The sequence below is a fragment of the Candidatus Zixiibacteriota bacterium genome (assembly GCA_016933955.1).
In the GTDB taxonomy this organism is placed as follows: domain Bacteria; phylum Zixibacteria; class MSB-5A5; order GN15; family PGXB01; genus JAFGTT01.
The window spans coordinates 57,672-115,342 of the sequence record JAFGTT010000038.1 but is presented as its reverse complement, the minus strand read 5'-3'; the positions used below and the strand labels follow the sequence as shown (position 1 = coordinate 115,342).

The 57,671-nt window shown below is 48.8% G+C and carries 41 protein-coding genes (2 of these 41 cut by a window edge); 14 read left to right on the top strand and 27 right to left on the bottom strand.

Translation table 11 applies throughout. The annotated features are described in order from the left end of the window. From JXQ28_14355 to JXQ28_14340, 4 genes are all read right to left on the bottom strand, one after another. Positions 1-343: the 5' portion of a site-2 protease family protein gene (locus JXQ28_14355; protein ID MBN2278915.1), read on the bottom strand. It extends 284 nt beyond the left edge of the window; only the first 343 of its 627 coding nucleotides appear in the window; the start codon lies at positions 341-343; the stop codon falls past the left edge of the window. 88 nt (positions 344-431) lie between these two features. Next, entirely contained in the window at positions 432-1,031 is a 600-nt protein-coding gene (locus JXQ28_14350; GenBank protein MBN2278914.1) for a DNA-3-methyladenine glycosylase, read from the bottom strand. A 14-nt stretch (positions 1,032-1,045) separates the two neighbouring features. Continuing rightward, positions 1,046-1,867 (bottom strand): histidinol-phosphatase HisJ family protein, encoded by an 822-nt coding sequence (locus tag JXQ28_14345; protein ID MBN2278913.1) that lies wholly within the window; start codon positions 1,865-1,867, stop codon positions 1,046-1,048. Positions 1,868-1,881: 14 nt separating this feature from the next. Next, positions 1,882-2,517: an MBL fold metallo-hydrolase gene (locus tag JXQ28_14340; protein ID MBN2278912.1), complete on the bottom strand. Its 636-nt coding sequence runs from the start codon at positions 2,515-2,517 to the stop codon at positions 1,882-1,884. Positions 2,518-2,740: 223 nt separating this feature from the next. Between JXQ28_14340 and prfB the strand changes: the two genes are divergently transcribed. From prfB to JXQ28_14295, 9 genes are all read left to right on the top strand, one after another. Continuing rightward, positions 2,741-3,848, top strand: a protein-coding gene (prfB, locus tag JXQ28_14335) for a peptide chain release factor 2 (protein ID MBN2278911.1) whose coding sequence is annotated in 2 segments (ribosomal slippage) — positions 2,741-2,800 and positions 2,802-3,848 — 1,107 coding nt in all. Because the reading frame shifts where the segments join, the coding sequence is not laid out codon by codon here. Positions 3,849-3,918: 70 nt separating this feature from the next. Further along, the gene (pta, locus tag JXQ28_14330; protein ID MBN2278910.1) at positions 3,919-4,908 is read left to right on the top strand and encodes a phosphate acetyltransferase; all 990 of its coding nucleotides are present in this window, start codon (positions 3,919-3,921) and stop codon (positions 4,906-4,908) included. A gap of 130 nt (positions 4,909-5,038) precedes the next feature. Continuing rightward, the gene (locus JXQ28_14325; protein MBN2278909.1) at positions 5,039-6,445 is read left to right on the top strand and encodes a flotillin; all 1,407 of its coding nucleotides are present in this window, start codon (positions 5,039-5,041) and stop codon (positions 6,443-6,445) included. Between the two features lie 10 nt (positions 6,446-6,455). Then, entirely contained in the window at positions 6,456-8,798 is a 2,343-nt protein-coding gene (locus tag JXQ28_14320) for a pyridoxal phosphate-dependent aminotransferase (protein ID MBN2278908.1), read from the top strand. Between the two features lie 13 nt (positions 8,799-8,811). Next, a complete protein-coding gene (gene ndk / locus JXQ28_14315) occupies positions 8,812-9,237 on the top strand; it encodes a nucleoside-diphosphate kinase (protein ID MBN2278907.1) in 426 nt (141 codons plus the stop codon). A 2-nt stretch (positions 9,238-9,239) separates the two neighbouring features. Then, positions 9,240-11,099 carry a phosphoenolpyruvate carboxykinase (ATP) gene (locus tag JXQ28_14310; GenBank protein ID MBN2278906.1) on the top strand — a complete coding sequence of 620 codons (1,860 nt, stop codon included), beginning with the start codon at positions 9,240-9,242 and terminating at the stop codon, positions 11,097-11,099. Positions 11,100-11,178: 79 nt separating this feature from the next. Further along, a complete protein-coding gene (locus tag JXQ28_14305) occupies positions 11,179-11,460 on the top strand; it encodes a zinc ribbon domain-containing protein (GenBank protein ID MBN2278905.1) in 282 nt (93 codons plus the stop codon). Next, a complete protein-coding gene (locus JXQ28_14300; protein MBN2278904.1) occupies positions 11,453-12,817 on the top strand; it encodes an FAD-binding protein in 1,365 nt (454 codons plus the stop codon). Before JXQ28_14305 ends, JXQ28_14300 begins: the two co-directional genes overlap by 8 nt. A gap of 204 nt (positions 12,818-13,021) precedes the next feature. After that, the gene (locus JXQ28_14295) at positions 13,022-14,296 is read left to right on the top strand and encodes a citrate (Si)-synthase (GenBank protein MBN2278903.1); all 1,275 of its coding nucleotides are present in this window, start codon (positions 13,022-13,024) and stop codon (positions 14,294-14,296) included. 62 nt (positions 14,297-14,358) lie between these two features. Here JXQ28_14295 and JXQ28_14290 read toward each other — a convergent pair whose 3' ends face one another. From JXQ28_14290 to JXQ28_14265, 6 genes are all read right to left on the bottom strand, one after another. Then, a complete protein-coding gene (locus JXQ28_14290; GenBank protein MBN2278902.1) occupies positions 14,359-16,386 on the bottom strand; it encodes a PAS domain S-box protein in 2,028 nt (675 codons plus the stop codon). Positions 16,387-16,445: 59 nt separating this feature from the next. Continuing rightward, positions 16,446-18,347 (bottom strand): PAS domain S-box protein, encoded by a 1,902-nt coding sequence (locus JXQ28_14285; GenBank protein ID MBN2278901.1) that lies wholly within the window; start codon positions 18,345-18,347, stop codon positions 16,446-16,448. A 485-nt stretch (positions 18,348-18,832) separates the two neighbouring features. Continuing rightward, on the bottom strand, positions 18,833-19,762 hold the full coding sequence (gene trxB / locus JXQ28_14280) for a thioredoxin-disulfide reductase (GenBank protein MBN2278900.1): 930 nt from the start codon (positions 19,760-19,762) through the stop codon (positions 18,833-18,835). 1 nt (position 19,763) lies between these two features. Beyond that, positions 19,764-20,651, bottom strand: a complete 888-nt coding sequence (locus JXQ28_14275; GenBank protein ID MBN2278899.1) for a complex I NDUFA9 subunit family protein — start codon at positions 20,649-20,651, stop codon at positions 19,764-19,766. Next, on the bottom strand, positions 20,648-21,202 hold the full coding sequence (gene cobO, locus JXQ28_14270) for a cob(I)yrinic acid a,c-diamide adenosyltransferase (protein MBN2278898.1): 555 nt from the start codon (positions 21,200-21,202) through the stop codon (positions 20,648-20,650). The genes JXQ28_14275 and cobO overlap by 4 nt, the downstream gene beginning before the upstream one ends. 23 nt (positions 21,203-21,225) lie before the next feature. Beyond that, entirely contained in the window at positions 21,226-23,919 is a 2,694-nt protein-coding gene (locus JXQ28_14265) for an FAD-binding oxidoreductase (GenBank protein MBN2278897.1), read from the bottom strand. Between the two features lie 250 nt (positions 23,920-24,169). Between JXQ28_14265 and JXQ28_14260 the strand changes: the two genes are divergently transcribed. The 5 genes from JXQ28_14260 (at position 24,170) to JXQ28_14240 (ending at position 31,012) form a co-directional block, all read left to right on the top strand. Continuing rightward, a complete protein-coding gene (locus JXQ28_14260) occupies positions 24,170-24,604 on the top strand; it encodes an Rrf2 family transcriptional regulator (GenBank protein ID MBN2278896.1) in 435 nt (144 codons plus the stop codon). Between the two features lie 89 nt (positions 24,605-24,693). Further along, positions 24,694-25,254, top strand: coding sequence for a dCTP deaminase (locus tag JXQ28_14255; GenBank protein ID MBN2278895.1), 561 nt, complete (start codon positions 24,694-24,696; stop codon positions 25,252-25,254). 37 nt (positions 25,255-25,291) lie between these two features. Next, the gene (gene nifJ / locus JXQ28_14250; protein ID MBN2278894.1) at positions 25,292-28,876 is read left to right on the top strand and encodes a pyruvate:ferredoxin (flavodoxin) oxidoreductase; all 3,585 of its coding nucleotides are present in this window, start codon (positions 25,292-25,294) and stop codon (positions 28,874-28,876) included. 188 nt (positions 28,877-29,064) lie between these two features. Continuing rightward, complete coding sequence (locus JXQ28_14245; protein ID MBN2278893.1) at positions 29,065-29,922, top strand: hypothetical protein; 858 nt, start codon at positions 29,065-29,067, stop codon at positions 29,920-29,922. 79 nt (positions 29,923-30,001) lie between these two features. Next, positions 30,002-31,012 carry a PD40 domain-containing protein gene (locus tag JXQ28_14240; protein MBN2278892.1) on the top strand — a complete coding sequence of 337 codons (1,011 nt, stop codon included), beginning with the start codon at positions 30,002-30,004 and terminating at the stop codon, positions 31,010-31,012. Between the two features lie 46 nt (positions 31,013-31,058). On the opposite strand, the gene JXQ28_14235 is transcribed toward JXQ28_14240, so the two are convergent. The 17 genes from JXQ28_14235 to JXQ28_14155 form a co-directional block, all read right to left on the bottom strand. After that, positions 31,059-32,555: a leucyl aminopeptidase gene (locus JXQ28_14235; GenBank protein ID MBN2278891.1), complete on the bottom strand. Its 1,497-nt coding sequence runs from the start codon at positions 32,553-32,555 to the stop codon at positions 31,059-31,061. A 134-nt stretch (positions 32,556-32,689) separates the two neighbouring features. Beyond that, a complete protein-coding gene (locus tag JXQ28_14230; GenBank protein MBN2278890.1) occupies positions 32,690-34,036 on the bottom strand; it encodes an HDOD domain-containing protein in 1,347 nt (448 codons plus the stop codon). A gap of 41 nt (positions 34,037-34,077) precedes the next feature. Then, entirely contained in the window at positions 34,078-37,002 is a 2,925-nt protein-coding gene (locus JXQ28_14225) for a response regulator (protein ID MBN2278889.1), read from the bottom strand. A 4-nt stretch (positions 37,003-37,006) separates the two neighbouring features. Next, on the bottom strand, positions 37,007-38,317 hold the full coding sequence (miaB, locus tag JXQ28_14220) for a tRNA (N6-isopentenyl adenosine(37)-C2)-methylthiotransferase MiaB (protein ID MBN2278888.1): 1,311 nt from the start codon (positions 38,315-38,317) through the stop codon (positions 37,007-37,009). A 157-nt stretch (positions 38,318-38,474) separates the two neighbouring features. After that, positions 38,475-40,709, bottom strand: coding sequence for a putative Ig domain-containing protein (locus JXQ28_14215; protein MBN2278887.1), 2,235 nt, complete (start codon positions 40,707-40,709; stop codon positions 38,475-38,477). Between the two features lie 251 nt (positions 40,710-40,960). Next, positions 40,961-43,291, bottom strand: a complete 2,331-nt coding sequence (locus JXQ28_14210) for a hypothetical protein (protein ID MBN2278886.1) — start codon at positions 43,289-43,291, stop codon at positions 40,961-40,963. 452 nt (positions 43,292-43,743) lie between these two features. After that, complete coding sequence (locus tag JXQ28_14205) at positions 43,744-46,176, bottom strand: LON peptidase substrate-binding domain-containing protein (GenBank protein ID MBN2278885.1); 2,433 nt, start codon at positions 46,174-46,176, stop codon at positions 43,744-43,746. A 127-nt stretch (positions 46,177-46,303) separates the two neighbouring features. Continuing rightward, a complete protein-coding gene (locus JXQ28_14200) occupies positions 46,304-49,000 on the bottom strand; it encodes a DEAD/DEAH box helicase (GenBank protein ID MBN2278884.1) in 2,697 nt (898 codons plus the stop codon). Between the two features lie 51 nt (positions 49,001-49,051). Next, complete coding sequence (locus tag JXQ28_14195; GenBank protein MBN2278883.1) at positions 49,052-49,243, bottom strand: hypothetical protein; 192 nt, start codon at positions 49,241-49,243, stop codon at positions 49,052-49,054. Positions 49,244-49,528: 285 nt separating this feature from the next. Continuing rightward, entirely contained in the window at positions 49,529-50,302 is a 774-nt protein-coding gene (locus tag JXQ28_14190) for an energy transducer TonB (protein MBN2278882.1), read from the bottom strand. A gap of 302 nt (positions 50,303-50,604) precedes the next feature. Continuing rightward, the gene (locus JXQ28_14185) at positions 50,605-51,351 is read right to left on the bottom strand and encodes an energy transducer TonB (protein ID MBN2278881.1); all 747 of its coding nucleotides are present in this window, start codon (positions 51,349-51,351) and stop codon (positions 50,605-50,607) included. A gap of 2 nt (positions 51,352-51,353) precedes the next feature. Continuing rightward, complete coding sequence (locus JXQ28_14180; GenBank protein MBN2278880.1) at positions 51,354-52,001, bottom strand: biopolymer transporter ExbD; 648 nt, start codon at positions 51,999-52,001, stop codon at positions 51,354-51,356. Positions 52,002-52,028: 27 nt separating this feature from the next. Further along, a complete protein-coding gene (locus tag JXQ28_14175; GenBank protein ID MBN2278879.1) occupies positions 52,029-52,523 on the bottom strand; it encodes a biopolymer transporter ExbD in 495 nt (164 codons plus the stop codon). Positions 52,524-52,526: 3 nt separating this feature from the next. Then, on the bottom strand, positions 52,527-53,285 hold the full coding sequence (locus JXQ28_14170; protein MBN2278878.1) for a MotA/TolQ/ExbB proton channel family protein: 759 nt from the start codon (positions 53,283-53,285) through the stop codon (positions 52,527-52,529). 43 nt (positions 53,286-53,328) lie between these two features. After that, a complete protein-coding gene (locus JXQ28_14165) occupies positions 53,329-54,264 on the bottom strand; it encodes a hypothetical protein (protein ID MBN2278877.1) in 936 nt (311 codons plus the stop codon). Positions 54,265-54,310: 46 nt separating this feature from the next. Next, positions 54,311-56,200, bottom strand: coding sequence for a tetratricopeptide repeat protein (locus JXQ28_14160; protein MBN2278876.1), 1,890 nt, complete (start codon positions 56,198-56,200; stop codon positions 54,311-54,313). A gap of 640 nt (positions 56,201-56,840) precedes the next feature. Further along, positions 56,841-57,671 carry the 3' portion of a hypothetical protein gene (locus JXQ28_14155; GenBank protein ID MBN2278875.1) on the bottom strand. The gene runs 375 nt beyond the window's last position, so the window shows 831 of its 1,206 coding nt (coding positions 376-1,206); the start codon falls outside the window, past its right edge — the gene reads right to left on this strand; its stop codon occupies positions 56,841-56,843.

Sequence of the window (57,671 nt, the reverse complement as noted above, 5' to 3'; positions counted from 1 at the left end):
ATGTCAATCGATATAACAAACCGAATATTAATCCCAGCCCCATATTTGAAAGCGGTCCCGCCGCTGAAATCCAGAAATCGGCTTGGCGGGGATTGCGTAGATTAAAAGGATTGACCGGTACCGGTTTGGCCCAGCCGAAATGAAACTGCGAGATAAATATCATCAGGGTCCCGAATAAATCCAGATGGGCCAGAGGATTGAGTGTCAGTCGCCCCATATCTTTAGCCGTGGTATCCCCGAAACGGTAGGCCAGATAAGCATGGAAAAACTCATGCACCGTCAGTGAGAAGAAAATCACCGGGGCGGCCAGCAGAGCCATGCGAAAAAAATCGGAACCGAACAATTTTAAAATCCTTTCTTAATCATGCATAAATAACGTCATAAAATCTTATTTTCCCGGGCATATTTCCCTGCTCCCTGAATTACCGTAATTAAACCGTCTTTACCCGTTTAACCGAAATATGATCCGAAGGTTCAAAAAACCGCCAGAGTCTCCCGGTTCCTTTTTTTATTCCAATACGTCCCGAATGTTCTATTCCGGAAGGTTCATAACCGCTGTCGATCAGGTACAGCGGGCCGTTGACCAGATCCAAACCGTTATGCTCGCGCGTCAGTCCGAAAGCTCGGCATAGCTTGCCGGGGCCATCGGTCAACCGGCCTGAGCAAGGCTGGTCGAAATGTGATTTCATAATTTCAATTCCCTCAAGCGGCACCGCACCCCGTATCAAAACCGCGGCCGGGAAACCGGCTTTTTCAGTTACGACATTGAGACAATAATACATCCCGTAGATGAAATAAATATAGCTGAATCCTCCCCGGCCGTACATCACCCGGTTACGATCTGTCGGTCCCACCGCCGCATGGCAAGCCGGATCATCCTCGCCGATATATGCTTCGACTTCCATCAGTCGGGCCGCAAGGCGTTTTCCGCCGTTTTCAAACACCAGTTCCTTGCCGATCAAATCGCGGGCGACCTCGAGCGTCGGTCTTAGATAGAAACCTCTTTTCAGCCGGAATGTTTTACCCGCCATCGGCCTTCCCCGGCCTATTCGTTGCAATAGGGAAACAACTCATAGGCGATTGCCATTGCTCCATCAAAATCATAACCGATCTCGTCCGGCTTATGGGCATCGGATCCGATCGCGGCGATCCTTACTCCCGCCGCTCGGGCCAAGTTGACGATATCCATTGAGGGATAGTACTCTTTGTGTCCCTTACGAACAGCCGCTGTGTTGATCTCGATCCCGATGTTATAATCGGCCATTTTTTCCAGGATTGGTTCGATTCGCCCGCGATGAGCCGTCAATAAATCTTCCCCGTAATATTTCAACCCATACCATTTATACATATCGAGGTGGGCGATAACATCGAATAAACGGCTTTCCACCGCCCGATCAACAACCTCAAAATAACGATCCAGCAGACTGCCTAGCGGCAATTCCTTATGACCATCCTCGAAGTGATTGGGATTACAAATATTAAAATCCCCAACCTCATGAACCGCACCCAGTTTATAATCGAATCGATAGGTCTTGAATAATCTGGATATTTCCTCCTCACAGCCCGGATAATAGCCGGCTTCGACCCCGCATTTGATCACCATTGGTGATTCTGCCCCGATGTGGGCGACAGCCTCTACGTAATGACGGAAATTCTCCACCGTGGTCGGCAACATTTCACCGGCGACTCTAATCTGCCTGGTTTTTTCGGAAAGAACCGGATTGGTATCATAATGTGAAGTAAAACATATTTCCGCAATTCCCCGCTTGCGGGCCGCCTCACAATGCTCAGCCAGCGTTCCCTGGGCATCGAAGGAAAAATCGGGATGGACATGATAATCGGCCAGGGCATAATGATCTTTATGCATAATAGACTCCTCTGTCAAACAAATCGTCTGCCGGTTAAAAATGGGTTGCCTTTCCGTTCCTCACCGACGGTAGTTGCCGGACCATGACCCGGAAAGCAAATAACTTCATCAGGTAGCGTCAGGATATTGCGGTCAATGGACTCAATCAGTTGTGAATAATCCCCGCCCGGAAGATCGGTTCGACCGATCGAACCGCGGAAAAGCGTGTCCCCGCAAAACAAATATTTATCGATGAAATAACAGATTCCTCCGGGCGAATGGCCGGGTGCGGCTATCACCGTGAAACTCATGGATCCGATCTTAAAAACATCTCCATCACCGACAATCTCATCGGCCGCCGGGCAAATAATCTGGTGACCGAAATAAGCTGAGATATTGGCCGAAGGTGACAATAGCATCGACTCGTCACCACACCCGATATAAAGCGGTATTCCATATTTATCTTTAATCGGGCCAACCGCCCCGATATGATCGGCATGCCCATGGGTCAACAAAATGGCGCCTGGTTCAAGACCAAGCTGATCGATTCGTTCGATAATCCGTTCATCTTCATCCCCCGGATCGATCACGGCACAAGCCCGATTATCGACTGCCCAGGCCAGATAACAGTTGGTTTCAAAAGAACTTACGGAAATGGTTTCAATTTTCATTCTTTTTACCATATTGATATTGGAATTTATGCTTTAAAATATCCATAAAAGCTTGCTTGTCAATTAATTGTTGCCATCCAATCGGGTTTCCCGCCGGATATCCGGTTAAAACATAAAATACGAACGGAACCGGATAAAAATCATAATTCGGGAAAATTAAAAATATGATATGAATTGACATTTAAAAAAATAGATATATATAATATTTTGCGAGGTTAAGGATATGATCACAGATTCCAGGGAATATATAAGTGACTTAAGCACACGACTTTCCAAACTCAGGAGGTTTCTTTGACATCGAGGGACGTCGTGAAAAAATTAACAATTTGGAGCAAAAAACAACTTCACCAGATTTCTGGAATGACAATCAGTCGGCTCAGACGGTTTTAAAAGAAATTTCAGAACATAAACGATGGATCGATAAAATTGATCGGCTGAGTACCGAACTGGCCGATCTGGAGGAATTGCTGATATTGTCTGAAGACAGTAGCAGCAGTTCGGAGATCGATGAAATAAATGATTCTCTCGAACAATTGGCTGAAAACGTCAAGGAGTTCGAATTTCTTACGTTACTCTCCGGCCGCGATGATGCCAGCAATGCCATTCTCACCATCCATCCCGGTGCCGGCGGAACCGAATCGCAGGATTGGGCTGATATGCTTTTTCGTATGTACAACCGATGGTGCGAAATCAAGGGTTTTAAAGTCACTTTGCTGGATTATATAGCCGGTGAAGAGGCCGGATTAAAATCAGCCACCATGGAAATCGAGGGGGAATACGCTTACGGTTTTCTCAAAGCTGAATCGGGGGTACATCGCCTGGTTAGAATTTCTCCTTTCGATGCTAACAGCCGCCGTCACACTTCCTTCGTTTCGATTTATGTTTATCCTGAGGTCGATGATTCAATCGAAATCGATATTAAGGATGATGATTTGCGGGTGGACACCTACCGCTCCTCCGGAGCCGGAGGCCAGCACGTTAATAAGACCTCGTCGGCCGTCCGCATTACCCATATTCCGACCGGAATTGTGGTTCAGTGCCAGAATGAACGAAGCCAGCTTAAAAATCGATCGACGGCCATGAAAATGTTGCGCTCCCGACTCTACCAGATGGAACTGGAGGAACAGCGAAAAAAACAGGAGGCCATGGAAAAATCCAAAAAGAAAATAGAATGGGGTAGCCAGATACGCAGTTATGTTTTCCATCCCTACAACCTGGTGAAAGACCATCGAACCGAGGTGGAAACTTCGAATATCCAGGCGGTAATGGATGGCCATATTGATAAATTTATCGAAGCGTACCTGTCCAATCCCGATTTTAACGAAAATTAACCCATATACCCGGTCCCGTATATACACTATTGAGGAGTAAGATACAATGTCTGATAAAAAAGAAAAAGCCATCAACATCCTGGATTCCATCCGGGCCAAGGCCCATGCCAAGAACAGAAAGGTGGTTTTGCCCGAAGGAACCGATGCGCGAACCATCCTGGCCGCGAAAGAAATTATTGATGAGAAAATCGCGGGCGTTATCATTCTTGGCGATAAAAACGAAATCGGGAAGCTGGCCAAAGAGCATGGTTTGAATCTCGGTTCAGTCACGGTAATTGATCCAGCCGATTCCGATCTGCATGATGGTTTCACCGAGGAGTTTTTCAAACTCCGCCAGCATAAAGGAATCACCAAAGACCAGGCCTCCGAGGCCATGAAACAGGTTCTCCATTTTGGTGCTATGATGGTGCACAAGAATCTGGCTGATGGCTGTGTCTGCGGGGCCGTAAATACCACCGGCGATGTGATGCGGGCCGCTATCCAGGTAATCGGTCTGGCTCCGGGAATAAAAACCGTGTCGGGGGCCTTTATGATGACCGTTCCCGAGTATCGCGGCCAGGTTAACAAGGTGTTTCTCTATGCCGATGGAGCCGTGGTGCCTAATCCCAATGCCGAACAGCTGGCCTCGATAGCCGTATCGACCGCCAGAACGATGAAAAACCTTGTCGGCGAGGAACCGAAAGTGGCCATGCTGTCGTTTTCAACCAAGGGCTCGGCCAGCCACCCTGATGTGGACAAAGTCCTGAAGGCTCTGGCCATTATTAAAAAAGAGCATCCGGAGCTGAAAGTCGATGGAGAACTTCAGGTTGATGCCGCCATTGTTCCCGAGGTGGCGGTGAAAAAGGCGCCCGGATCGGTGATCCAGGGGGACGCCAATGTTTTGATTTTCCCCGATCTCGATGCCGGCAATATTGCCTATAAATTGACCCAGAGATTGGCCAAAGCCAGTGCCACCGGACCGATTGTCCAGGGTCTGCGGTTGCCGATGAACGATCTGTCACGCGGGTGTTCGGCAAGGGATATTGTCGATGTTACCGCCATAGCTATGCTGATGAAATAAAACGGGTCACTTGCAAAGGACTAAAAAGCGTTTGACTTTGCCGGACGGAAGGTGTTTCTTTTGACTTTAATTTAATTACCCGGCGGCGTTATTACGCCGCCTTAAATCATTCTGGTAGGAGAGTGTAGAAGTGAGTTCCCTCTTAATTATCATTATCGTGGCCGTTGTTATTATAGCGGCGATCATTTTTATCGTCTTCAAAAACTATCGAAAAGTCGGCCCCAGTGAAGTGCTAATTATTTCGGGGGGCAGGAAACGGACGATCAAGTTGCCCGATGGCACTTCACGCCAGGTGGGTTATCGGATTCGTATCGGTGGCGGAACCTTTGTCAAACCGTTTATCGAACAGGCGCAGGTTCTTCCCCTGGAAATCATCCCTATGGAAATAAAGGTGGATGACGCTATCTCGACCAATGGGATCCGATCCACCGTTAAAGGAACGGCGGAAGTCAAAATTGCCGGTGACGAGGCTTCGATCCATCTCGCCGCTGAACAATTTCTGGGTATGCCTGTCTCGGAAATTCGCGATGTGGCCCTGCGGACGCTGGAAGGTTCGACCCGCGCTTTGATTGGGACGATGCCTCTGGAATCGATCAACAAAAACCGCAAGGATTTTGCCCGCGCCGTCTTTGATGATGTCAATGATTACTTTACCAATATGGGGCTGAAGCTTTTATCCTTCAACCTCAAGGAAATTACCGATCCGTCGGGTTATCTTGAAGCTCTCGGAAAACCGAAAATCGTCCAGGCCCGGCGTGATGCCGAGGTGGCCGAAGCGGAAGCGGCCCGCGATGCCATTATAAAATCGGCCGTTGCCAAAAAAGAGGGAGATATCGCCAAGATTCAGGCCGACACTGAAGTGGCCAAGGCCGGCCAGTCATTCGATTTGAAACGCGCCGAATTACAGAAGGAATTGAATTTCAAGAAAGCTGATGCTGATTTTGCTTATGAACTGCAACGCAACAAACTGACTCAGGAGCTTAAAACCGAAGAATCCAAAATTAAAATTATCGAGAAAGATTCCGCCATTGCCCTGGAGAAAAAGGAAATTGACCGGGTCGAACAGGAACTCGAGGCCAAAGTCCGAAAACCGGCCGAGGCCGAACGATTCCGGCTGGAAGCCGAGGCCAAAGGTATGGCTGAGGCCAAACGGCTCCAGGGTTTGATAGAAGCCGAACTGGTTGAAAAAGTCGGTCAGGCCGAGGCCAAGGCCATGCGCCTCAAAGCCGAATCATGGAATGCCTATTCGCAACCGGCCGTTCTGCAGATGATTATCGAACGACTGCCCGAACTGGCCCGTGAAATGGCCGCGCCGCTGTCTAAAATCGACAAAATCGTCATGGTCTCCAATGACGGTAAAATGGGTACCTCCAAAATCACCGGCGAGGTGGCTTCGATGATGTCGCAGTTGCCGATGGTTGTAAAGTCACTCTCGGGTTTCGACCTGGAAGACTGGCTCCGGAAGCTGGGCGACAAAAAGAAGGAAGGCTCGACCGAGACTCCGAAAAAATCGTCTTCGGCAGATGGTCAGAAATAAGGGGTAAGCGATGATTTCCAATAGAATCGGACGCCTCGAGCTTTCCCCGACTCTCCGGATTAATGCCAAAGCCAAGGCGATGACAGCCGAGGGCATTGATGTTATCGATTTTTCCGTCGGGGAGCCCGATTTCCCGACACCAGCGGATATTAAAAATGCCGCCAAAAAGGCGATCGATGATAATTTTACCAAATATACCGCCAACGATGGTATCCCGGAACTGAAAGCCGCCATCCGGGCGCGTCTTAAAGAAGACCATGGCCTGAATTACAGCGGGAATGAAATAATCGTCTCGAGCGGAGCCAAACAATGCCTGTATAATCTGTTCATGTCTATCCTCAACCGGGATGAGGAAGTCATTATCCCGGCGCCCTACTGGGTTTCCTACCCCCAGCAGGTTCTGATGGTTAAAGGCAAACCGGTGATTGTTCCCACTCGTGAGGAAAACGGTTTTCGTCTCACACCCGAGGAGCTGAAAGCCAATCTGAATTTCAACACCAAGGCAATTATCATTAACAATCCCGGCAATCCCACCGGTTCGGCCTATACCCGCGAGCAGTTGCAGGAAATTTGCGAGATCGCGGCCGCCGAAGGATTACTGATTGTGGCCGATGAAATATACGGCAAAGTCATCTATGACGGCTACAGGTTCACCTCGGTAGCCTCTCTCAGCGATAAAATAAAGGAAAAGACCGTTATTATTGACGGCGTTTCCAAATCCTATTCCATGACCGGATGGCGGATCGGCTACGCCGCCGGGCCACGCGAGATCATATCTGCCATGAGTATTGTTCAGTCGCATACCACCTCGAACGCTAACTCGATTGCTCAAAAGGCGGCGGTTGAAGCTCTTTCAGGTCATCAATCGGAAATCAACCGCATGGTGGCCGAATTCCAGACACGGCGAAATTATATGATGAGCAAACTTAATCGAATCCCCAATATATCATGCCATAAACCGGAAGGCGCTTTCTACCTCTTCCCTAATACCTCGTCCTACTATAATACTGAATTCGGGGGCATGAAAATCCGCAACTCCTACGGTTTAAGTTATTACCTGCTCAAGGAAGCCTCGGTGGCCGTTGTACCGGGAAGTGCCTTCGGTTCCGATGATAACATCCGTCTGTCCTACGCCACCTCGATGGATAAAATCGAGGCGGGGACTGATCGGATTATCGAGGCTATGGCTCGTCTTACCGAATCGCCCAAATATAAACGGGTGGCCCTTCAAAATGTTATGACTCACCCGCAGGGGAATATCGAAATCAATCCGGCCGTTACAATTGAAGAGCGTGACATTCTGGTTCAAGAGGCCGAGGCCAATCTGCCGTTTGACCGCTATTTTGAATGGAATGCCAATATCAACGGCATCATCATTCAGTTGCGAACCAATGTCCCTCATCTTTATGATTTCTGGGTCGAGAATTGGTACCCGGCTACGCTGGAATCAGATGTTGAACCACACGGTATTATCTATGCCGTGGATGGCATTCCCGGTCGCACTTCGTATGGTTATTACTGCCCCGAAATGCGTACGGCCATTCTTTTCAATACCGGCTACTATGGCCAGGTTCGCAGTCTGGCCCTGGGAATGGTGGCAATGGCCAGCGAGCGATTACTCGATGTTCATGGTGTCCGGGCCGCCTGCCTTGATTTCGGTGGAAAAGGCCTGGCCCTGATAGGACCCAAAGGAATGAGTCGCGGCTCCCTGTTCGTCCGACTACTCGAGGATGACAAAGCTCGGTTCCTATCTAATGACTGGGTCTTTGTCCGCTATCGGGGTAACGAGGCCATTGCCGATGCCCCGGAGAGAAAATTCTATTTCAAAACCGATGTCGCTCAGAAATTCCCGCACTATGCCAGAATTTTCGATAGGAGTAAGTGCGAAAACGTGGTCACCCGGCGGGCCGACTGGACCAATCTCAAGGAACTTGGTGACGAATGTCCGCTCGATCTCGGCGAACCATACTGCTACTGGGGCAGTAAGGATTCAAGAGCGCTGGTTGATCCGGCCTGGATTGCCGGACCTAATCGTTATGTCAAACGGTCACGCCTGAAAGCTGTTGTCATACTCGGTTATGAACCGAACGCCCCGGCGGTGGAAAAACTGATCGCCGAAAAAGCCCTGGAATTGATCACCGAGGGTAAATACCGAACTCCGTCAGGGGCAGGAATGACTCCTTTCAAAATGCAGCCGTTCTTCAATCCGTATATTCTCGGATCATCGGTCGATTATGAAGATCTGCAACGTCGCAATTTCCATCAGTTGTTCCGGGTGACCAATGCCTATAAAGTAAATATTGCCGCAATACCTCCGGAAACGCTTAAAGGTCGTCTCCGGGAGTTGATATAGAGGAGATCAGGAGATGGCCAATACACTGGGTATCATCAAACCGGACGGAGTCCGCCGTAAGTTAATCGGAAAAGTAATCGAGCGAATAGAAAATTCCGGTCTGATTATTCGAGGATTGAAAGTCCTCAAACTGGCCGGGGATCAGGCCGAGAAATTCTACGCCGTCCACGAGGGTAAGCCCTTTTATAAATCACTGGTGGAATTCATGACCTCGGGCCCGATTGTGGTTATGGTTATCGGCGGGCATGGCGCTATTGAAAAATGGCGGGAACTAATGGGCGCCACTGATCCGGCTCGGGCCAAATATAATACCATCCGCCGTGAATTCGGCACCTCGGTGGAAAAGAATGTCGTCCATGGATCCGACAGCGAGGCCACGGCCAAAACCGAGGTGGCATTCTTTTTCGACAATGATGAAATTTTGGCGAAGGGTTTATAACCATGTCTGATTCGATTTACGATGTCGGATTATATGCTCGGTTCGCCCGGGATTTGAAACGCCGTCTGGACAATCCCGGATCCAATATTCAGGATACCCGACTGGATGACCTGCGTGATCCCGCTTGTCAAACCGGCACTCAAACAAGGTTTGGCTCCTGGGGGTGGCGTTCCTCGGTTTCCAGCCGAATTGCAGAAAAAACGGTTTACCTCGGTTCAGAAGGCGTCTGCGAATACCATCTCTCGGATAATAAAAAGAAAATCATCGCCAAGGCTCCCGAGGAACTGGATAAAGTGCTGCACCTGGTGGAAACACTGCCTATTGTCCGCCTGCGGCGGCAGATGGGCTCCAATTCCGAATATAATCCCAAATGCAACCTCTATATATCAACCGCGGACCTGAAAAATTACCGTCTGGCCTATATGTGGGGACATACTATGGGGCCGGTGACTAAAACCCCGGGTCCGGAGTTCACCCTTATTCATATCCCCGAGGAACACCAGATCCGCCAGCAGGTCCTGATGCTGCCCGATCATAATATTACCCTTGTCCTCGGTTCCGACTACATGGGCGAGGACAAAAAAGGCTTTCTGCGGAATGGGATGCATGCCGCCGGTGCCCTGGGAATGCTCGGTCTCCATGCCGGTACTAAGGTAGTTATTATTCGTGATGCCAAAAGCGGCAAATTAAAAAGATACGGTGTCTTTCTGTTCGGCCTTTCGGCCACGGGAAAAAGCACCTGGTCCTGTCATCAGCTCGGGCTCGATTGGTCAAAAGGGGAACGAACCCTGGTTTGCCAGGATGATATCTGCTTTTTGAAAAATGATGGTTCGGCCTACGGTTCTGAGTTCAATTATTTTGTTAAGACCGATGTCGATGCCAGACTGCAGGAATCAATGTATAACGCTCTGGTGCATAAAAGCGCCCTGTACGAAAACGTCATGATCGACGCCGACGGCAAACCCGATTTCCTCGATGAAAACCTGTGCGGTAACGGTCGGGCCGTCATCATGCGCAAACAACTAAAGATAAAACGCGGTCACTGGCCCTTTGCCTTGAAAGATATCTGGTATCCATCATTAAATCTGCCGCCGATTGAGGAATTGGATGGATTGGTTTTTGCCTTTATTACCCGGCGGAACACCATTATGACCTTCGCCCAACGGCTGTCACCAATCCAGGCCGCTTTGGCTTACCTGTGGGGTGAATCCAGTCATAGTTATGCCTCCAATCCGGCCAAAGCCGGTGAGTCGGTTCGCACTGTGGGCACCGATCCCTTTATTGTCGGTTCCCGGGCCCAGAAGGTCAATATGTTTTATAAGATCATAATGGAACTGGCCTCCAATTATCCTGACAAAGTTGCTTTTTACCAGTATAACACCGGGGGCATGGGAGAAATAATTGAAATACAGCCCGATGGCGGCAAAAAGATGGTCCGCAAGACGGAACGGGTGCCCATCGATACAATGGCCGCTATTCAGCGCGGCGATCTGCGGGGAACCAATAAATACCGCGAGAGCCTTTTCGGTACTGAGGTCATCAACTCGGCCGAGGGCGTCGACCTGAGCAAATTCAATCCCGAGCATTATTATTCTCAGGATCAAATCAACGATTATCTTCGTGATCTGACCGATGGGCGGCGGAAATTTACCGAAAAGGTCGCCGAGGAAGGATTACTGCCCGAAATTATCAGTGCCGCCGAGGAATCATATCGGATTGCCCCGGAAAAAGAGACCAAAGTCTATATGTCACCGGTTAAGAAAACCGCCACGCCGCCTCCGGCCCAAAAACCCGAAGGCAAGCTAACCGATTGGAAACCCAATTCCAGGTTGGTTCGTGACCGTGGCTGGCGTTACGGATGATAACCCGGCGAACTTTTTTCGATTTTACCTGTTTAATTATCTGATTGGTGATTTTATATTTTTTGGGGGTAAATTGACAATGCCGACATACCAATACAAATGCACCGAATGCGGACATGAATTCGAAGAGTTCCAGGCGATTACGGATGATCCCGTGACGGTTTGTCCGGAATGCGGAGGTTATACGGAAAGAATTATCACCGGCGGCGCTGGCTTTCTTCTCAAAGGAGCCGGTTTCTACTCGACCGATTACCGCTCCGAATCATATAAGAAAGCTTCTGAAAAAGAAAAGGGGCCGGTGGTTAAACCGTCCAATACCGCTTCGACATCCTCTCCTTCCGTAACTAAAAAGGATGACTGATAATTCGATTGATAAATGGACCGCTCTCAAAGATATGTTTGGGGAGCGGCTTATTCTCGATACCGATAATTATCCCGATTATTTCCGAGATGCTTCCGAAATAAAGGTCCGCGCATCGGCCATAGCTTTTCCGGACAGCGAGTCGGAAATTATAGCTATCATCAATTTCTGTCGCGATAAAAATATCCCGATTGTCTTCCGCGGAGCCGGCACCGGTTATACCGGAGGGGCCGTTCCGGTCCATTCCGGCCTGGTGCTGTCGCTGGAAAATTTGAAAAAGCTGGAAATTCTGCCCGATTATAAAATCGCTCTCTGCGGTCCCGGAGTGGTAACCATTGAATTGATGAAGGCGGCGGCCGGATTTGGATTATATTACCCGCCCGATCCGGCCAGCTATGAGGAATCGACTCTGGGTGGCAATGTGGCCGAATGCGCCGGCGGATTACACTGTAAAAAATACGGCGTCACCAAGGACTATGTTATTGGTCTCAGGGCAGTTATTGCCGATGGCGCGGTTCTCACAACCGGTTTTTACTCAAAGGGCGACCTGTTCGATCTCACCGGCATCATGATCGGTTCCGAAGGACTTTTGGCGGCCATTACCGAAATTGCCGTCAGCCTTATCGACCAACCCGAAACCGGTCCGACCATTCTGGCCGCCTTTACCGATCCGGCCGATGCGGCCCGTACCGTGGCCGAAATCACTCGCCGGGGGATTATCCCGGCTGTAATGGAGTTTATGGATGGCGATGCCATAGCTTGTTCCATGGCCTATGAAAAAACCATTGCCATCAATAAAGTCGGAGCTGTGCTTCTTTTCGAAACCTCAGGAAATAAACGCCTGGCGGAGGCTGATAATATTGAGTCTATCTGCCGTGAAAATAATATTCTTTACCTGAATCGCGAAAACGATCCGGCCCAAACCGAGCGCCTTTGGCGAATCAGGCGTAATATCTCCAAAGCTGTCAAGGAATCGGCCCGGCATAAAATCGCCGAGGATGTTTGTGTCCCGCCCTCACGTCTCTCGGAACTGGTGGCTTTCGTCGCCGGTCTGAGCCGGGAATATCCCATCCGAACCAATGCCTATGGCCATGCCGGCGACGGTAATTTGCATGTTAACTTTTTGACCTCTTCTGATGATCCTGACGTAATGGAGATGATTGATCGGGCGGTTTTAAGCCTTTTCGAAAAAACCCTGGAACTCGGCGGCACCCTGACCGGCGAGCATGGAATCGGCCTGACAAAAAAGGATTTTTTTCATCTGGAATTCGACCGGGCCACTATTGACCATATGAAAAGTATCAAAGAGGCATTCGATCCGGCCGGTCTGTATAATCCCGGCAAAATGTTCAAATAGAATACGGCCGCTTTAGCGACAGCAATGCCGATAGATTCCGTACATTATTCGTAAAAAACTCCCCAATTTTGATAAATACACCGGACATACTCTTGACAAACAAAAAAGAATGGATTAAAATAGAAGCCTATTTTTGCTTATGAGATATATGGCGCGGCAAACATTCATTTCTATCTTCAATAAATAAACAAAGGAGTCTATTATATGGCCACTTTACAGAACAAGCTCGCGAAGATGATTCCGGTTCTTCGTGATGATCTTAAGGATCTGGCTCAAAAGGTCGGCGACAAGAAAATCTCCGACGTCACCGTGGCGCAGGCCTACGGCGGTATGCGCGGCGTGAAAGCCATGATTTGCGACACCTCGGTGGTTTATCCCGATAAGGGATTGATTATCCGTGGTATCCCCATTATGGACCTGCGCGACAAATTACCCGAGGAAATTTTTTACCTGCTTTGTACCGGCGAACTTCCGGCCAAGGCGGATCTGACCGCCCTGCAGAAGGAACTCGCGGCCCGTTCGGCCGTCCCCAAATACGTCTGGAGTGTCCTTGAAGCGATGCCTAAGGATTCTCATCCTATGGCCATGCTGAATACCGGTATTCTGGTTATGCAGAAAGAATCTGAATTCGTTAAGGAATATAACAAGGGTATGGCCAAGAACGAATACTGGAAACCGACCATGGAAGATGCTCTCAATCTTTTGGCCAAGTTACCCGGAATCGCCGCCGGTGTTTACCGTCTGCGTTTCAAAAAAGGTAACCGGATTGCCTACAAGAAGGACCTCGACTGGGGCGCCAATTACGCCCGAATGCTCGGCATCAAGGATAAAACCGGCGTCTTCACCAAACTGATCCGTCTTTATCTGACCCTTCATTGCGATCATGAAGGCGGCAACGTCAGCGCCAATACCTGCCATACCGTCGGTTCGGCCCTATCTGATTCCTACTATGCCGTTTCCGCAGGTCTCAATGGTCTGGCAGGCCCCCTCCACGGTCTGGCCAATCAGGAATGTCTCAATTGGGTTCTTGACACCATGAAGAAATTCAAAGGCGCTCCGACCGAGGAACAGATCGAGAAATACGCCTGGGAAACTCTCAATAGCGGAAAAGTTATACCCGGCTACGGTCATGCCGTTCTGCGCGTTACCGATCCCAGATTCAGCGCCTTCCTCGCCTTCGGCAAGGAATATTTACCCGACAGCCCGGTCTTTCAGACGGTCGCCCGGGTGTACGATGTCGTTCCAGAAGTTCTCAAGAAACACGGCAAGGCCAAGAATCCGTGGCCGAATGTTGATGCCGGATCCGGTTCCCTCCTGTACCATTTCGGTTTGACCGAGTTCCCGTACTATACGGTCCTCTTCTCGGTTTCCCGTGCCATGGGTATGCTTTCCCAGTTGATTATCAACCGGGCCATGGGTACCCCCATCACCCGTCCGAAATCAGTCAGTACCGAATGGGTCAAGGAAAATGTCAAATAAACGAGATTTGCTTTGATAAAAAATACGGCGGCTCAAACCGCCGTTTTTTTTTGGATTCGATTTTACTCGCGAAAGGTCACCCGGAATTCCACCCCTCCCCCGTCCGGATTTAAAATTTCAATCGTCGCTCCGGCCTCTTCGACAATCTGATGGACAATCGACAAACCCAGACCGGTTCCATTCCTGCGGGTGGTGAAATATGGAGCAAAGATTTTTTTCCTCATATTATCGGGGATGCCGGGACCGGTATCCCGAACCGAAAGAACAGCCCGGCCACCCTTATTTTTCAATGCAATCACGACCTTACCGCCTTTTTTTTCGCAAGCCTGCACAGCATTGTTGATTAAATTGATCAACATCTGCTTTAACCGATCTTCCGCAATAGAGCCTGTAACCCCCGGTTCGATTTCTATTGCCATAATGATATCATCGCGCTGATTCGCCAGAGCCGCCAGGCGCGCCGCATCTTCAACTACCCGGCTGATATCAATCTTCCCGGCCGCCTGTCTCCTCTCCCGTGCCAGCGCCAGAAAGCGGGTGACAATCTCATTCAGGCGTCCCGCCTCGGCTTTGATCTGGGTAGCAAAATTGCGGAATTCGACAGCATTTTCTTTTGGTTCGAATTCTCCGAGCAGACGCTGGGCCGCAATTGATATGGCGTTAAGCGGATTTCTGATCTCATGAGCTACCCCGGCCGCCAGATCCCCCAGTTCCGTCAATCGCTCCCGTCGCTGAGAGGATTCCTCCAGTTCCTTTATTTTTGAATAATCATATACAACCGCCACCACGTCGGCCGGTTCATTTCGATGATCAAATAAACGCCCGGCGTTGATCAGGAGATATTTGATACCGCCGGAATAAGTATAGATCACCTCGAATTCCCCGGGCCCCGCCTGGCCCGAAAGGACTTTCTGAAAATCGGGAATATTTCCGAAAATGAAATCTTTCCAGGCCCGGCCGGAAATGTTATCCTCTTTAATATCAAAAATATTCAGTAGTTGACGATTGGCCATCTCGATTGTCCCGTCGCGATGAACTGCAATAATACCCGCATTAATACTGTCGAAAACTTTTTCGGAAAGCGATTTCATATGTTGAAAAGATCGATCCAGATAAATCCGTTTCTGTTTGCCGCTCAAATACATGACTATCAACACCAGAACCGCGAACAAAACCAGACTGAGGACAATCATCTGGCGGTCGTAACCGGCGGCGATATCATAATATTTCTCCAATGAGATCGCCAAACGGAATAACCCTTCTGGATATTCCACTGAGGAAAATCTTTTGACCAGTTCCAGAATTCTCTTATCATCGAATACCTGTTCACGCGAGAGCACTGTATCGGCCTGGATGGCCTCTTTAAGAAACGAGTCTTTTTCGATTTTGAGAATTGGCTGCAATTTCCGCGATGAAAAAATAATGCCGTCTTCCGATTGGAAAATAATGTACTCCACACCTACTTCCCGGGCGATTTTCTGAATCAGATAGCCAATTCCGACATTTTCCTTGGCCTGTGAGTAAAAAAGAGCATCGGAAACCATGGCAATTATATACTTCCGGTCAGAGGACTTGGTCAGATAATAAAGCGAGATATCACCAGGCAGATCCCCTCCGAGAATCTGAAAACTACTGCGGCTCGATGAGTCGGCCAGAAGAGCCTCAATCTCGGGAACCACCACCCCGTAAATATCCGTCAGTTCGACAAAGACTCCCCGGGCGCCGGAGGCTTTTAAATTCATACTGCTGTCGAAAACCAGGATGGCATCAATTCCGTAATCAGCCGCAAAATCGGCCAATTCCGGTGAGGTGGCCTTGAGTTTACCATCCTCTTCGAGAAACGCGGACAGATCCGAAAATTTCTCCTGCACCAGCAAATCAAAAAAAGAACCGGCCTTGATGGCGTTATCAGCCGAAAGAATCAGGCTTTCCAGCAGGGCCGAACCCTGTTGCCGGATAAGTTGAAGATTGTCCCGGCGGCTCTTTTCGATTCCCATATAGGTGAGGCCAAACAGCAGAATTGCAAACAGCGCCACTATCGGCAGGACGATTTTTGTTCTTATCGAACCCGCCGGAGTATTTGAATTCATAACCGGCATGGGATCAAATTAGGATTTTTTTTGAAAGCGGGTCAATGATTTATTTCTTATCAGGAAACCGTTTGGGAGGCGGTTGATTTCGAGGTCTCCGTATTTTCTTCATCCAGCCGGCCGATCGGAATTCTTATCTCAAAAACCGCCTGCGAATCATCACTGGTATGAAAGGATATCTCACCGCGATGAAATTCCACAATCCTCTTACAGGCGATCAGACCCAGTCCGGTTCCTTCCCGACGGGTACTGAACCGTTTGACGAACAAGCCGGGAATATAATCTTCCTTGATTCCCGGCCCGCCATCGGCCACCTTTATTATAGCGTTTTCCCGGGAATCATCAATCGATGTACTAACCACTATCCAGCGGTCGTCTTCAATATTTTCCATGGCTTCGGCGGCATTGGTGATAAGATTGGCCAGAAGTCTCTGGATCTGGGCGATATCTATCTCCACCAACGGCAGACTGTCGGACAGGTTGGTGGTTATAATAGTATTATCAAACTTGTTCTGGGGTTTAAGAAAAGCGATCAGGTTTTCCACCAACTGGTTCAAATCGCTTTTTTCGAAACCGCTCTGCTCATCGCTGAAACGGGTCAAACCATCGGTGAAATTGGATATCTTCTCCACTGTTTCACGCATGATTTTCAATTTCTGCGACACTTTATCCATATCGTTCTTGGCCATTATCATCGGGACAAGCTCCAGATTGCCCTGCAGAATGGCCAGGTAATTATTGATTTCATGCGCGATATCGCGGGCCATTTTCCCCCGCGAGGCAATTCGATCCAGCTTTAAAATCATTTCCTGGTAATTTCGACTTTCGGAAATGTTTTTGACAAAATACAGCATCGCGATCGGCCTGCCGCCGTCCGGGCCGAGAGTCGTATGAACGATTACGGCCGGAAATTTAAATCCGTTCTTCCGACGGCAGATAATTTCCTGTACTTCCTGATTCTCACGATCAAAACCGGTCTCCGAACCATCTCTGGCCATTTGAATAAGATTGGTGATTTTCTTCCCTGTCATATCGCTGGCATTGTATCCGAAATCACGGGCCGCCGCCTGGTTATAAATAATTACCTGATCCTCCAGATCGGTGACAATAATGGCATCGGGCGAATAATCCACCAGTGTCGTCAGAATCGATTCCGACTCTATGAGAGATTTGTTGGTCTTAATCAATTCCCGATTGGCCTTATCCAGTTCCCGCCTTTTATCATTGAGTTTCTGAGACATCTCGTTAAAAGCGCAAATTAATCCACGAATCTTTCTATCCCCCGTTTCAACCACCCGGAATTCCTGTCCGGCCGCAACCTTTTCTATGCCCTCAAGAAGCAGGTTGATTGGCTTTTTTATCTCCCGGAAGATAAGATTAATAATCAAAAGAGAAATCAGGGCCGAAATTAAAAACAGCAATAATAGAATATAACCATGACTTCCAATACTTTTCTGTATCATGATATTGGGGACCGTCATGGTCAAAGCATAATTTTCACTTCCATTTTGAGGCCGGAAAACATAGGTCAGATACCGCCCGTCATCCGTGACGGATACGATATATTGCTTACCCGAGGCATGCAATAATTTCAGGACTTCCCCAAGGGGATTTTTCACATCATCAGTAAAAATCTGCTTGTGCTCGGTGATTCCGTAATTGATCAGCCGGGCCCGCCCGGTCAGGGTATCCATATAAACAAGACTGACACTGGTCGGCAGTTCGCCCTGAGCCACCAGATTATTTATTTCGGATATCAATGATGAATCAGGATTCAATAAATCTGTTTCGATCTCCAGGCGAAGATATGCCTGATTGGCCAAAGCCTCCAGAATCTGCCCGAGATTGATATGGGCCCGGGAATACGAATCTTCATCTTTTGAAAAATAGAAAATTAAGGCCAAAGCCGAAAAGATGAAGACTATCTGGATGAATATCAAGGTGGAAATGCGATTCAGCAAACTGCTACCCTCAGACTTGACCTGTAAATGAACGCCTGTTTTCACTCCAACATATACCCTATCGGCAGATGTGGCTGTTTTGATTAGATGATGTAATGGGATCTAAAAATTTTAGGGAGTGGTGGAGGGGGGATGCCCGACTCTAACGTCAGGTGGCTGGTTGGACCAGCACACACCACTCCCTAATTCTCTAACAACTCATTAACGAATTATGTTCAATTCTGAAGGCTAATTTAGCAACTGGTATGCCGTAACAGAAAAAAATCGGGCCTGCAACATTATTACTGAAATTATTTTAATGCGTTGCCCTGCAAAGAATTAATTGACAAAGACCGAGATCAACAGGAAAAGATAAATTAAAAAAACTCATAATATGCAGGCGATTACATATTGTATGCATTATGATATAAATACTACGCCCCACCAAAAAAGACCGCTAAATAGCGGTCTTTTCGATTTCACATTCAATGCCTGATTGTCTGGCTCTAATCCCCCAGTTCCTCAAGATATTTCTCGGCCGCCACTGCCGCAGTGGTACCGTCTCCAACGGCATTGGTAATCTGGCGGACCAACTGCGAACGAACATCACCGCAGGCAAATACCCCTTTAATAGAAGTCTCCATTCTTTCATTGGTCATGATATAACCGCCGGCATCCTTTTTAAGCGGCTCGCGGGTCAGATTGGAATTGGGAACGAAACCGATGAAGACGAAAATGGCCCCGACTTCAAGCTCGGAGATTTCTCCGGTTTCAACATTTTTTAATGTCAGCGAGCGCACCTTATCATCGCCATTAATTTTTTCCACAACCGAATTCCAGATAAAATCCATCTTGGGATTCTTAAAGGCCCGATCCCGGATAATCCTGGCCGCCCTGAGTTGATCGCGACGATGGATGATAATGACCTTTCGTCCGAACTTGGTTAAAAACATCCCCTCCTCGACGGCCGCGTCGCCGCCACCGACCACCGCAATAATCTCATCCTTAAAAAAGGCTCCGTCGCAGATAGCGCAATAGGATACCCCCCGACCGCTGAATTCCTTTTCCCCGGGGATATTGAGTTTATTGGGGGATCCCCCGGTCGAGATAATCACCGTTTTCCCCCGGTAAATACTGCCGGATGCTGTCGCCACCAGTCGATCATTTCCTTCGGTCGAAATTTCCGTCACCTCATCCGAGATTATTTCCAGTCCGAATTTTTTGGCATGTTCGGTCATTTTCATTGAGAGATCGGGACCGGAGATCGATTCAAAACCGGGGTAATCCTCCACCTCATGAGTGTTGGCAATCTGCCCGCCCGGCATATATTTTTCGATCAGGATTGTCTTCCGGTTGGCCCTGGCACCATACAATCCGGCCGTCAGACCGCCCGGCCCACCCCCAACAATAATTATTTCATAATTTTTTTCGGCCATGTCAATTCCCCATATATTTTTTTAAACCCTCTTCGAATCCTGTCAATTGATTACCAAATAGTTCATACAGCCGACGGTTATCGCAGATATTTCCCATTTCAAGCATTCGCAGCTGATCAATCGTAATCGGAGCCGGTTTTAATACCTTTTCCAAAACCGCCGCCATCAATTTCATCAATCTCATGGGCAAATATATATTACGCTTCTTCGTATTCAATAACTTTTTAAGGATTGATAATATTTCCCGATATTCCAAAATCTCCGGGCCGCCGATTTCGATAGTTTCTCCGGAAAATTTCGATATTTTTCCGGCGGCAACCATTATCGTGGTCAAATCGTCAATATATACCGGTTGGATCCTGTAATAACCATCCCCTATAACGGGTACAAGCGGAGATTTGCGGATTGATTTTATCAGGGTATTGATAAAACCGTCACCCTCACCGAAAATAACCGATGGACGGAAGATGGTGTATTCAAGATCCGAATTCCGTATCGATTCCTCTGCCGCCCATTTACTCTGATAATATTTGGAAATAGTCGTTGATGATGTCCCCGCCGCTGAAAGATAAATAATTTTTTTGGTACCGTTGACCCGGGCCGCCGCGGCCACATTGCTCGTTCCGCCCGCTACCGTCCTTTCGAAAGTCAATTGCCTGGTTTCCGCGATAATTCCGACCAGATGATAAATGATATCAACTTTTTCAAAAGCCGCCATCAAGGAATCGAGATCATGCACATCAGCCCGGCAGTATTCGATTTTTTTATCCTCTTCTGATGTTCCTTCTCTCCGATGCACCAGCAACCTTAACTCATGTCCGGTTTGACGCAAAGCTGCCACAAGATGCCGCCCCACGAAGCCTGTGGCCCCGGTGATCGCAATTCTCACCAGTCGACTCCCCGTTGAGCCAGTATTCCCTTTTTAAAGGGATGCTTGATTTCTTTCATTTCCGTGACCAGATCGGCCTGATCGACCAACCATTCGGTCGCCCCGCGGCCGGTAATAACCAGATGAAGTTTCTCGGGACGGGCTCCCACCAGTTCCTTAAGTTCATCGAGTGAAATAAGTCCCAGCGTAATAGCCACATTTAATTCATCTATTATGATTAATTGATATTGGTTCGATCTAATTTTCTCCAGGGCCAGTTCAAAGGCGGCCCGGGCGGCCTTGCGATGTTCCTCGATCGGTTTCTTGTCATCGATAATACCGACAAAACCTTCGCCCATCACATGCAGTTCTACGTTGGGGATCAATCGTTTGATTCCCTCCAGCTCGCCGTACTTCCAGCTTCCCTTGACAAACTGGATGATACATACTTTCCAGTCATAGCCCACTGCCCTGACCGTCATTCCCAGAGCCGCCGTAGTTTTGCCCTTTCCATCCCCGGTATAGACAATCAGCAGTCCCCGGGATTTATCATCGTTCTGCTTATCGGTCATCGGCTTTTTCATCATCCTGTCATTTAATTCCGCAATCTGTCCGCCAGTATCTGAACAGGGTGAACGACTCGGGAGTTCCCGTCAAGTTCCGCCCTGATTTTCATCTGGCAGGAGGGACAGGAGGTCATGATATAATCAGCCTGCAACCGCTCATAATCGTCTTTTTTCTTCCGGAACATTTTTTTCGATTCCCTGTAATGAACATAACCATACGATCCCGACTGCGTGCAGCATCGGTCGCCGTAAAGAGGATGGACGATCTCCACGCCGGCCAATTTGCCTATTAGCCTTTCCGGCTCCCGATGCAGGCCGGCCGCCCGAAGATGACATGGATTATGATATGTGACCCGAATATCCGGCCCCGAATTAAATATGGAAAAATCTATTCCCCGGCTGTTCAGGTACTGGCTGATATCGAAACATCTCGCCGCCAGATGCAATGCCGCTTCCCGGTCGGGATCATTATCATTGAATAATTTTCCGTACTCCTTCAATCTCTGAAGGCATGAGGCACAGCCGGTGATAATGCGGTCGAACCGGTTCAGACGGTCGATATTGAACCGGGCTTTTTTTATCAGGCTGTCACGGTGGCCATACACCTCCTGCGGCAAACCGCAGCACTTCTGCTCCGGTATTGCCAGATCGATTCCCAATCGGTCGAAAACCCTGAAAAGAGCCTCGCCGAATTCCGACTTCAGCAGATTGTCGGCACAGCCATGAAACAACCCCAGCTTCCCGGAATCGGCCCGTCGATCGGCGAAACGTTTTCTCAGCGGAATTCCGGCGACGGCAGGAAATTCAATTGATTTATCAATACCGGTAAACGGCCGGGCCATAAAGGATACTGCCGCCTTACCCGGACCGCTGTTTATAATCGGTTCCGCCAGTTTGCCCATCCTTAGCGACAGATTCAACAATGTTTCATTGTCGGTCCAAGTCACAACCGCCCTTGATAACCGCGATGGCTTTTTGGCCCGGTAGGCCATAATTTCGGAGGCGATATCAACTCCGGCCGGGCAAACTATAGTGCAGTTTTTGCAGTTGAGGCAAAAGGAAAGATATTTGTCGAGATTTTTTCTCGATTCCCCGGACTGATGCAAAATCCTCAACCAGCCCCGTGGAGAGTAATCTTCGCGGCGGAAAAGATCATAAGCCGGACAATAGCCGTTGCACTTACCGCAGGCGGCGCAGTAGAGCTTAATCTTATCGAAATCGATATTATCGGTAAAGGGTCGCTCGCCGAGCATCACTCCCGGTGAAAGAATACCCTCCGGATCCAGAATTTTTTTAATCTCCCTGAAAATTTCGTAAATCCTATCGCCATACAATCGGCGAAGCACTCCCGCGCGCAAGCGGCCATCGGCATGCTCGGCCGTGGTCGAACCGCCCAGTTCGATAACTTTATCGTACACCTGTTCATAAATCAGCCCGGCCAGCTTGAAATCATCGGGATCATTGAGATCGAATAGCGGCCTCAGGTGCAGATTACCATCTCCAATATGTCCGAAAATTCCAAATATCCGGTTGTGTTTTGAAAACAGGCCGGTCACATATTCAATGAACAGGGGAATATGTTCCGGAGGCAGCGAGACATCCTCCACAAGCGAAATCGGACGCCGGGTCGGATGGTGACGGTACAGAGTCGGGACAATGGCCTTGCGAACCCGCCAGAGAGCCGCGGCCGCTTCCGGATCGGATGCGAATTCCACCGGCCCGGCCAGATCAATGGCCGAAACCAACTCAAGGAATTTTGCCCGTTTTTCTTCCAGATTGTCATCGAACTCCACCAGTAGCATGGCTGCCGCCGATTCCGGTATTCCGAACCGATCCCTCCCGATCAGATTAAGTGTCGCCCCATCGACAATCTCCAACCCGGCTGGTTCTGCCGCAAGAATATCCGGAACGGCCCGCCCGGCCTCAACCAGTGATTTGAAATACAAACGGGCTGTTAACCGCTTATCGGCCAGCGGCAATAATCTCAGCCGGGCCGACAGTATTATAGCCAGGGTTCCTTCGGAACCGACCAGCAGGGCCGGGAGATTAAAAATACCCCGTTCGATATCTTTGACAACTTGAAATAAATTGTAGCCGGCCGAGTTTTTTTTAACTCGCGGCCAATTCTGCCTGATTATATCCCGGTTCTTGTCAAGAAGATCATACACCCGGCCGTATTCTCCATGATTTCCAATAAATCCGGAGAACTCCGGGCCGTTAATCTTGAGTTTTTTAAGGTTTAGCAATTTGCCGGAGGCATTAATTATCTCAATCTCTTCCACGAAATCCGAGGTCAATCCATATTTTATCGATCTGGGACCCGATGAATTATTGGCCAGCATACCGCCGATCTGGCAGGAATCGCCTGAGGAAGGATCAGGCGGGAAAAAAAGTCGGGATTCTTTTAAAATCTGATTTAGATCATCATATATTATTCCCACTTGTGTGTGAACTGTCTTACTCGCGGTATCGATCTTCAGAATATCCCTGTAGCCGGAGAAATCAAGAATAATCCCCGACCCGACTGCTCCCCCGGTTAATCCGGTACCGCCTCCCCGGCAGGTAACCGAAAGACCGCTCGCCGGGGCATCGGTAAGAACCTTTTGTACAGCCTCAGCTGAATCGACCAATCTTACGCGATCAGGCGTAATGGCATACAATGAGCCATCGGAAGCATAAGCCGTCAAAGTTGCTTTATTTTTCAGATATCCATTATATTCCATAGACCATTACTTCCGATGGTTTTGCCCATAAATACGTCGCCCTGCGACAGTATAATATATCTATTTTGGCCGTGCGGTCAAACCATTATGAATCTCAACAACAACGATTTCTGTTTTGTGAAAATAATAACAATATACTGTTGACATTGGTCACTCTTGCTTCTATTTTTTCGTTGGTGGATTATTTTCCAAGGTCGCTTTTTTTAAAAATCTGAAGCGATTCAAAACGGTATACTATGAGGTATCCAAAATGCAGTTTACCAGAGCCGAAGGATACGGATTACTGGGTGTAATTTATCTGGCCAATCAGGATCAGGACCAGGTCATTCCTCTATCCGAAATTGCCACGGCCGAGGATGTCCCGGAGAAATTTCTGGCCAAAATCTTCCAGAATTTGACCAAAACCGGGATTGTCCGCTCTCACCGCGGTGTCAAGGGCGGATTTTCGCTAAACCGGTCTCCCGATGAAATCACTGTTCGGGCAGTGGTCGAGGCCATCCAGGGCCCATATCATATCATCAGGTGTTTGAACGATAACGATAATGATTGCTGCCAGAAAACGGAAAATTGCCCGCTTCGCGATGTCCTTGCGGAAGCTGAAGAAAAACTATTGGGTGTTTTCAGCAGTTATACCATTGCGGATCTTCAGAACTGGAAATCGAAGGTCAGATCGCGCAAATCCTGAAATGAGATAACCCACAAAAGTGGCTTGCCCGACCGACTTTTTTTCGTATAATAGGTAATTATTTTTAACCATGGGTCAGGAGTATTGATATGCCGGTAAAGCCGGATCACTGGATTAAGGAAATGGCTCTTAAGCACGATATGATCAAGCCGTTTTCGGCCAAACAAATAAAAAAAGGCGTAAGCTACGGATTGTCATCTTATGGGTATGATATTCGCGTCGCCGATGAATTCAAAATATTCACCAATGTTAATTCCTCCATCATTGATCCCAAGAATTTTGCCACCAATTCTTTCATTGACGTCAAAGCCAGATATGTCCTCGTTCCGCCCAACTCCTTTGCTCTGGCCCGAACCGTGGAATATTTTAAAATCCCGCGCGATGTCATTACCATCTGTCTCGGCAAATCGACCTATGCTCGCTGCGGAATTATTGTCAATGTTACCCCTTTTGAACCGGAATGGGAAGGCTTCGCGACCCTGGAAATTTCCAACACCACTCCCCTCCCGGCCAAAATTTATGCCAATGAAGGCATCGCTCAGATTCTTTTCCTGGGTGCCGATGAGATTTGTGATGTTTCCTATCGGGACAAGAAAGGAAAATATCAGGGGCAAAGGGGGATCACTTTACCGCGAACCGTAAAAAAATAATCATTTGGTCTTTATAAATTGGCGAAAGGTTATATAAATGGATAAGAAGAAAAAAATGGTGACGATTGATGGCAACTCGGCGGCCGCTTATGTGGCTCACGCCTTAAGTGAAGTCATCGCCATCTATCCAATCACTCCGTCATCAGGTATGGGTGAAATCGCCGACGAGAAATCAGCGCGCGGAGAAACCAATATCTGGGGGACGATTCCCGATGTGGTTGAGATGCAGTCCGAGGGCGGTGCCTCGGGCGCCATTCACGGTGCCTGCACCACCGGGGCCCTGACCACGACCTTCACAGCTTCACAGGGTTTACTGCTCATGCTTCCCAATATGTTCAAGATTGCCGGCGAGATGACCCCCACGGTATTTCATGTCTCGGCCCGTTCGGTGGCCACTCATGCTCTCTCCATCTTCGGCGATCATTCCGACGTTATGGCCGCCCGCTCCACCGGATTCGGCCTGATGGCTTCCGGATCTATCCAGGAAGTGATGGACCTGGCCGCCATAACTCACGCCGCCTCCATTGAAAGCCGGATTCCGTTCGTCCATTTCTTCGATGGCTTCCGGACCTCACACGAGGAACAAAAGGTGGAACATGTCCCCTTTGACGTATTCCGAGAAATGATGGATGACAAATCAATCGAGGCTCTTCGGGCCCGTTCCCTCAGTCCGGATCATCCAACCCTTAAGGGTTCATCGCAAAACCCGGATGTTTTCTTCCAGGCCCGCGAAACCGTAAATAAATACTATATCAAGGCCCCCGGAATCGTTCAGAAATGTATGGATCGTTATGGATCTTTAACTGGCCGCCAGTATAAACTTTTCGACTATATCGGCGATCCAAAGGCCGATCGGGTTGTCGTCATGATGGGTTCAGGCGCGGAAACCATGCATGAGTTGATCGATTACCTGACGGCTCAGGGCGAAAAAGTCGGGTTGATTAAGGTCCGCCTGTACCGCCCATTTTCCGCCGAAGCCTTTCTCATGGCCATTCCCAAAACGGCCAGTAAAATTGCGGTCCTGGATCGAACCAAGGAACCCGGATCCACCGGGGAACCGCTTTATATCGACATTCAGACGGTTATCAGCGAGGCCATGAAATCCGGCAAAAAACCGTTTGACAATTATCCTGTTATTGTCGGCGGACGTTACGGGCTTAGTTCCAAGGAATTCAATCCGCCCATGGCCAAAGCGGTCCTGGATAATCTGAAACTCAATACCCCCAAAAACCATTTCACGGTTGGAATTGTTGACGATGTCACCAATACCAGTCTCGATGTTGACTACACTTTCAATATCGAAGGTAAAGATGTTTTCCGGGGGTTGTTCTATGGTTTGGGCGCCGATGGTACCGTTGGAGCCAATAAGAACTCGATCAAAATTATTGGCGAGAACACCGATAATTTCGCCCAGGGATATTTTGTCTATGATTCGAAAAAGGCCGGAGCGATAACCGTTTCTCACCTGCGTTTCGGAAAGAAACCGATTCGCAGCCCCTATTTGATCTCATCGGCCAAGTTTGTCGCTTGTCACAATTTCTCTTTCCTGGAAAAATACGACATGCTCTCACCTATTGTCGAAGGCGGCACTTTCCTGCTTAACAGCCCTTTTGGCCCCGATGAAGTCTGGGATAATATGCCGATCGAAGTACAACAGCAGATTATCGACAAGAAACTCAAATTCTTCGTGATCGACGGGATCGCCTTGGCCAAGAAACTTGGGCTCGGAGCCCGTATCAACATGATCATGCAGACCGCCTTTTTTGTCATCAGTGATATTCTTCCGAAAGACGATGCCATAGCGGCTATCAAAGATGCTATCCTTAAAACCTATGGCAAAAAAGGTGAGAAAGTCGTCAAGATGAACTATGCCGCGGTCGATACCGCCCTGGAAAATATCCATCAGGTTAAGTATCCCTCTCAAGCGACCAGTAAACTCAAGAAACCGCCGATTGTCCCGCGATATGCCCCGGAATTCGTGCAGTACGTTACGGCCAATATTATTTCCGGCAAGGGTGACAGTCTTCCGGTATCGGCCATGCCTGATGACGGGACTTTTCTACTTGGGACAACTCAGTATGAAAAACGTAATATCGCCGTCGAAATTCCCGTTTGGGATGAAAACGCCTGTATCCAGTGCGGTATTTGTTCCATTGTTTGTCCCCACGCCTCGATTCGCATGAAGGCTTATGATCCCGAGACACTGAAGGATGCCCCGGAAACTTTCAAATCAACCGATGGAATCGGGAAACAGTTCAAGGACAAGAAATTTACGCTTCAGATCGCTCCGGAAGACTGCACGGGGTGCGAACTGTGTGTCCATGCCTGCCCGGCTTTTGGCAAGGACAAAGACGGCAAAAAGACCGACCGCAAGGCCATCTACATGATGCCGCAGATTCCTTTGAGGGAACAGGAAGCCAAAAACTGGGATTTCTTCCTGTCTATTCCTGAAACGGATCCTTCCCTGTACAATATCGACACTACCAAAGGCAGCCAATTTGTCAAACCCTTATTCGAGTTTTCCGGCGCCTGCGCCGGATGCGGCGAAACTCCGTATATCAAACTTGTCAGCCAGTTGTTTGGTGATCGGGCCCTGATCGGCAATGCCACCGGTTGCTCGTCGATTTATGGCGGCAATCTGCCAACCACCCCCTACACCACTCGGGCCGACGGTCGCGGCCCGGCCTGGTCCAATTCGCTGTTTGAGGATAATGCTGAATTCGCTCTGGGGATGCGTCTGACAGTCGATAAAATGAATACCTTTGCGCTGGAATTGACCCGGAAATTATTCCCCGAGGATTTCAAGGCTATCGCCGAGGCGGATCAATCCACTCAGGCCGGAATCGAGGAACAGCGGATTCGGGTGGCGGCCCTGAAAGGTAAACTCAAGGGTAAAAAAGAGCCGGAAGCCAAAAAACTGCTCGATATCGCCGATTATATGGTGAAAAAATCAGTCTGGGCGTTCGGCGGTGATGGCTGGGCCTATGACATCGGCTACGGCGGCCTCGACCATGTTATGGCCTCCGGACGTGATGTCAACATCCTGGTTCTGGATACCGAGGTGTACTCCAACACCGGCGGCCAGATGTCGAAGGCGTCACCGATGGGCGCGGTGGCCAAATTTGCCGCGGCCGGTCGCCCCCTCCCGAAAAAGGACTTGGGGATGATGTTGATGGCGTACGGCAATGTCTATATCGCTCAGATTGCCATGGGAGCCAGCCACAATCAGGCGGTTAAGGCTATTTCCGAGGCCGGACGCTACAATGGTCCCTCGATCATCATCGCCTATTCGCACTGTATCGCTCATGGGTTCGATATGTCACGAGGGCTTGATGAGCAGAAAAAGGCTGTCGATTCCGGTCACTGGATTCTATATCGCTATAATCCGGCCTTGGCCAAAGAAGGCAAAAATCCGCTCCAACTTGACAGCAAGGCGCCGTCAATCTCCTATGCCGATTATGCCTATGGTGAAACCCGATTCAGAACCCTTAAGACCAGCATGCCTGAAAGAGCCGCCATGTTACTCAACCAGGCGCAGGCTGATGCTTATCGGAGATATAATTATTACAGGCAGTTATCTTCGATTGATTATCGCCATATTTACGAAAAAGCCGCCGAATAGGCTATTATATGCTAACATCAAGGGCAGGAAACACTTCCTGCCCTTTTTTGTTGATTCCGGCGAAAATATCCCATAACTTTATACATTGCATCAAATTATAAAGAAAACGGGAAAATTAATCTTTTAAAGGTTCCCGCCAATCTTCCGATACTTACAAAGAAAAGCCAAAAAAACCTTTAGGAGGATCTATGTTCAAAAAAATGATTCCGTTTCTGGTGCTTGTCTTGGCCGTTGTTGCGGTGGCTTCGGCCTTTGCCCAGACCGAAGATGAAATCATCGCCAGATATATTAAAAAGGCGGAGAAACAGCAGGAGAAAAGCTATCGTACCTACTTTGCGACCATCTCCGGCTCATACGGCAAACTCTCGGATAATACCGATTACAACCGGTTCCATACCTACGCCAATGGAAATATCAATCCGGGCGGACCTGTGGAAGGCATCTGGCGCTCCAAGCAGTTTGCGGCCAATATCGGGACTATGGCAACTAAGAGCTTGGCTGTTAATGTCGGATTCGCCTACTGGCTTAAAATGGGAGGCGAAGCGGTCGGGGATTTTGATTTCCAGATCTCCCCGTTGGGCACCCAGGAAGATTTCAACCTTGTATCCGAAATTTCTGTCTATGGCATAGCCGGTGGTGTGGATTACTATCTGATGAATCCGCCCAATGAAGAAGGACTGATAAAATCCTTGGGGATCCGTCTCGGCGGCAGCGTCGGCTATTACTGGACCAAATGGGAACTCTGGGAAGGAATGAGTTCCATAAACCTGAGTACCGGTTTTGAAGAAAGTAATATTGAGCCGTTGAAAGGCTCCACTCCCGGTTTTTCCGGCTGGGTCGGTTTCGATTATCCGACCGGACTCTGGGGCCTGGTGGTCGGTCTGGAAGCCGAATACCTTTATCTGAACTTCAGCACGGTCAAATCGTATAATTCGTTGGGAGAAGAATTATATGCCACATATTCGGAAAACCCTGATGACCGCGTTGAACTCGATTTCTCCGGACCCCGCGGTAAATTCCAGATCAAAAGGTTTTTCCGCTGGTAATTTTTTGCGGTTGACACCCGGATATTTTGGCGTAACTTGTCTGACCTGAAGTCAGACATCTAAGCGAAAGGAAAAGGCGTTGAAAAAAATCATTAACCTGACAATGGCATTCCTTCTGGTTTTATCATTAACCGTCACAGCCCAGGATTCTCAATTCCCGGCCAAGCTTCCTGCCGAACGGGCCGGGAAAATCGGAACACCGTCCGGACAAATTGCCTTTATTCGAAGTGATAATCTCTGGGTTATGGATTGGGATGGCAAAAACCAGATGGCGGTAGTCGATGCCCAGAATGCCGATGGTAAAATGTCATGGGCACCCGACGGAAAACGGATTGCCTTTACCCGCAAAGGATTGGTGGACCTTAAGGGACCCGATTTCCTTGGCGGTCAGCATCGGGTTTATGATATTTTTATTGCCTACCTGGATTCCGCCAAAGCCGGTAATCGCAACTGGTGGCGGCGGATTACCGATGATCTTGGCGGACGCTATCCCAACTGGAGAGCATCAGATGGGAAAATCGTCTTTACACAGGATATCAATGCTAAATTCGCCAATTCGGCTATGCCCAATTATCAAACAGCTGTTATCGATACTACCGGCGGCTCAATTAAGATACTGCGCTCCGATGTCGATAGTACTCAGTTGAATATTCTGATGCCGTCACTGGGTCCTAATAATCAATATGCGGCAGTCCTGTACAAGGGATTTCAGATGCTCGGGCTGGTAGTCATGGCTCTGGATAAAAAGACTCTGGCCGAAAGTGAAGTGGGTAAATCAATCAACGTTATCGTCAATGGAACCGCGCCGGAATGGTCACCGGATGGCAAATGGATCGCCTTTGTCGATTCCGATACCGGCCGACATGGATTATATATTATCAGCCCCGACTTCTTGGAAAAATTTCTGGTTTACAAACCGACAGTAAATCAATTTTTGCAGACTTATCCGGTTTCCTGGTCGCCTGATTCCAAATGGCTGACCTTTGCCACCACCGATGGGGCTATCTGGATAATCGATATCACCGGCAACGGATTAAGACAGATTACCGGGACCGGGCTTAATCAATCGCCGACCTGGTCGAAAAAATAAACTGACATAGATCTTCAAAAAAGCCCCGCCAGAAGCGGGGCTTTTTTTAAGATATTTTCCACCCGGCCAGCAGTTCCACCAGAAGCCGCAGACCGACTCCGCTGGTTCCCCGGGGGACATAAGGACGGCCGTCCTTTTCAACATCAACGTAAGCAATATCGATATGGGCCCAGGGCCAATCCCCGATGAAATTCTCCAGGAAAGCTCCGGCCGTGATTGTCGCGGCCGGGGGACCGCCGGAATTCTTGAGGTCGGCCAGTGGCGACTTCATCAGGTTGCGATATTCATCCCAGATCGGCATTTCCCAGATCTTCTCAGCACTGGCGATTGAGGCCGCCCGGAGAGCATCCATCAATTTTTTATTATTGCCCATGACGGGAGCCGCTGTATATCCCAGAACGTACAGAGCCGCCCCCGTCAGAGTAGCGATATCAATCACCGCCTGCGGCTTGAATTTGTCGGCATAATCAAGGGCATCGGCCAGAATCAAACGGCCCTCGGCATCGGTACTGATAATCTCAACCGTCTTGCCTTTTCGGGAAGTGATTATATCATCGGGGCGATAAGCCCTGCCCGAAGGCATGTTTTCCACCAGGGGAATCAAACCGACCACATTAAGGGGGAATTTCAAACGGGCAATAGTCATTATGGTTGCCAGGACAACCGCGCCACCCTGCATGTCACCCTTCATTTCCACCATCTTCAGCCGCTCTTTCAAACTCAAACCGCCCGAATCGAATGTCACACCTTTGCCGACCAGGACGATCGGCCGCGTGGCTTTCCGGGGGGCACCGTCATATTTTAGAACCACGAATCGAGGCGGGTTGAAAGATCCCTGGGCCACCGCCATCAGCAAACCCATCCGTTCCTTCTTAATCATCTGTTCATTAAGAACCGAGCAGGTAAAATGATATTTTCTTGCCAGAGCCCGAGCCTCATTGGCAAAACTGGCCGGAGTAAGTACATTGGCTGGATGCGCCGCCATCTTTCGGGCGATGATAACTCCCTCGGCGATTACCTGACCCCGTCGAAAACCCGTTTCCAGCCGCAGGGCATGGCTTCTGGACTCGCCTCCGATGAAAATAGTATCGACCTGTTCGATTTCATTGTCATCACCGGTCTTGTACTCCGTCATCCGGAAGCCGCCCAGAAGGAATCCTTCCATAATGGCCGAGGCATGGTGTTCGTTCAAATTATCAACCAGAAGAAAAGCCAGGGTTTTTGATTTCCTGATCGCCGTCAGGCGCGAGATGGTTCCGGCCGCCTGGCGATAGCTGTCGGTGCCGACATTATCGCCTGCACCAAGGCCCACCAGAATAAGACGCGTGGCGGAAATTCTGCCGCCGGTGTGAATAACGACCGATTGATTCAACCTGCCTTCAAACTCACCCGACCTGAATATGGAACCGATCGCCCCACCCAGGATTTTATCGAGCCCGGCAAGAAAATTATCTTTCCTGAAATCAATCTGAGAACAGAACTTGACGAGTGAATCGGCTTTGATCTTATGGATATCCGCCGTTAAGGCATGTAATTTCATCATCACCCCCGCCTTTAAATATTCATTTCCTGATCAAAATGCAATTTATCGCTGATTAGAGAATAACAGGCTATGAACTGAGTTACAAGGATTTTTTATTGATCCGGCGGTATTACCCGCCCGATCGGCAGTATTAATCAACGAAGAGATGGGCTTTTTTCGCCGACAGCCCCCACCGGAAAGGCTCGTTCCAATTTGGACAGTCGTTCGCGTAGACGATCATCTATATTCAGTATTTTCGATTGATCGAAATATTCGACATCGTCCTGCATATTGAGATCCGATATTTCCTCAAGAACTGCTACTATTCGTTTTATGGCATCGTCGACGATATCGAGAGTCCGCGGCATGGATTCAATCAGTTTTCGTTCGTTCTTTTCGCGCAAATTCAACCGCATTATCTGAGACTGCCCGAATATTATCATGGAGGCGTTGTTTATATAATGAGATAAGGTCGATATGGCGATTTGCTTGGCCTCCAGAATACCGCTCTGCCTCTCTTCATCGAGGATATGCCGCGTTAGTTCCTGGCGCTCTTTGAAAAGCATCTGGACTGCCATATAAGTTTTGAATATTTCGTTATTGGCCCGGGCCAGAATCGATTCAAAATCGCCCACCTCAAAATTAAGGGCTTTCGCGAACTGGATGGCTTTTGGATAAATCTTGCTGGTAATCTCACTCAGTTGGTCGTTGTTCAGACCCAGTCGCCCGGAAATGGTGTTGATCCTGGCGATTTTCTCTTCAAGATTATGATCCGGATCGGCAAAGCACTCCCGGTTAAGGGAACGGCCCAATCGAATAATATCATCCAACCGGGCGGAGTTTTTATATCCGAAGGTATGATGATTGGCGATTGCAGAAAGGAATTCCTCGGGTAAGTGCCATTTCTCCGCAATCAGGCGTCCTGCCTCGGGATGAGTAATGCCGAATTGCCGCTCTTCTGCTTCGAATACATCTCCGTTACCGATATTTTCCATTATTCTTTTATAATGAACCGAATAATTCTGAAGATAATACAACAAACCGATTTCATAAAGGAGACCGCATGTAAAGGCATCATCAGGACTGGGATAATTACATTCGACGGCCAGAAGCTGACAGGTCGCGGCCGTTGATATTATATTGCAATAGATACTCTTCACATCAAAGCCAAGATTGACCGAAATCCTTTCCGGGGCAAACAAGGCGGCTGAAAGTATCAGGCATTTGACTGTGGTCAGGCCAAGAAAAATGACGGCCTGATTTATATTCGTGGCTCTTTTACTCCCGCCATAAAAGGAGGAATTGGCGATTTTCAATAGCCGGCCGGTTAGAGCCGGGTCCTTGCTGATAAGATCGGCCAGAAGATCAATACTAATTTCCTCCCGGTCGGCCAGGCTGAGAATTTTAACAGCCGCTTCCGGCAGAGCAAAAAGATCATCACGCTGGCTTATAACTTCTCGGATATCAATAAAATCATCGGGGTGTTTACGGTTCCTATTCATAATTATATAATCGGCCAAAAACCGCCTTTTTAAAGGAAAAATCAGTCGGTGATGCCCGAAAATCTTGCTTTTGAAATAAGATCGGAAAGCTGCTCGAGGCGGAAGGGTTTGTTGAGTACAAATTTGACCCCCGAAGCCTCCATTTTTTTCTTATCCACCGCCACTCCCCAGCCGGTGACAATGATAACCGGCGTCCCGGGGGCGATGGTGCGGATACTTCCGGCCAGATCCCAGCCGGTCATATCCGGGATATTTAAATCGGCAATGACAACTCCGGGACGATGTTGTTCGACCAGTTTCAAACCCTCCGCCCCGTTACGCGCGGTATGGATTTTATGGCCCATCGATTGACACATGGCCGCCAGAAGATCAAGTATCACGGCCTGACTGTCAATAGCCAGGATGGTTAGCGGTTCTGTATCCTCTGTACCTGCTTCCGCGCCATTTCTTCGGGCAAAAGGCAATTTCAGTGAATAATACGAGGCTTTCCTGCTGAATCGGTCATATGCAAATTGGCCCGACAAACGGGCCAGTCTCTTTATAAAGGCCGCCTCCCGAAGTGTTCCCGGAATAGCCAGAGGGGTTAAGTAATTGCCAAAACCAACCACCGCTTCGACCGGCGGGAAATTTTCACGATGTTTGGAGATATCAACATAAATGGCGCTTTGATCGCGGTAGGTACTTATTGTCACGATTTCATCTTCTTCAACATTGCCGATAAACGAAACAACAGCCTCATCAAGCAGTCTGGCCAGTTCCCCGTGTTCCACCTGAACTAAAGGAATATCTTTAAGTTTGAGATTCAACGCCAGCGGCCGCCCTTCAATCATGTGCAGATTACCCGAAATACCGTTTGCCGAAAAAATATCCTTCAAGATCCCGTTAATATCGGAAGGTCTGTCAACGGCCGCCGGTATAACTTTTTGATTACCGGATCCCGGTCTCAGGTCGGCCGCCATTCTTTCGGTGATTTCCAGAATAGCCTCTACCGACGAGGCCGCACTGCCGGTCAGATTCATATCCTGCCGGGCCAGCTGGCAATGCCCGCTGATAGCCGCAAGCTCATCGACAAACCGGCCAAATTGTCCCTCGTCCGGAAATCCGGCCGATTTCGCCATATCTGCTCCGACCGGAATCTTGCCGGCATTCAGAATTCCGATTCGGAGATTAAGCAACCCGGCAAGAAGACTTAACAGCCGATGATACTCGCCATTCATATCCGCCGAATCATCAAAACCGAAAACTGTCAATAATAACTCCGCCCGATCCTCAACCACCACTGGATAATCTCCCTGAAAAGCCGGCAATCGCCGGTCCCCGATCAGTTGTTGAATACGATTGCGGTTTTCCTCGCTGTACTGCGTCAGATTTCCGGCTATATTACCCGAACCAAACAATCCGCTCTCAGTCCTCAAGGCCGCTGTCCGGCCGGTACTTCCCTCCCCGATTGAAAGAAGGAATTCATCCGAATCCTCGATCTTTGTGTTGGTATAAGCGATTTTATATCCATCCTGGAAACGGCGGAAAAGAATTATAATGAAATCGTGACCGGAGAAGGTCTCCGCCAGCCTTGGTATGAACTGCCTGATATCCTCGGCATAATGTTCCCGACTCAGTTTCAGCTGCAGTAAATCATTGATGATTTTTATCCCTTTACTGCGGACCCGGCTGATAATCCGCGCCCCGGCGCTGTTGATAATCATACCGCCAACCAGCGCCACCAACTCCAGAACTTGGAAATCCTCATGGCTGATTTCAATCCGGCCATTATTATTACGCAACAGCAAGGCCTTATCTCGCCCATCGGTTGGAATCAATAGCGATGCTCGGGCAATAAAGGAATTACCCGCCTCATCGGTTGCCTCCTGATTGAGAACGACCGCCTTGTTCTGGGCCAGGGCACTGATTATGGCCGTCCGGAAATTATCCGAAAACTCCGGAACCGCGACCGTCCCGCCGTAAAATGTCAGTTTACCGTTAGCCAGGCCAACCAACCAGACCTCATCCGCTCCAACCAGACCGACACATTTTCCGGCAAATTCGGCCGGCGAGGGAATTTCGCCATCCGACTTCAGAATCCGTCCCAGTCGATTGATACAGTTTCCTAAAACCTCGTTTTTAACATCAAGAGCCGACTGTACTTTATGAAAATCGCGTCCAAGCCGGTTAACTTCGATTTTCTCAGCCAGCCATTCGGCAATCGGCGCCACAATCGAAATAAATTCGCGGCTGTAATGCTGTTTCTCCTGGGAGAAAAACAGCACTGCCCCCAGCTTGGACCGCCCCGAGATCAGGGGAATCACCAGAATGGAGCGGAATTTGGACACCGCCAGCTGGGCCTTGCCCTCCAGACTCCTGAAATCAGCCGAAATCACCGGCGTTTGCTCTTCAATAGCCTGGCTGATTATATTACGTCCCCAAGGATAATATTCCAGAAGAGCCGTTTCCTCTTTGGATAAACCCACCCCGGTCGCCAGAACAAATTGCTTTTGCGTCCGGTTAAGCAGAAAAACGGCACCCGCTTCTTCATCGAGACCGCTTACCATCCCTTTTAAAACGCGGTCAAGTAATTCCATTATCGGGAAAGGATAACGGCTGTCCTGCTGGATATTATCCAGCAGGCGAAGTTTTTCCAGATGATTGGCGACTTCCAGATCACGATCGCCCAGGTAGCTGAAATAAACCACCAGACCGATAACCAGCATAAATATTCCGGATACGGCCAGGGCCAATTCGCCCGCCCCCAGAATCGGATAAACGGCATCGATAAACCAGCGCTCATAGTCCGGGTGATGAGCCAGCAGGTTGACCAACGCGGCCAGGAATACCAGAATCAAACCGGCCAGGATCATCCCGCCGCCCCGCGCACCGTTTCCGCGCCCCGGCTTCAAGCGATAGTACAGAAAAATCCCGAGCGCCGAGATTATAATCGGATAGACAATCGCTGAAATCTGGTTTATTAACATTATTCTATTTCATTAATTGGCCCTGCAGGGTCCAGCTGTCGGCCGATATAATTCGTGTCTTTTGTATGGTCCCGATCAGAGAGGTATTCCCCGGTACCAGAACCGTTTTATGGCCCTCTGTCTTGCCCTTCAGAATTTGATCTGATCGCCGGGATCGCCCGTCGATCAACACCTTGCGGATTTTACCGATTTCATCCTGATTCTTTCGGAAAGCCACATTTTTCTGAAGAGTAATCAATCTCTTTAGCCTGTCGATTTTTTCATCCTCAGGAACATCATCGACCAGCCGGGCCGCGGCCGTTCCCTCTCGCATTGAGTAACGGAACATGAAGGCCGAATCAAATCCGATCTCTTCCACCGCCTTCAAGGTCGCCTGGTAATCCTCCGCAGTCTCCGAGGGAAAACCGACTATCAGATCAGTGGTCAGTGAAATATCCGGGACTGCCCGGCGCAGTTTTTGAACAAGGGATAAATAGTGATCGAGAGTATATCCCCGACGCATCTGCTCCAGTATTCTGTCCGATCCCGACTGAAGCGGTAGATGCACATGATTCATCATCCGCGGCTCTGACCCGATAAATTCAATCAGCCGATCTGACATGTCCTTGGGATGCGACGTCATAAAGCGAATCCGCTCGACCCTCGTTTCAGCAGTTATCAGGAACAGAAGATCGGTGAAATCCTGATGATTGTCTCGGTACGAGTTAACATTCTGGCCCAGAAGCATTATCTCCACTACTCCATCGGCCACCAGGTTGTTGATTTGTTCCACCGTCTGTCTTACCGGGTAAGATCGTTCTCTCCCCCTGACATATGGTACAATACAATAGGCGCAGTAATTATTGCAACCGCGGGAGATGGTCATAAAAGCCGTGAAGGGATTATCCCTGACCGGAATAATATCTTCGGGAAGTTCAAGACCGAAGTCGGTATTGACCGCCGGAAATTGACAGCCGTTATTCAGGTATTGCGGCAAATCGAAAATCCGATCGGTTCCCAGAACCAGGTCAACATAGGGGGCCCGACCGATCAGATTTTGTCCCAGCCTCTGGGCCATACAACCGATTACCACTATTTTTTTTCCGTCTTGTTTCTTCAGGGCGGACAATTCAGCCAGCCGTCCGAAAACCCGGGTTTCGGCTTTTTCTCGAACCGAGCAGGTATTAAGAATAATAATATCCGCCTCGCTTTCGGTATTGACCGCCCGGTACCCGTTCGAATCAAGGATCGAGGCTAACAGACCGGAATCGGCCAAGTTCATCTGGCACCCAAAAGTGACGATTTTGTAATTCCCGGAGCCCATCTTTTTTCTCATCTATGCCCGTAATGGCTGGTAAAAGCTTACGCGCCTAAAATACGCATTCTGAAATCAGAAACCAATGAAAATATTAAAATACACCCGCCAATAAAAAGCGGGATCCGGTATTATCCGAAATCCCGCTGATATTTCTGCCACATTTGGCTCGCACTGTTTATCCGGCACAACCCCAGAGCGGCGCCGGACCGCTTTTATAAAGGTAATTTATCAGGTAAGTGACATCCAGAATATTAATGGCACAGGAGGCATCCGGATCACCCTGATCGGGGACTGAAGGCGCCGGTCCGCTCAGGTACAGATAAGTAATAAGGAAAGTAACATCGAGAATATTCACCCCGCCGCTGAAATTGGCATCCCCCGGAATGGCCGTCCCTTCCTCGATATACATGTTATATTCCACCGTTTCGCTATATGAGCTACCCCGATCTTTGGCATAAATGCTGAAAGTGAATTCCCCGAATTCCGTCGGAACCCCGGATATATAACCGGTCAGCGTATCGATGGCCAGTCCGCCCGGTAGCGATCCGGATGTTACCTTGAAAATATTCAGACCGGTTCCGCCCCGGACAATAATCGAATCGAGATACGAGGTATATTGTATACCGGTATCGAGCGGAAACGAAATCTGGTGGTATTTCCACATTATTTCATACGATTCTTTCAGAATCCACTTCATTGGATCGAGTTGTAAATCGGTGGTCGAATCATCGGTTTTAAACATATACATCTTTTTCCGCACATCGTTATCAAGCACGGTTGTATCGGTTCCCGAGATCGACCTGAAAACCAGATCGATCGGCATTTCAAACACCAGCGGGGTGGTGGCCTGCCCCTGTTCCAGATACAGGTATGTCCAGTAACCACCTTCATTCACATCCGGCTCGCACATGTACGTCCAGTAATACTTGGGATAATAGGTGCCGTAAATCCACTGCTCAAAAAAGGCATCGAGATCCATACCCGAAACCGATTCGCAGACTTCCTTGAAATCATCGGTGACGGCGCTTCCATACTGGTAAGGGCTGTTATAATAGGCGGTCATAATATCGAAAAAGGTTGCATCGCCGACGACATGGCGAAGCATATGAAGGACCCAGGCCCCTTTGTCATAAACGATTGATCCGAAAATATTCCAGACATCAGTTGTATCAATGATATATATCGATCCCCCCGACAGAAATGTCATCGAATCCATATAAGCATGGTAATGCGCTTTGCTGTCGATTGTCTCGAAATAAAGAGCCTCGCAGTATGATGCAAAACCTTCGTTGAGCCAGATATCATGCCAGCTCTCGCAGGTTATCATATCTCCCCACCACTGATGCGCCAACTCGTGCACCAACACCTGTTCTTTGAAACCGAAGGTGCTGCTGCTGGTCGAGGTCACTGTCTGGTGTTCCATCGCTCCGCCCCATTCGAAATTGGCATGGCCATATTTCTCGTTGATAAACGGATACTCCCCGAACAGACCGGCATAAACCCCGATAGCCGTCGGGGTGACATTTAATTTGGTTTGAGAATAAAAATACAGGCTTGGATAAACGTGATTGATGATTATCATGGAATCATTATCGCCGTAGTGATACCAATCATGCCAGACGGAATAGTTCGAGATGGCCAGAGAAAATAGATAGGTGGTGATCGGGTAGCGAATATGGTAATCGAAAGTCCACGTCCCGTCACCGTTACGGACAGTATCAATCAGGATACCGTTGGAGGCGCAGAAATAAGCCGTGTCGCAGGTAATGGCGCTATTCATGGAATCGGCCTTGTCATCGGGTCGATCTTTACATGGCCACCACGTTCGAGCCGACATCGGCTCCGACAGCGTTGAGATCACCAGATCCCCGGTGCCGAGAGTATCGAAAGAAAAACCATCGAGACCGGTCCCGACCGGAACCCCATGATACCGAATCCGGAAAGAAAAAACTTCACCCTGATCATACAGCCGGTCAATTTCAATATAAATTTTGTTCGATGCATGAAGATAATTTAATTGCCCGGTCGGAATATAAACCGAATCAATTATCAGGTTATTATAAAGGTCAATCTCCACCGAATCCAGCCCGTTGACGGTTGCGGCCGCCTCTATCAAAACATCGCCATAGATACTGGTTGAAGGCATATCGACAGCAATATTGACATCATAAAATTTTACATCATATTCCGTCTGGTCATAAAGAGAAGCCGCCTTGGCCGCCTCCGCCGCAAAAGCCCGGGCCTTTTCCAGTTCCCCGGCCTTCATCCGACCCATAATTTCATGAATTTCCGATGGTGATAGTTTTTCATAATCAACCGAGTTGTCAAGAGGATTGATTGCCATAATGGCCGATGGACTGCTTAATAAAGTGAGGATTGTCAGAACGATAGGACCCATAAATTTTTTCATATCGCTTCTTTCAGACTATGGTTTTATCAAATATCTGCCTGTCCGGTAAAATGAAGTATATTTTAAAAATACAATAACCGGCAATTTTGTCAACCTCTATTTATTCCGATTATCGGACATAAGTTTATTTCATTTATTGATTTACGTATCACCATGGAAAAACAGCGAGGATTTTCCCTGCCAGCGGAATAAAAATAAAGACCGCTTCATTTGTCGAAGCGGCCTTAACCAAAATTTTCTCTGCTTTAGAATTAATAGGGATTACCGCATAACGGACTCTGGTCTATATAGATATAGCGGAACAGCAGGGTGATATCGAGGACATTGATAAAACCATCACAATTGACATCACCCACATAATCAACCGGCATCGGCGCCGGACCGCCGGCATAGATATAGCGCATCAAATAGGTAACATCGAGGATATTGATGACCCCATTATAATTGACATCCCCGCGCAGTTTCCAGACCGTTATATCAAACGTAATGGGGAAGGGGGAATTGGAGGCCGTCGCCGAAACCACATTGGCCGTGTCATAATAATGACCCATGGTGATGCCATAAGCATTAGGCATGATTCTCACAAACCACGGATATCGCTGATCAGAGGTCGTATCGATGCCGAATTCAATCCAGGATATATCCTCCTCAATATCCCACTCCATACATCCGGGACTGGCATTGTTGATCCTGATCCAGTAGTCTTTGTCGGTCCGATTCTCCTGAGCGACAAAAGAAAATTGGCTCTTATTGACCGTTATCAGGGCCGGGAGATCGGTTTCCTTGATCTGCAGGATAATCGGGATTGATTGAGGATTGTTTATGGCATTATAGGCCCAGACGGTTACTGTATCATAATAAAATCCCGGGACCATGCCGTAATAATCGAAATCAAGATAAATCGTTTTCGGTTCTTCGGCACTGACCGGACTGGGCAAAAGCCAGGTCGAATTCCAAGTCAGGTTATATGAAAATGTCTCCGAACCATCGTTATAAACTGTAAAGGATGGTCTGATAACCGATCCTGTTCCCTGGCTGCACTCGTAAATCTGGGCGAAAACCGAATCCTTGCTTATTATTATTCGCGGCGGGGCGGCGCTACAGTTATACTGCAATATGACAATCTGAGGTGAATTCAACGCTTCCAGAGAATATATATAAACAGTATCAAACAGAACACTCCCCGGGACACAGGCAATCGAATCGAAGGCAATTGTCACCGTCTGCGGAACCGATCCGGAATCCGGAGTTAATGACGCAATCCGGATCGAGGATGTCTGCAGGTAGTAGTTCATGGTTCCAGCCCCGTCATTATAAATGGTGAAATATCGGTCGGCCGGAAAAGGATAATCGGTATCGACCGGAATCACTATATACGATGTATCGGTGGCCAGAATCGGCAGACTCGAGGCAACCTCCAGCCGGACAACAGCCAGCTGGGGGCTGTTGGAAGCATTATCATCGGTAATGACAACCGTATCAAAATAGGTATTATAGGCCAATCCGGTAATATCAACCGAAAGGGTAATCTGATCACCATCGCCGCCAGATGTCGGCGTGAGCGTCAACCAGCTTTCGGAATTGGTCGCGGTCCAGGATAAACTTCCCCCCCCGTCATTGTAAATCGTCAGAAATTGATCGGGGGGATTGGTTGAGTCGGCAATGGCATTGAAACTGAAAAATGTCTGTGATAATAGTATCTCGGGCGGTGGTTCCGTTATGGTATAACGAACCGGTATCCTTACCGGGTTATTGGTGGCATTCGGATCCGAAATGGTAATGGTATCCTCATGCACACCGACTCCCAACCCGGTTGGATTTACGTAGATCTGGACAATTGAGGGGGCCGTCCCATGTGAAGGAGAAACCCCGAGCCAGCTGGAGTTCCAGCTGGCGTTCCAATTGAGAGTCCCAACCCCCGTGTTGGAAATATGCATTACCTGGGCCGGGGGCGCCGATTCCCCCTGAACGGATTCGAATATCAGCGAATCGAGATCCACACCGATTTCAGGATCGGTGGGAAGTTCACCCACTTCCCAGCAGTATGGACCGCTGAAAGTGGTCGGAAAATCGAACAACCAGTCAAGTTTTCCCGGTGGCGAAGTATTGGGAATACTCACCGAATCGATACAAAAAGACCCTTCTTCATCGATTTGATAATTGAACTTGATACGAACCAGATCACCGCTTCCGGGTAGCCAGCCATTCAAGGCCGCCACGCTATGGTTGATGGTATCCGGCAGAACTCCATCCCAACTGAATGTAGTCCACTCATTAAGAAAAACCCATAAAGACTCCCACCCGTTAAGCAATTCAATCGAGCTGTCGGGTCCATACGCACCAACATTGACATGAACGACGTTGCTGATGCTGGCATCGGGGCTGTAAAAGGCGAACGGCATACTATAGCCGACATGCTCCCCATCATCATTGTTCATGTAAATCTCAATCTTAAACGGTGCTCCCACCTCAATCAGGCCGGGAACCAGTTCCGGATTCGCTACTGCCCTCACGGTTGTCCCATCGGCGTTCCCGAAGGCACAGACCAACAGCAAAGCGAGAAGGAACAAGCGACGTATCATCTTACCCTCCTTGGATTTTTGTTGAAAATTCGATTATTTCCTATAGCCACGAAACAGCCCCATTGCCATTGAATAAATTTATGAAGGCCGGCTATCATCTAAAAGAGCACTCGCTAAATCTTGCTTACGGAATATTCGCTCTCCACCCGGAACTCACCCATGATACAATAGATTGTTTTTTAAACCAGACGAACTCAGGCAACAAATATCCTTTTGGCTATGTTTACTCCCACTGGCACACGCGCAAAATCAGGAGAATCTCGTAAGACTACATAATGTAAATATAGTATTTCCTGTTGGAAATTAATCCTAATATTCAAAAGGAATATAACTCCTTGACGTGCAATCTGTCAAGAACTAATTGTGTTAGATAAATATTGGGGGGGGGATCGAGGATTAATTAAGACCTGTCATTCCGACCGGAGTAAAATCATCCGCTTTTTCGCGGGCAATTATTTCTTTTTGCGACCTTTAGCCGCGATACTCCGGGTGGCATGTGATTTCTTGCGGCTTTTGGCTTTCTTAATTTCGTCGGCGAATAATTTCTCAAGGGTATAACTGGATGGCACGAAATCAAGCAACCCCTGTGCGAATACTTCATCGACCGTCTCGATAAACACAAACCTGGTTTTTTTCAATATATCGGCCGGAAGGTTTTTTAAATCTTTTTTGCTCTCTCGCGGGACAAATACAGTCTGGATTCCGGCCCGGTATGCCGCAGAAATTTTTTCCACCAGCCCACCCACCTGGAGAACCTTCCCCCGCAATGTTACCTCCCCGGTCATGGCAATATTATTGGGAATCGGGCGCTCCGACATTACCGAAGCGATTACCAGCGATACCGCCACTCCAGCCGATGGTCCGTCTTTAGGGATCGCCCCTGAAGGAAAATGAATATGAATATCGAAATTATCGAAATCGGCGTGATCGATTCCAAGAACATCTGCCTTGGAGCGGACATAGCTGTGGGCCGCCGTAATCGACTCCTTCATCACTTCGCCCAGTGAACCGGTCGTGATTACCTCACCGCTCCCCTTCATCTTCAACCCTTCGATCAGCATCAAATCCCCTCCCTGTCCGGTCCAGGCCAGACCGATGGCAACCCCGATTTCGGGCTGCTTGCCGGGTGTTTCCGGAATATACTGCGGCGTCCCCAACAAACTCTCCACCGTTCGCTCATTGACTTTCCAAACCCGCGTCACCCCGGCCGCTTTCTCCTTGGCCACATGACGGCAAATCATCTGGATTTTCCTCTTAAGATGAAGCAAACCCGCTTCAAGCGTATAATTCCTTATTATCTTTTGAAGGCCCTTTTCATTGAAGATAATATCCCGTTTCAGAAGACCGTGCTTTTTCAAAACATCGGGTATGATATATTTGCGGGCAATACGGATTTTGTCTTTCTCAATATAACCGGTCAACTCGATTATTTCGAATCGATTGGCGAAAATCTCCGGAATTTCCTCGGATGATTTGACAGTACAAATAAAAGTCGCCCGGCTTAAATCAATCGCCACACCCAGGTATTTATCAAGAAACCGGTAGTTATACCGGGGATCGATGGCTTCCAGCAGGGCAGTCGAGAGCGAAGTACTCGATTCCTCGCTGAAATAATCAATATCCTCGATTAAAATAACCGGGTCGGATGTCTCTGCCTCACATAATGTCCGAATTATCATACCCGGACCGGCCCCAACATAAGTTCGCGGCATGCCCTTAATTTCCGAAGCTTCCCGTACACCCCCGACCGAAACCCGGACAAATTCCTTTTTGAGAGCTTTGGCAATGGCCTTGGCCAGCGAGGCTTTGCCCGTCCCGGCCATGCCCGCCAGACAGAGAATCGAGCGATCACTGCCATCCCCGGTCAATTTTCTGACCGCAATTCGCTCCAGAATTCTTTTCTTAATACTTTTCGAGCCGTAATACTCCTTATCGATATCCTGTTCCAACTGCTCCAGATCGAAACGGGTCTGATGGACCACATTCCAGGGGACCTTCATCAGCCATTTTATATACTGGCTGGTGGTTCCATGTTCGGCCGAAGCCGTCGAAAGATAATTCAGCCGGTTGATTTCCAGATGACACCGTTCCCGGACTTCCTCCGGAAGCGTCTTATTGCCATTTACTTTCTCCCTGAGATCCCGAATAAAATCAAGCTGTGAGTTATCTCGATCAGGAAATCCTTTGGCTCCGAAACCCGAATCATGTGGCAAAACCGCATCTTCCGATAAAAAAATCGCCCGCTGTAATTCCAGTTTCATAAATCGAGTCAACCTCTTAAACCGGGTATCAACATTTATCGCCTCCAGAATTTTTTGCTTGTTTTCAGTCGGCAGATGCAGGGTGCTGACCAGACGATCGGCGAATTGTCCCGGATTATCCTGACCCAGTTCAAAATCGGATAATAACTCGTTGGGATAGGCCGGACTGGTCGTTATTATCTGTCGCGCTATATCAAGTATCTCATGGAACAATTTTTCGGATGGTCCGGCCGTATAATGATCCTCATCAATGAAAGCAATTCTGGCCATCAAATACGGCGTTTTGTGCCCGATCGCTTTTAATTCTATCCGTCCCAGACCTTCCAGAACTATGACCTGCGAATCCCCCGGACCCTGTTTAGCCGAGACTATCCGGGCCGCTGTGCCAATCTGACACAGGTCCGCCCGACCATGTTCATAATCACCCCGGGGAGTATAGGCAATAGCGACCTCCTTCCGGCTTTCGGCGTATTCTCTTATCAGTGCCAGGTTTTCAGGCTTTTTCAATTGCAGGGTAACGAGTTCACCAGGAAACAAAACAAGCGTCTTGACAGCTATCACCGGGATTTCCGGCGTGCCTCGGGAAGCCAGGATGGGGATATGCGAAGTCCGCTTCAGAATCATTTTCCGTCCCTTTTCTAAGTCATATCGGCCCGAATTACATTTTTTAAACGGGCCAAATCGGCAATATTCGTTCATCCGTCCATTTCTATCATATAAAACGCATATCCCTGCCTGTACGTTCCCTGATTTAACTGGCCATCTTGAGTTCCAGATCCTGGGCGATCTGGCGCAACTCATAGTCCGAGTGACTCTTAAGATTATGGAGATTAAGTTTTACCCGGCCCGGGTCAAGATCCAGCCGGTAGTAACCGAGACGATTATTCTCGAATATACCCCAGCCTACCCCGCCGGCTTTCATCTCCTGCTTCAACCGGTACAAATAACGGGCCTGGTTGAAACCTATCTCGATATCATCTTTGTAAATCCAGCCATCATTACCATGAATCCGCGACGAAGCCAGTTTCGCCAGATATTTGAACGATTTTCCGGTCAGACGCACCGGAAAACCGTCGATTCTTACCAGATACCTCTCCCGCTCATAACTGCCGTCGAGCTCAAGCAACGAAGGTCGGGAACCGGCGGAATTTATAAAAGAATTGCTCCCGCCTTTTATCCCCCTCATGGGGATCATCTGACTGCTGGTTGTTTCCTGCATTTTATCCTCCTGTTCCAAATTGTCTATTTCTTTTTTAAGCCGGCGAAATTTATTCTCCGGCCGAATGATTTCCCGAAGACTTTCTTCAGGTGTCCACCGAAGGTCATCCAGTGATCGAATATTGCGCTCCTCCAGCATTCCATAATCGGCCCGATTAAGTATATCCCCGGTCAGACAATGGATTTCTTTCATGGCCGGATCGATCCCGAACTGCACCCGAAAGGCCAGATCGGCTAATTCGGCCGGTATTCGGGAATGGCAGTCCCGGGCATGGATCAACCGCCCCAGCGAAGCCAAAAGCCAGGCGGCTGTCTCGGCCTGGTTGAGAATTTGCCCGTGATGCAACCGGTATCGCCGCTCCAGCCGGCTGACCGGAAGCTTCCCGGCCCAATCAGTCAGCATAAAGACCGCCTTCAAAAGCGCCATCATGCGGTATCCCAGCGGTTCCCGACCGATATCAATTTCGCTGTAGGCACTGATTTCCCCGATATACTCGCTGAAATGACGGTGCAAAACCCGTTCGTAGGTGCGACGATAATATTCCGGGGACAACATCCCGGAACGAGCCACATCGAATTCCGAAGCGCTCAGGGCCAGGAACAACCAGCCGACCATGGTGGCCGGCTGTTTTTCATCGAGCAACCGCAGGTAATGACGGGCGCTTTCGATCTTAATCCCGCTCTCAGCCACCGCCGCTCCGAGGGGTGTAGCTTCCAGGGAGGAACGGATCAGACCCGCCGTTTGCAATTCCGCCACCACCGGTTCAATCTCATTTTCCGTCAGGGCGCCGTGACATCGATAGTACAACATATTATTCACCGTCGATAGAAGCCGTGACATATCCGCCCCCAATCCGGAAACAATCAGGTCAAGCACCAGATCGGCCCGCGAGTAACCGCCCAGCGCCGAAACCAGTTTTTCATTTGACCCGGCCCCGATATATTCCGACCAGAGAATTTCATACTCAAAATCCGATCTTGCCAGGACCACCGCCCGACCCGGCTTCTCCGAACCGCCCCACCCAAACCGTCCCGCCCGCCCGGAAATATTCCGGAATTCCGTCAGGCTGATCGGAACCAGGGACGGTTTTCCGCCTGGTGCCCCGGAAACATATTTCATGGTTTCCAGCAATACCATTTCGGCCGGCAGATTAACTCCCATCGCCAAGGTCGTAGTGGAAAAAACCACCCGGATTTCGCCCCGGCGATAACCGTTTTCAACGGCCCGCCGTTGCCGCGGAGTCAAATCGGCGCTATGAAAAGCCACTCCCCGATTTAGAACCTGTTTCAACGAATTAATTAAAAACCCCGGTTCTTCGCCTTCAATAGCGTCAAGAGCCATCCCCGCCGGACCCCAGTTCACCGCCGCGGCCAGACGAAGAGCCGCATCGATAGTATCCCGCCGGGATTTGAGAAATACCAGACGCGGGCTTTCACTCCCGGCCAGAAAATCTATAATCCCCCCGACTCCCGAATCGTCGCCATCACCACCCCCCAGTTCCATCCGCTCTTTCCCTTCCCGCCCGCTGTTGAACGACCGAAAACGAAAACACCCGCCACTCGCCACGCCTTCCAGCAGATCCACCGGCCGAACGGTTTCCTGAATCACCCGGCAATTCAACCAGGTCGTGATCTCCGGCGATGATTCGCCCAGAACCGCTGAGAGAGCCACCAGCCGCGGCGAATAAGGAAAACTGAGCATTTTGCCGAGGACCATCTCCAGCTCCGGACCGCGCCCGGGATCGGAAAGCATCTGTAATTCATCTACAATAACCAACCCGATCTGCTGCAATAAATCGGGATTGACCGTCAGCAAACGATTGAATTTCTCATAAATCGCCAGGACCAGATCAAAATTCCCCAGTTCAAAAGCGCCATCGTTTTCCGGATGATCGCCGGTGACAATCAGAATTCTCAAACCCAGCGATCGATAACATGACCGATAATAATGATATTTCTCCTCGGCAATCGATTTAAGCGGCAGAAGCATCACTGCCTTGCGACGTTTCAGAAGCGAACCCACCGCCGCGATTTCACCGCAGAATGATTTCCCCGATGATGTCGGCGCGGAGATCAAAAGATTGTCAGTTGGGGCACCGTCTCCGGTCGGGAGCAAACCGCTTCGGATCGCCTTTTCCTGAAGAGGAAGCAGATAATCGCCCTGGCGCCTCTTCCAAACCTCGATAATCGATTCCGGAATATCGAATTTGACCAGATTCCCAAGTCTCATCTGAAAAACCTCCCTATAAAAACAAGTGCTTTCAAAACCGCCCCCTTGCTTTCATTCACAGCCGCCGAAACCACATCGCGGACAGGTAAAACAGGTGCCCAGCCGTACCAGCGACACCCCGCAGTCCGGACAGACCAAATTCGAATCAAACCGAATTTCCCGCCGGATCGGTTCCTTATCCCGCCCTGTAACAATAGGGGTGGTTTCAATTCCGGAGACAGATTGCCCAAGTTCGTTTATCATGATCGATTCTCCTTCTCCATATGATTAATTATCGACTCCAAACATATATACTGCACATTTGTGCAGTTGTCAAGTCTTATTTTTATGAAAAGGTTATTAATAAACCGGAAAGTCAAGATGTTGGATGGAATCCAATAATATACCCAATATATTGTAAAAAATAATTTGATTACCCCGCATAAAAAAAACAGCGCCGTTTAAGTATTGAACGGCGCTGCCACTGCTCCCCCCCAAAAGGCATCAATGCAGTGAGAGAGAGGAAATCAGGTTTTCAGCCGAATAAGCTTATCTTGAATCCCTCAATCGGAATTCCACCTTATAGGTTACCCAAACGGGAACCGGATAACCGTTTTGTATGGCCGGTTTATACTTGCATTCGAAAGCCGCCTGGCGGGCCGCCTCATCCAATCCCGCCCGGGTACCCGATGATTTGAACACAACCGCCTCGATCACATTGCCATTCTTATCTACCAGCGCCTTAATCCAGACCATACCCTCAATCCCCGCCATCCGGGCCGGCCTCGGATAATCGGGCGGCTCCTCATAAATCATGACCGGTAACTGCTCGACAAAGAAGACGCTGTCGATCAATGGATATTCCGGGACGGTCCCGTTTCCGCAATAATTAAAAGTTCTGTCTCCTTCACCGGTATCACCCCCACCGGCACCATAAACACCATTTAAGAATTCGCCTATTTCCGCATTTGTCGACAGGTTGTTATCCTCGACTTCCAATAACAGACTATCATCGACCAGCACCGGCCTATTGTGAATTTCTGAGTTGATCACGGCCGGGCGTCTTTTTCCGGAAATATTCGGTTTATCGCGCTCGACCGATGGCGGTGGAGATGGCTGAGATATGCCGCCGATTATTGGGGGTGTTCGGGCTTCAATAATTATTCTCTCTGGAGAATACAACAGATATAAGTGCAACCCCCCGATAATCATGGTTGTCATGATAATCGTACTCAATGTCCCCAGTAGCATACTGCGCTGATAGGTGGCTTTGAGTTCATAAGCCCCGTAGGGCATTCCGGCGATCCGACCGGATCGGTTCATAGTTGTATCCTCCTTTCGAAGGCGGGGACATGCTGGTCATTTATATGAGGCCCGGAATTCCGGGAATATTATCGTAACGAGATGATCACCGGTCGGTGCTGAAAATACCCAAATCTTACGACCTTGTCCGGTTTATCGCTCTATATGAAATGACGCTTCCCCGGATTGATCCGTTTAACGATTAATGCCTCTAATATCGATTACAGGTGAAATTCGATTTTCTTCCCTGGTCAGATATATATTGAACGGATAAAAAACGCCGCCCCGTGCAGGGGCGGCGTTAAGCTAATGTGAAGTTTTCCTTAGTGAGCGTCGGTCAAAGTAAATTCGACCGAGTAAGCTACCCAGATAGCCACCGGTCGGCCATTCTGAATTGCCGGTTTATATTTGCATTTATAAGCCGCTTCCACCGCGGCTTCATCGAATCCGGCTTTGGAACCGGAAGATTTATAAACCACTGCTTCACGAACATTGCCATTTTTATCAACCAGGGCCTTAACCCAAACCACCGCCTCCATACCGGCCTGACGGGCCAGACGGGGATAATTTGGCGGCTCCTCGTAGATCATCTCCGCCGGGACTTCCACCGGTACAAATTCATTGATATCCGGCATGAATTCGTCCTCGGCGATATCGACGACAATCTCGCCACCGCCTTCATCGGAAATAGCAGAAACCGGAGGCGCCACAATCTCCGCGATTTCATCACGGGAAGCAATCACTACATCCTCGTCCAGAACATCATCATCTGCCACCGGTTTGGGAATTCCCACCTTGGGCGCCGCTTTGTTGGGTGTGGAAATTTCCACCCTCGGTTTCGGTTTGGATATTGTCGGCGGCGGACCGAGATCGGCCACCGTCTTGATAATGGTCGGTTGCATGGCCACCGCCTCAACCTTGGTCAACTGCTGATAGACGAAAACCGCCAGGACGACCACGGCCACCAGAAGAACCGTAAAAATAGTCCCCGCGAACATATTTCGCTGGTACCTGGCCTTAAGCTCATAGGCGCCGTAACCGCCATACATTCCACTATAGGGTCGAGCCATTGTTATTCACCCCCTCCCTGCGCAACATTGAGGGCATACTGAACGATACGATCATCGGTATCTTCCCACTTGCCCATGGCATAGCGGTAGGAGAACTTTTCTTCCGGGCTCAGCTCCTCGACTTTTTTACCGAGGCCCTTGGCGATCTGGGCATTCCATGACCTTTCCAGAAGGTCAATCTCATCGAGAATATCAACCATGGAATTATAACGGGCCTCATTATTTATCAGAATCAGCGTATTCAATTTCGGAATATCATGATTCAGGTTCACCAGCAGGTTTCGCAGGGAATCAGCCGAAACCAGGTAGCCAAGAGTATCCCCCGCCGGGAGAACGGATGGCATAAGTTGCGGCGTGTTTTTAGCCGGATCGCCGATATTCCAGAAAAATCGGTCTTCCTGATCAATCCTTATCGTCAGCAGTCTCGATTCGGCCACTTCGATTGTATCCGTCTCCTTTTCAGTCGGCAGGTTAATTTCCATCGCCTGCGGCATCGAGAAAACCGTCGTCACCATGTAAAATATCAAAAGCAACATAACGATATCGACCATCGGGGTCATATCGATTCTTACATGAATACGACGTTTCTTGCGACGACCACCCTTGCCTTTATGCGATCTACTTGATTCTGCAACAGCACCACCGGCCATCTATATCACTCCTTTCAATCGGCGTCATTATGTACCCGCCTCTTCTTTGGCGATTGTCTCGGCCTCGTTATCGGTAATAATCAGAAACCGGGTCAGTTCGTTTTCCCGCATCGATTCCATAATCTTATCCATCACCCCGTAACTGGCGTCGCGGTCGGCTTTGATAACAAGTAAGGCTCGAAAATTAACGGCGCGCGCCCGCTGGATCAGCGAGGCCACATTATAAAGATCGGCCTCGGCCACTTTCCTTACGGTCGTCGTCCGTTCGACTCCGTCAATAATCACATCCTCCTTCTGAAGGAAATCGACAAAAATGGAGTCCTTTTTGGTCACCGTGATATTAATAATGTCCTTGTCCGGTAGCTCGATTTGCGAATGCGATTGCGGCAGAGTTACCGATTTTGCCTCGGGCGGTTTGAAACTCGTGGTCGTCATATAGAAAATGAGCAGGAGGATGGTAATATCCACCATAGGCGTCATATCGAGCACGACGCCGATACGCCTTTTTTTCTTTATAGCCATGAGTTACTTACCCACCTTGTCCTTTAATATCTGTATTACCTCGAAGGTAGCTTCATCGGTCGTATAGTTAAAGGCGTCCACCTTATTAACAAAGAAATTATAGAAAAAGATTCCGAGAATACCGGAAACCAGACCGCCGGCCGTATTCACCAGCGCTTCCGAAATACCGGTCGCCAGTGACTGGGCATCGATCACACCGCCCTCGACATTACCGGTCGCGGCAAAGGCGCGAATCATACCGATTGTCGTTCCCAGAAGACCGACCATGGTGGCAATCGAAGCGATGGTCGAAAGAGCAATCAGGTTTCTTTCCAGGAGCGGCCCCTCGAGAGCGTTGGCCTCATCAATAGCACCCTGGGTTAAAGCGATTTTCTTTTCGGGTTCGATGGATCCGTCGTCTTTGATCGAACGGAACTTCTCGATCCCGGCCCGTAAAACATTGGCGGTCGTTCCGCGCTGTTTGTCACAGGCGGCCAGGGCACCGTCGTAATCGTCACTGTGAAGCATCGTTACCAGCTTCTTAAAGAAAACCTGGACCGAGCTCTTACCCTTCGCAACCCGATAAAGGGATAGAAACCTTTCAACCACAAAAGCAATGAGCATAAGAAGAATGGTAAACAATACAACCACCAGAGGTCCGCCCTGATGTACCGAATGGGCGATTGTCCCCGCCGGCTGGGCTTTAAGGATAACGCCCCAGACGACATAACCGATCGTAAACGAGATCAGAAAGTTGAGTGTTACGAATAATGTCTGTTTCACGTCTATTAATCCTCCAAAAATAGTTTAATATTTGTTTTTCTTCCTAAATTTCCATGGCTTTCACGGCATTCATTATAAAACAGGCCAGAGAAAGATAAAAGCCGTAACCCAGAATACCAAGATATGTTCCGACACCATAACTGTCGCCGATCTGAACCATAATATTGGCGGTTGGGAATGAATAGGATGCCCCTCCAAAAGACAGGAGCAGACATAATGCCCAGATGCCCACCGGAATCCACCCAAACCGCATCCCCCGTTTAAGCCTGATAGCTTTGGTGTCAAGATCACCCTTAATTCCATAAAGAATATAGAGGGTGAAAATGGCGCCAAAAACACAAAACAACAGGTACAGTAAAAACAGGATTCCGGTAATCTTCAGAATAAATCCCGAGGACAGAACCTCCCCGAGATAACCGAGCGCTCCCAGAGCTGTTGCCTCCTTATGTTCTTTGCGGATTTCCACTCTCTTCCGTGACGACGTGATCGAGGAGAAGCCCCGCTCGTCTTTTTCCAGCACGGTTGTTGGCGATTCTGTAACTTCCGCCGTTCCGGCCGCCGGGACTGTGGCGCTGTCACCGCCAAGCATGGTCAGGGAATCCTCCGGTATCACCATTGCCAGCGAATCGGCCGGGGTCGCCGCCGGTGCGGCCGCCATGGGCTGATTCTGCACAACCACTTCATTATACCCCGAAAACCACGGGAGAAACAGAGAAACGACCAGCATCAGCGAGGTAATCGTTAAAATTACCTTCTCGTATCCGGCCAGGCGCGGAATATCGAACGTGGTCTTTTCGCGGAGTTTTAGTCCGCCTTTTCTTTTTTCACGCACTTCCGCAACAAGTTTATCCTTCTCGGCCTCGGATTTGAACAAATCCTTTATTTTGCCTGGATAAACCTCGAAGCCGACATACTTGAATCTTTTCTCCGGGTCGAATTCCTGCTCCTGTTTCGCCCCGCCTTCATTCTTTTCGGCCATATTATCTCCTGATAATTCAATCAATTACATTACAAGCAATCTATAACTAATATGAAAACTTGGTCCGTCTTTCGCCTTCAACTGCCTCTTTATTACCGGGATCGCACTTGAGAGTCTCCAGGTAACCATCGTGAGCCGCCTTGTAATCCTGCTTGGACTCCTCTTTCTGCTTGGCTTCGGCCTTCTCGATAGCCCGGAATTCATAAGTCTGGGCAATCCATAACAGAACATCCACGTCGGCGCACAGGGAACCTTTGGCCGCACTCGAACAATCAAGGGCCTTCTTTAAATAGGTCAGGGCCCGGCTGTAATTATTGGGACATATCCCGCCGAAATATGCATAACCCAATGATCTCAAGGCTTCGCAGTTATTCGGATCGATTTCAAGAACCCGTTCCAGATGCTTGACACCGTTGGCACAGTCCTTCAACTGAAACAGGTAGGTCGTTCCCAACATACTCAGGGCCTTCATCGCAGTCGGCATATTATCCGGATTTTCAGTCACCTTATCCCAATATTCAACCGCCACCTTTTCGAGATATTGCACCGCCAACCGGGCAAGATCAACATCCGCCAGAGGATCATTGGCCGGCTCGGTAGGCCGTCCTTCATCAAGCCCCAGATCTTCTTCTTCCTCAGCCATGGCCGCGCCGCCTTTATCCAGGAGATAAAGAGCCGACATGGCGGCGTTATAATAAAGCGACCAGTATTTGTCGTCCGCGCCCAGATCAATCCGTTTCATATAATATATCAGGGCGTTCCGGTAGTCCTGAAGATAGTTATAAGCCACCGCAACTCCATACAACAGACGATCCTGGGTGGAATCGTACTCAAGAGATTTTTTGAAATAAGTAATGGTGTTATAATAATCTTTCTGGGCCTGATAGCATTCACCGATCCGGCGATACAACTCATCATCCTTGACTCCGGTTCGATAGTCCTCACCCTGCTTTTTGACCCACTCTATATGCTTGTTGAAATAAACCAGGGCCGAATCGTACTGCTCATTGCCCTGATAGGCTCGGCCCATATAAAAATAGATGTCTTTGGGTTCCACCGGGATGGCCAGAATGGTTTTGAAATTCGATATCGCCTCGGGATAACCACCAATCATCAAATATGCCATACCCGATTCGTAAAAGGCCCGGCCATTCGAGCTGTCGGGAGCGGCGCTCGATATTTCGAAAAACTTCTTATAAGCGCCGATGGCCGCTTTATAATGATCCATGGCCTCCACCACTGTCCGGGACGAACGCGCCGCCTTGTAGTATATGCCTCCGGCTTTCATCCAGGCCGGTGCATGAGTCGAATCTTTCTGTAGAACTATGTTCAATTTCTCCAGCGCACAGGAATAATCCTTGAGTTCCAGGCAGGCCTCGGCCCAGTGAAAATAAACATCCATCCCGGCCGTATCCAGCTCCAGCGCCTGTTCGTATTCATTAATGGCCAGGGAATATACTCCCATCATGTAATTGTCATCGCCCAGGTTGACATGATACTCAGCCTTCTTGGAGTCTAAAATAATCGCTTTCCGAAATTCGGCGTCGGCATCATTGTACTTCCCCTGCGCCATATAAAGCAGACCCATTCCGTTATGAAAATCGGCCTTCATATCCTTGGCCTTCTTCAAACCCCGCTTGAGATTCTCCTCGGCGTCTTTCAGCTTGTTCAGTTTCATTTGTACCAGGGACAGGGCATAAAGACCCTCATAGAAATTCCGTTTTTTATCCACCGAAATCTGAAATTGCTCCTCGGCCTGCTTATACTTGCCCTGATTGAAGTATATATTACCCAGAGTCAGGTAATTATATTCATAACTGGGATCAAGCTTAATATCATTTTCAAGGAGTCCGATCGCCCCGGTAGTATCTCCCGATTCAAGAGCCTTGATTATCTCCTGTTTGATATCCTGGGAAAACAGGGTGAACGGAATCATAACCGCCGCCAGAACGATCAAAAACCTCAATTTTTGGATCGTATTTGTGCTTTGAACCTTCAAACTTAACACCTCACTTAGAGCCAAAAATTTAATCAAGTAAATTACGGTAAATCACTGTTTTGTCAAGCCTTTTGTTTCCTTCGATACAGTCTCTCAAATCTCCCTGTCCGACTGATTGTATTTCCTCTGATAATATCTGATCCGAAACATAAAATAAACAATCAGTAAAAGACCGATTATAACTCTGGCTATCGGCGACAACCCGACCGGCATAAAAATAACTATATAAAACCCCGCCACTAATACAAGGACTGCCGATAACAAATTCACAATTTTTTGTGGGCGCATTTTATCCATTTATATCTCCTGCAACTTATACAATCCACTCCCCGGTTTTCTTCCCGCCAATAACGCCCTTCAATATCTGCCCTATATCCGTGATTCCTATCAATTAGCATGCCGCCCCGACAATCATCGAGAGGCTTTGATTATCTCCTGCCGGACAACACCTTACATACTGCTCCCAACCATCGAAATCGCTTTCCTCCCGGACACCCGCAGTTATTGCGCTACCCCCCCCTGCCTCCTCTCTGAGAATTTTCCAATTTTCTGCCCCGCAAGTCATTACAAACAGCGACTAAATCATCCCGAAACCGAACCAGCCAAGACCGATTCGTATTTTTTTACTGCCATCAACGATAATTTTCATCTTTCCCAGATAATCTACCCGGTTTCCAAGAGTATCCACGGCCGGAGTAAAACGTAATTTCCTCACGACATCATAAAGCTGATTCTCCAGTGGGTCCATTAAAAACTTTTCAAAAACAACGGATTTCACCCGTCCGTTATTTCTTATCCCGACCGTCACATCGACCGTATCGCTGAATTGAATCAATTCGGTATTATGATATTGACCACCCTGGATATTTATGGGAAAGGGGGGATTGATGATGGAATCGAGATACGCCGCCGTTTCCAGGCGGAAAAGCTCCGGCAGTGACCTGTCGCCGCTGGATTCAGGGGGCAGCCACTCCCTGGTAGGATACAGGATGGACGGGAAAAAGCGGATGGTCAGGTATATTTTAGAAGGGATTTTAATTTCTCCGGCAACGGTCGGTGTGAATCTGGCATAAAGTAGCGCTTTGTCGGTTGCGGCGGTAAAATCGGGTTTGCCGATAAAGATCTTTTCATAATCAACCAGATCTCCCGCCGTATCCAGGTCTACACGATAAACGACGTAGGGATACATCCCGGTATCCCTCCCATTAGAGAAACGACAATAATACGACGGGAAACCCGCTAATCCCGGCATACGATAATCGTTGAGAAACATCATCGAGTCGAGCAGAAATCTATCCTTCCGGCACTCGGTTTCATCAACGGGGAATTGAAAACGGACCCCGGGACGACCATATTTGGTTTCAAAAGTGATACTGGCCGGAACGATAAACGGGATTGTTTTCCCGTC

What these genes read in the sequence shown, in the direction of transcription:
- JXQ28_14350 (MBN2278914.1), bottom strand. Translation starts at nt 1,031, where the DNA reads ATGGCGGGTAAAACATTCCGGCTGAAAAGAGGTTTCTATCTAAGACCG.
- JXQ28_14345 (MBN2278913.1), bottom strand. Translation starts at nt 1,867, where the DNA reads ATGCATAAAGATCATTATGCCCTGGCCGATTATCATGTCCATCCCGAT.
- JXQ28_14340 (MBN2278912.1), bottom strand. Translation starts at nt 2,517, where the DNA reads ATGAAAATTGAAACCATTTCCGTAAGTTCTTTTGAAACCAACTGTTAT.
- JXQ28_14320 (MBN2278908.1), top strand. Translation starts at nt 6,456, where the DNA reads ATGATTTCCAATAGAATCGGACGCCTCGAGCTTTCCCCGACTCTCCGG.
- ndk (MBN2278907.1), top strand. Translation starts at nt 8,812, where the DNA reads ATGGCCAATACACTGGGTATCATCAAACCGGACGGAGTCCGCCGTAAG.
- JXQ28_14310 (MBN2278906.1), top strand. Translation starts at nt 9,240, where the DNA reads ATGTCTGATTCGATTTACGATGTCGGATTATATGCTCGGTTCGCCCGG.
- JXQ28_14305 (MBN2278905.1), top strand. Translation starts at nt 11,179, where the DNA reads ATGCCGACATACCAATACAAATGCACCGAATGCGGACATGAATTCGAA.
- JXQ28_14300 (MBN2278904.1), top strand. Translation starts at nt 11,453, where the DNA reads ATGACTGATAATTCGATTGATAAATGGACCGCTCTCAAAGATATGTTT.
- JXQ28_14295 (MBN2278903.1), top strand. Translation starts at nt 13,022, where the DNA reads ATGGCCACTTTACAGAACAAGCTCGCGAAGATGATTCCGGTTCTTCGT.
- JXQ28_14290 (MBN2278902.1), bottom strand. Translation starts at nt 16,386, where the DNA reads ATGAATTCAAATACTCCGGCGGGTTCGATAAGAACAAAAATCGTCCTG.
- trxB (MBN2278900.1), bottom strand. Translation starts at nt 19,762, where the DNA reads ATGGCCGAAAAAAATTATGAAATAATTATTGTTGGGGGTGGGCCGGGC.
- cobO (MBN2278898.1), bottom strand. Translation starts at nt 21,202, where the DNA reads ATGACCGATAAGCAGAACGATGATAAATCCCGGGGACTGCTGATTGTC.
- JXQ28_14265 (MBN2278897.1), bottom strand. Translation starts at nt 23,919, where the DNA reads ATGGAATATAATGGATATCTGAAAAATAAAGCAACTTTGACGGCTTAT.
- JXQ28_14260 (MBN2278896.1), top strand. Translation starts at nt 24,170, where the DNA reads ATGCAGTTTACCAGAGCCGAAGGATACGGATTACTGGGTGTAATTTAT.
- JXQ28_14255 (MBN2278895.1), top strand. Translation starts at nt 24,694, where the DNA reads ATGCCGGTAAAGCCGGATCACTGGATTAAGGAAATGGCTCTTAAGCAC.
- nifJ (MBN2278894.1), top strand. Translation starts at nt 25,292, where the DNA reads ATGGATAAGAAGAAAAAAATGGTGACGATTGATGGCAACTCGGCGGCC.
- JXQ28_14245 (MBN2278893.1), top strand. Translation starts at nt 29,065, where the DNA reads ATGTTCAAAAAAATGATTCCGTTTCTGGTGCTTGTCTTGGCCGTTGTT.
- JXQ28_14235 (MBN2278891.1), bottom strand. Translation starts at nt 32,555, where the DNA reads ATGATGAAATTACATGCCTTAACGGCGGATATCCATAAGATCAAAGCC.
- JXQ28_14230 (MBN2278890.1), bottom strand. Translation starts at nt 34,036, where the DNA reads ATGAATAGGAACCGTAAACACCCCGATGATTTTATTGATATCCGAGAA.
- JXQ28_14225 (MBN2278889.1), bottom strand. Translation starts at nt 37,002, where the DNA reads ATGTTAATAAACCAGATTTCAGCGATTGTCTATCCGATTATAATCTCG.
- miaB (MBN2278888.1), bottom strand. Translation starts at nt 38,317, where the DNA reads ATGAGAAAAAAGATGGGCTCCGGGAATTACAAAATCGTCACTTTTGGG.
- JXQ28_14215 (MBN2278887.1), bottom strand. Translation starts at nt 40,709, where the DNA reads ATGAAAAAATTTATGGGTCCTATCGTTCTGACAATCCTCACTTTATTA.
- JXQ28_14210 (MBN2278886.1), bottom strand. Translation starts at nt 43,291, where the DNA reads ATGATACGTCGCTTGTTCCTTCTCGCTTTGCTGTTGGTCTGTGCCTTC.
- JXQ28_14205 (MBN2278885.1), bottom strand. Translation starts at nt 46,176, where the DNA reads ATGATTCTGAAGCGGACTTCGCATATCCCCATCCTGGCTTCCCGAGGC.
- JXQ28_14200 (MBN2278884.1), bottom strand. Translation starts at nt 49,000, where the DNA reads ATGAGACTTGGGAATCTGGTCAAATTCGATATTCCGGAATCGATTATC.
- JXQ28_14195 (MBN2278883.1), bottom strand. Translation starts at nt 49,243, where the DNA reads ATGATAAACGAACTTGGGCAATCTGTCTCCGGAATTGAAACCACCCCT.
- JXQ28_14190 (MBN2278882.1), bottom strand. Translation starts at nt 50,302, where the DNA reads ATGAACCGATCCGGTCGGATCGCCGGAATGCCCTACGGGGCTTATGAA.
- JXQ28_14185 (MBN2278881.1), bottom strand. Translation starts at nt 51,351, where the DNA reads ATGGCTCGACCCTATAGTGGAATGTATGGCGGTTACGGCGCCTATGAG.
- JXQ28_14180 (MBN2278880.1), bottom strand. Translation starts at nt 52,001, where the DNA reads ATGGCCGGTGGTGCTGTTGCAGAATCAAGTAGATCGCATAAAGGCAAG.
- JXQ28_14175 (MBN2278879.1), bottom strand. Translation starts at nt 52,523, where the DNA reads ATGGCTATAAAGAAAAAAAGGCGTATCGGCGTCGTGCTCGATATGACG.
- JXQ28_14165 (MBN2278877.1), bottom strand. Translation starts at nt 54,264, where the DNA reads ATGGCCGAAAAGAATGAAGGCGGGGCGAAACAGGAGCAGGAATTCGAC.
- JXQ28_14160 (MBN2278876.1), bottom strand. Translation starts at nt 56,200, where the DNA reads ATGATTCCGTTCACCCTGTTTTCCCAGGATATCAAACAGGAGATAATC.